This window comes from Tundrisphaera macrotermitis, from assembly GCF_051175315.1.
GTDB lineage: Bacteria > Planctomycetota > Planctomycetia > Isosphaerales > Isosphaeraceae > Tundrisphaera.
In genome coordinates, this window is the sequence record NZ_CP195100.1 from 1,838,714 (window position 1) to 1,896,384 (window position 57,671).

The following is a 57,671-nucleotide window of genomic DNA, read 5'->3' on the forward strand; positions in this document are numbered from 1 at the left end:
GACATCGGCAAGCCGAATATCGTGATCAGCGTGCGGATCGCCCGCGAGCATCCCAATGCCGACGGGACCCCGAAGGCCGTCGGCCAGACGATGCGGATCGGCACGCGGGACTTCACGATCATCGGCCTCTACGACACCGGTTCGCTGTTCCTCGACTCGACCATCGTCATGGACATCGGCGTGGCCCGCGAACTCCTGGGCGTCAGCGAAGCCGCCGTCTCGACCTTCAACGTCGAGCCGGCCGACATGGACGACGCCGACGCCCTGATGGAGCGGATCATGGCGGCGCACCCCGGGGTCACGGCGCAGCCGATCAGCAAGTTCAACATCACCGTCGGCGAGGTGATGGGCAAGCTCGACCAGTTCCTCCTGGCGGCCGTGGCCCTGGCGCTGCTGGTCGGCGGCGTGGGGATCGGCAACACGATGGTCATGAGCACCTCGGAACGCTACGTCGAGTTCGGCGTGATGCGCACCAACGGCTGGACCCGGCGGAACATCATGGCGCTGGTCACGGCCGAGAGCGCCCTGCTGGGCATCATCTCCGGCGCGATCGCCGTGGCCCTGGCATTCGCCGCCGTCCTCATCGCCAACCGACTGATCAGCGGATTCTCGCTCGAACTCAGCCCGAAGCTCCTGGCGGTCAGCCTGGCGGCCGCGCTCGGGATCGCCACCGGCGCCGGGCTGTACCCGGCCTGGCGGGCCTCGCTGATGACCCCGATGGCGGCGATCCGCCGGAGCGCGACGACATGACGCGGGCCCAAGCCACCCTCGAAGTCGGGGCCGACCAGCCCACGCCGATGGTCGACGCCGAAGACGTGCACATGAACTTCCGCGTTGCCGACGAGGAGGTCCACGCCCTGCGCGGCGTCTCGTTCCGGCTGCCGGCCAACTCCACCACGTTCATCGTCGGCCCCTCGGGCTCGGGCAAGAGCACGCTCCTGTACCTGCTCGGGGCCCTGGATCGCCCGACCTCGGGGTCGATCAAGATCCTGGGGCGGGACATCACCGCCATGACCGAGGGGGAGCAGGACGACTACCGCCGCAATCAGGTCGGCTTCGTGTACCAGTCGTTCAACCTGATCGGCAACCTGTCGGCCCTGGACAACGTGCTGCTCCCCTACATCCCGCTGGGGATCACCCGAGAGCTCCGGGACCGGGCGACCGACCTGCTCGGGCAGGTCGGGCTGGGCCATCGCGTCCACCATCGGCCCGATCAACTCTCCGGGGGCCAGCAGCAGCGGGTGGCGATCGCGCGGGCCCTGGTCAGGGACCCCGCCCTCCTTCTCGCCGACGAGCCGACCGGCAACCTCGACCGCTCCGGGGGGGACGAGATCATCGGCCTGCTGCGGGGCCGGGGCCGCACGCTCGTGATCGTCACGCACGACCGGCGGTTCATCCGCCCCGGCGACATCGTCCTGGGCATCGAGGACGGACGCCTCACGGGGGTCGACGTCAGCCCCGACACCGACTGAACGGCGGCCGGCCGCCCGATCCCGCCGGCATCGGTGGCGGGATCAGGCGGCGCCCGCGTCCCGAGCCCGGCGCGGACCCGCCGACGGCGGGCCGAAGACCTCGGCGAGGAGTTCGTCGAAGTCGACCTCAGTCGCATAGACCGGCTTGCACGCCCGATGCTTCAGGTGATCCAGGACGAGCTCGACCTCCGCGTCGGTCAGGCGGAGGCCGCCCCGTTCCAGGCAATGGCGGACGGCGTGGCGGCCGCTCTGCTTGCCCAGCACCAGGTGGACCGGGCCGGCGCCGACCACCTCGGGCAGGTACGGCACATAGGTCGACACGTCCTTGAGCAGGCCATCCTGGTGGATGCCGGCCTCGGTGCGGAACACGTTCGCGCCCACGACCGGCTTGTTGGGGGGGATGGGAACCCCGGTGAAGTTCGAGACCAGCTCGCCGAGCCCGTGCAGGGACGCGGGATCGAACCGGCAGCGGGCCTTGTACTGGTCGCGGTGCAGGTGGAGCGCCAGGGCGACCTCCTCCAGCGAGGTATTGCCGGCCCTTTCCCCCAGCCCATTGATGGTGCCCTGGACGATGTTGACCCCCTGCGCCACGCAGGCCAGGGCGTTGGCGGTCGCCAGGCCGAGGTCGTTGTGGAAGTGGACCCCCAGCAACGCCTCGCCGATGTTGGGCACGCTGTCCTGGATCGCCTTGATGCAGTCGGCCGCCTTCTCGGGCGTGAGGATCCCCACCGTGTCGGGGAAGCCGACCGTGGTGGCCCCGGCCGCGATCACCTCGCGATAGACCTCGTGCAGGAAGGCGGGGTCGGCCCGCGACGCGTCCTCCGGGCCGAACGAGACGATCCGGAAATGCCGCTTGGCGTAGGCGACCGACGAGACGATCAGTTCGAGCATCTGGGCCCGGGATTTGCCGTGCTTGTGCTTCAGGTGCTGGGGGCTGATGCCGGCGAACAGCGTCACCCCCTTCCGATAAGGGCCGGCCCCGGCCAGGCACTCGGCGGCGAGATCGACGTCGGACCGCAAGGTCCGGCACAATGCCGTGATCACCGGGCCGCGGACCTCGGCGACGATGCGGCGGATCGCCTCGGCGTCGTCCTTCGACGCAGCCGGGAACCCGGCGTCGAGCGAGTCGATGCCCGCCTCGGCCAGCGCCCGCGCGATGATCACCTTCCCGTCGGGATCGAGCCGCACGCCCGGCATCTGCTCGCCGTCGCGCAGCGTCGTGTCGGAGAAGTAGACCTCGCCGGACCTCTTGCGTCGGCGGACCATCAGCCCCTCGACCCGCCGGAGCATTCTCGTCCACATCGCCTCATCCCTCATGGAGCCACTCCGCGAATCGACGGCCGGTGCTGCGGAGTCCGCTCCCTACGGCTTACTCTACTCCATCCGCCCCGGATGAGGGCCGAGTGCTGAGCAATCCGGTGCGAGGCGGTCGAATCGGCCATCTGCCGACGGATGGGCGGGGCCCGGAGGGCGGATCGCCGGACCCGCCCGGGCGAGGCCATGTTTTATTTTGGATTCGAAGCGGACGGCATACCACCCCAATAGGACGTATTTTGTAGGACTGACCCATCCGAGGGGCGGATGGCCACTCGCCTGGGCTCGCACAGGTCGATCTGGTATATCCTGCTCCTTGCCGCCCGACGGACCGGGCCAGGCGTCGATGATCTCCCCCGTCAAGGGCGATAGCGCCCGGCACGAGACGCGGACGATCCCGACCCTCGGGGCGCCCCGATCGCCTCGACCACCGGGATCATGGGTTCCAGCAAGGAGGCGACGATGAGCGGCGTCAGGGTCCTGGTCGGCACCCGCAAGGGGGCCTTCGTGCTCACCTCGGACGGCGTGCGCGAGCGTTGGGAGGTGAGCGGCCCCCACTTCGCGGGCTGGGAGATCTACCACGTCAAGGGCTCGCCCGCCGACCCGATGAGGCTCTACGCCTCGCAGTCCAGCGGGTGGTTCGGGCAGATGATCCAGCGCTCCGACGACGGCGGCCTCACCTGGCGGCCGGTCGGCAACGAGTTCCGGTACGACGGCGTCCCCGGCACCCACCAGTGGTACGACGGGACGCAGCATCCCTGGGAATTCAAGCGGATCTGGCACCTGGAACCCTCCCTGGACGACCCGGACGTCGTCTACGCCGGGGCCGAGGACGCCGCGATGTTCCGCACCGCCGACGGCGGCCAGTCCTGGCACGAGTTGCCCGGCCTGAGGAACCACGGCACCGGGCCGCTCTGGCAGCCGGGCGCCGGCGGGATGGGCGTGCACACGATCGTCCTGGACCCGGCCCATCGCGGTCGGATCTACGTCGCCATCTCGGCCGCGGGCGTCTTCCGCACCGACGACGATGGCCAGACCTGGCGGCCGATGAACCGGGGCCTGCGGTCGGAATTCATCCCCGACCCGGACGCCGAGGTCGGCCACTGCGTCCACCGGATCGCCATGCACCCGTCGCGCCCGGACGTCCTGTTCATGCAGAAGCACTGGGACGTGATGCGCACCGACGACGCCGGCGAGTCCTGGCGCGAGATCAGCGGCAACCTGCCGTCCGACTTCGGGTTCCCGATCGACGTCCACGCCCACGAGCCGGACACCGTCTACGTCGTCCCGCTCAAGAGCGACTCCGAGCGGTTCCCGCCCGAGGGGAAGCTGCGCGTCTACCGGAGCCGGACGGGCGGCGACGAGTGGGAGCCGCTCACCGACGGGCTCCCCCAGCAGGACTGCTACGTCAACATCCTGCGGGATGCGATGGCCGTCGATTCGCTCGACCCCTGCGGCGTCTACTTCGGCACGACGGGCGGGCAGGTGTACGCCTCGCGCGACTCCGGCGACCGCTGGACGCCCATCGTCCGGGACCTCCCGGCCGTCCTTTCCGTGGAGGTCCAGGCCCTGCCATGATCCGAGTCGTGCTCCCGTACCACCTCCGGAGCCTGGCCCGGGTCTCCGGCGAGGTGAAGCTCCGCGTCGACGGGCCGGCGACGCAACGCTCGGTCCTCGACGCGCTGGAAGGGCATTACCCGATGCTCCGGGGGGCGATCCGCGACCACGCCACCCACCGGCGTCGGCCGTTCCTGCGGTTCTTCGCCTGCGAGCAGGACCTGTCCCACGACCCGCCCGACGACCCCCTCCCCGAGGAGGTCGCCCGGGGGCGGGAGCCATTCCTGGTCGTGGGGGCCATCGCGGGCGGCTGATCGCGGCCCGCCGGCCCCGCCGCTCATCGGGAGAACTTCGCCAGCCCCGAGCGGAACAGGAGGCGGAGGCCGCGGGCCAGCAACCGGTGCTTGCGGCCGTAGGGGAACCACTGGAACTCGCGCCGGGGGCCGAACCGGTGGGAGGTGAGGGTCCGGATCGAGCAGAACTCGTGCAGCCCCTCGCCCCCCTGGGTCCGGCCGAACCCGCTCTGCTTGGCCCCGCCGAAGGGCAGGCCCGGGATCATGAAGTGGATGATGCAGTCGTTGACCACGACCCCGCCGACCTCCAGCCGCGCGGCGACCCGGCGGGCCAGCCGGCGGTCGGCGGTCCAGACGCTGGCCGACAGGCCGAACGGGCTGTCATTGGCCCGCGCCACCGCCTCGTCGATCGAGTCGACCGGCGCGACGGCGAGGACCGGCCCGAAGACCTCCTCGCCCATCACCCGCATCTCACGCGTGACCCCGGCCAGGACCGTCGGCGGGAACAGCCGGCCGGCCTCCTCGGGCGAGCCGTCCGGCGGGACGCCCCCGACCAGGACCGAGGCCCCGCGCCGGACCGCGTCCTCGACCAGCTCGCAAGTCCGGCGATACTGGCGGTCCGTGGCGAGCGGGCCGAGGTCGAAATCGTCGGCCACCTCGGGGCCCGGGCAGGGGCCCTGCCGCAAGCCCCGGGCCCTTTCCACGACCAGCCCGACGAAGCGGTCGTAGGCCCCCCGGGCGACGAAGGCCCGCTCCACGGCGATGCAGCTCTGCCCGGCGTTCAGGAACGCCCCCCACGCGGCGGCGTCGGCGGCGCGGCCCAGGTCGGCATCCTCGGCCACGATCATCGCGTCGTTGCCGCCCAGTTCGAGGAGCACCGGCGTGAGCCGGGGGGCCGCCGCGGCCAGGATCGCCTTGCCCCCCTCGGCCCCCCCGGTGAACGAGATCTTGTCCACGCCCGATCCGGCCAGCGCCAGCGCCGCATCGGGGCCGCCGGGCAGGAGTTGCACGAGCGGGGCGTCGGATTTCGGACTCGCCAGGTCGGCGAACAGCCCGACCAGCCGCCGCGCCGTCTCCGTGGTCACTTCCGAGGGCTTGACGATCGCCGCGTTGCCCGCCACCAGCGCCTGGATCACGGGCGAGAGCACCAGCATGACCGGATAATTCCAGGGCGTGATGATCCCCACCACGCCGAGCGGGTGGTAGTGGATCTCCGCCCGTTTGTGGGCCATCAGCCCGGCGCCGACCCGGCGCGGCCGGAGGAACCCCGGCGCCTTCTTGGCGTAGAAGCCGATCAGGGTGCAGGCCTGCATGACCTCGGCCAGCACGTCGAGCCGCGGCTTGCCGGTCTCGCGGGCGACCACGGCGGCCAGCCCCTCCGCGTCGTCCAGCAGGTGGTCGCGGGCGGCCAGCAGCCTCCGGCACCGCTCGCGGACCGGCAGGCCGCCCCAGGCGGCCGACGCCGCGCGGGCCGACGCGAGCATCGCGGGCAGGGCCTCGGCCGGGTTGAGTTCGACGGTGTCGGTCGGCTGGAGTTGGAGCATCATCCTAGCCTCCTGCCGCCAGCAACCACCGGCTCGGCCCAACCCGGGGCCAGATCGGGGGCATCGTCGACGTCGGCCGCCTCGCCGCGCCCGCTCCGGTCGCGGTCGATCGCGTCGGCGGCGATCCAGCCCGACATCAGGACCATCGGCATCCCCGGTCCCGGGTGGGCCGAGCCGCCGGCCAGGTAGAGCCCAGGCACGTCCGGGCTGCGGTTGGTCGGCTTGAAGGCCCCGTTGAACCGGCCGTGGCTGGCCAGCCCGTAGATCGCCCCGTCCAGCACGCGGTAGCGGTCGTGGATGTCCTGCGGCGTCAGGGTCGCCTCGAACCGGATCCGGCCTTCGAGGTCGTCGAGCCCCGCCGCCTCGGCGAGCTTGCGGAGGATGACCTGGCGATACCCGGGCAGCATCTTCGCCCAGTCGTGGTGCGGGCGGAGGAAGGGGGTATGCACCAGGACGTACAACGCCTCGCCGCCGGGCGGGGCCACGCCGGGCTCGGTCCGCGCCGGGGCGGCGACGTAGCAGGTCGGGTCGTCGGCCGGCTCCCCCTTGCGGTAGATCGCGTCGAACTCCCGATGCGGGTCGCGCGAGAAGACGAAGTTGTGGTGCAGCAGGTGGTCGTAGCCGCGATCGAGCCCGAGGTACAGGACTACCCCCGAGCAGGCCGGCTCGTACCGCCTCCGCCGCAGGAACCGCCCCGAGGCGCGGCCCCGGCCCAGCAATTCGCGGTGGGTGCGGACCGAATCCATGTTGCTCACGACCGCGTCGAGCGGGACCCGCTCGCCCCCGTCGAGCGTCACCCCGGCGACGGCGCCCCGGGCGTCGGTCTCGATCCCGGAGACGCCCACGCCGGTGCGGATCTCGACGCCGAGGTCGCGGGCCAGCCGCTCCAGGGCGATCGGCACGGCGCGGGTGCCCCCCATCGGGTACCAGACCCCGCCCGAGGTCTGCATGTGGGCGATGGCGCAGAGCACGGCGGGTGCGGCCTCGGGAGAGCTGCCGACGTACTGGATGAAGTGGTCGACCATCTGGGCGACGCGCCGGTCGGGCACGAAGCCCCGGATCGTCCCCGCCGCCGACCGGCCCAGACGCAGGCAGAGGACCTTGGCCAGCGTCTCGCGGCTCATCCCGCCCTGCCGCGCGGCGATGTCGCCGATCGAGCCCACGGGACGCCAGAAGAAGAAGTCGCGGCTGATCTCGTGGAGCCGCCGCGACAGTTCGAGGAATCGGCCGTAGCCGGCCGAGGTGCCCGGGGCGAACGCGTCGAGCGCGGCGGTCATGGCGTCGGGGTCGGCGTGGAGGTCCAGCGAGGTCCGGTCGGCGAAGAAGCACCGCCACTGGGGGTCGAGCGGGACGAGGTCGAGGTAGTCCGCCATCGAGCGGCCCGCCTCGGCGAAGATCCGTCCCAGCACCGCCGGGGCGGTGAGGATGGTCGGCCCCATGTCGAAGCGGTACCCGTCAGCTTCCAGGACGGCCGCCTTGCCGCCCAGCCAGGGGTTCCGCTCGAACAGGCTGACCGCGTGCCCCCGGGCCGCCAGGGTGCAGGCCGCCGCCAGCCCGCCCAGCCCGCCGCCGATCACCCCGACGCGTTCCGTCCGTCCCGCCACCATCGCTACCTCGCTTTTGATTCTCGTGTCGGGGCCGATCGGGCCGGGCCTTCGCCCGCCGCGTCGATCCAATCGTGGTCGATCCCCAGGCTTTCGAGCAAGAGCCGGCCGCCGATCCGGGCCGACTCGAAGATGACCGGCAGCCCGCTGCCCGGGTGCGTCCCGCCGCCGACGAGGTAGACGCCGTCCAGGTCTTCGAACCGATTCCGCGGCCGGCGGTGGAGCAACTGCCCCAGGACGTGGGCCAGGTTGAAGGTCGCCCCGCGCTGGATCTCGTGCCCGACGTCCCAGTCCTGCGGGGTCAGGACCCGCTCGAACCGGATGCGACGTTCCAGGTCCGCCACCCCGAGCCGGTCGCGGAGCTGGCGGAGGACCAGCGCCCGGAACGGCCCCTTCTCGCGGGCCCAATCGACATTCGGGTGCATGTGCGTGACCGGGGCGAGCACCTGCAGCGTGCTCATGCCCGGCGGGGCCAGCGACGGATCGACGGGGCAGGCGTTCTGGACATAGAGCGAGGGGTCGTCCGACAGGCGGTGGTCGACCTCGATGTCGCGGAGGTTGCGGCGGTAATCCTCGGCCAGGTAGAAGGTGTGGTGCGCCAGCCGATCCTCGATCCCTTCCAGCCCCAGGTACATCATGAACGTCGAGCTGGAATACCGCTTCGAGTCGATCCGGCGATCGGTCCAGCGCCTCCGCAGGTGCTCGGGGACCAGGCGCCGCATGGCTCGCGCGAAGTCGGCGTTGATCACGACCCGGTCGGCCGGATACACGCCCCGATCGGTCCGGACGCCGACCGCCCGGCGGCCCTCGAACAGGATGGCCCGGGCGGGCTCATCGGTGCGGATCGCGACGCCCATCTCGGCGGCGATCTCCGCCAGCCTTCGGGTGATGGCCGAGCAGCCGCCGATCGGGTGGCTGAGGCCGTGCTCGTACTCCAGGAAGGCCAGGATCGAGAACAGGCTGGGGCAGCTCGCCGCGGACATCCCCAGGTACTTGGCCTGGAACGAGAAGGCGAGTCGCAGCCGGGGGTCGTGGAAGTACCGCGCGACCTCGTCCTCCAGCGAGAACCAGGGACGCAGGTGCATCATGGTCCGGGGCATGGCCGGGCTGATCAGGTGCTTGCCCAGGTCGCGCCAGTCGCGGAACGCCCCCTCCATCATCGGCCTGAGTTGGGCGAGCTTGGCCCGGTTGGCGTCGAGGAATCGGGGGAAGTTCGCCGCGTCGCCGGGGCTGAGCCGGGCGATCTCCCGCCCCATCCTCGCGAGATCCGGCGTGGCCAGCAGCTCGCCCCCGGCCCCGAAGACCAGCCGATAGAGCGGGTCGAGCCGCACCATCGGCACCTCGGCCTCCAGGTCCCGGCCGATCGCGGCGAGGATCCGGGACAGGGCCCGAGGATAGCTGAAGAAGGTGGACCCCAGGTCGAACCGGAACCCGTCGGCCTCCAGCGCCGAGGTCCGCCCGCCGACCTCGGGCAGCCGCTCCAGGATCGTCACGCTCAGCCCGGCCTGCGCCAGGAGCACCGAGATCGCCAGGCCGCCCGGGCCCGCCCCGATCACGACGACTCGCGGCTGCGGGGAGGGAGTAGGCATCGAGGCCCCAGGCCATCGGGGGACGAAGGAGACGGGCCATCCGGCCCGGGGCGGTCGGCGCGAGCGAACGGAGCAGGCGTCCCCCCGGCGGGACGCGGGCCGGGGCCGGTCCGAGGCGCCCTAGAGTTTTAGGCCCCCCCCCTCGCTCGTCAACCGAGATCGGGGCGAATTCGCCGCCGGGACGCCCTCGACGCCGGCGTCGGCCGATCGGGCCCGGGGTCGTTGGGTTTGTTTGGCGCGATGGGGATCGGCCCGGACCTCGCCTCGACAGGGCCCGCCGATGGGCGTATGAATAGCCGACCCCGGCCCGGGCGCGGGGGATGCCAGCGTGTCGCGGGCCCGCGTGGAGGAGGTCGGATGCTCGAAGTACGCGGGCTGCGGAAGCGGTTCGGCGGGGCGGTCGCCCTGTCCGACATCTCCTTCCGCGTGGCGGCGGGCGAGGCCGTGGCGCTGCTCGGCCCCAACGGGGCGGGCAAGACGACGACGGCCTCGATCGTCTGCGGCCTGCTCCGGCCCGACGCGGGCGAAGTCCTGTTCGAGGGGCGGCCGACGCGGCCCCGGGCCGAGCCGCTGAAGCGGAACCTCGGCCTCGTGCCCCAGGAACTCGCCCTGGTCGAGGAGCTGACGGCCCGGGCCAACCTGCGGTTCTTCGGGGCGTTGCAGGGCCTCGGCGGCGAGCCGCTCCGGTCGGCGATCGCGCGATGCCTCGACCTCGTGGGCCTGGCGACGCGGGCCGACGACCCGGTCCGGGCCTTCAGCGGCGGGATGAAGCGGCGGCTGAACCTGGCGGCGGCGCTGATCCACGACCCGAGGCTGATCGTCCTGGACGAGCCCACCGTCGGCGTCGACCCGCAGAGCCGCAACGCGATCTTCGACGGCCTGGAGGCGCTCAAGGCCGAGGGAAAGGCCCTCCTGTACGCGACCCACTACATGGAGGAGGCCGAGCGGCTCTGCGACCGCGCCGTGATCATCGACCACGGCCGGGTGGTGGCCGACGGCGACCTGGGCACCCTCCGCGGCGCCTTGCCCGCCGCCACGAGGCTCTCCCTCACCCTGGGCGACGGTGGCCACGCGGCCGAGCCCGACCTCGGCCCGATCCGGCTGATCCCGGGGGTCCTGGCGGCCGGGCGGGACGGCGACCGCGTGGTCGTGGACCTCGTCGACCTCCGGCCCGCCCCGCGCGTCCTGGACGCGCTCCTGGCCGGCGGGGCCGAGATCACGCACCTGGCCAGCGAACGCCCGGACCTCCAGACCATCTTCCTCGACCTGACCGGCAGGGGGCTCCGAGACGGATGATCGCCCGACCGCTGCTCGCCCTCGTCGCCAAGGACCTGCGGGTCTTTGCCGCGGACCGCAACGCCCTGGTCCTCTCGTTCCTGGCCCCGATCGCCCTGGCCAGCTTCATGGCGGCGATCTTCGGCGGGGCGGGGAAATCCCAGTCGTCGCCGATCCCGATCCTGGTCGCCGACGAGGATCGGGGCGTGATCTCCCGCGCCATCGTGGCCGGGGTGCTGGCCGACGGGCAGGTTGCGGCCGTCGCGGCGGGGCGAGACGCGGCGCTCGCGTCGGTGCGGCGGGGCGAGTCCTCGCTCGCGGTCGTGATCCCGGCCGGGTTCGGCGCGGCCGCCGCCCGGACCCTCGCGGGCGGGGAGTCGCCCCCGGAACTGCTCCTGGTCCACGACCCGGCCCGGCGTGGGGATGCCGCCCTGGTCCGCGGCGTGCTCGCCCGGGTGGTGCTGGATGCCGTCGCGTCCGGCGACCTGGGCGGGCGCGGCCCCTTCGGCCTGGCGCCCCGCGCGGCCGGGCCGCCCTTCGAGGTCCGGGACGCGTCCATCGTGCCGGGCGGGGCCGATGGCGAGCGGGCCGCCCTGGCGACCCACGCCTTCGCGGGGATGGTGGTCCAGTTCGTCCTGTTCTCGGCCATCGAGTGGGGCGTCGGGCTGCTCCTGGAGCGCGAGCGGGGCCTGTGGAAGCGGCTGAGGACGGCCCCCGTGGGCCGGGCCACGCTGCTGGCGGGCAAGGTGCTGGGCTGCCTGGTCGCGTCGCTGGCGATCGTCGGGGCCGTCTTCGGGTTCGGGGCCCTGGCCTTCGGGCTCCGGCCACGCGGCGGCCTCGCCGGGTTCCTGCTGGTGGCGGTCGGCTTCGCGTGGATGGCGGCCAACTTCGGCCTGATGGTCGCCGCCTTCGGCCGGTCGCCCCGGGGGGCCCGCTCGATCTCGATCCTGGCCGTCCTGGTGATGGTGATGCTGGGCGGCGGTTGGATCCCCGGCTTCCTGTTCCCGGCGTGGCTGCTCCGGCTCACGCCGGCCATCCCCACCCGCTGGGCCATCGACGGGTTCTACGGGTCGCTGGCCCGGGGCCTCACCGCCGCGGAGGTGGCCCCCGCGGCGGCGGCGCTGGTCGGGTTCGGCGCGGCCTTCGGCGCCCTGGCCCTGGCCGCCTTCCGGCGGTCCGAGCCGGCCTGATCGGCGGGGCGTGCTACGCCTTCGGGGGCGATGCGAGGATCTCGCCGACGACGCGGGCCTTCTGGCCGTCGGTGATCCGCTGCTCCCGGCCGTTGGCGTGGTAGACCAGCCGCTCGTGGTCGAGGCCGAGGAGGTGGAGGACGGTGGCCTGGAAGTCGGACGGGGTGACGACCCCCTCGACGGCCCGGTGCCCGACCTCGTCGGTGGACCCGTGGGTCATGCCCCCCTTGATCCCGCCGCCGGCCATCCAGATCGAGAACCCCTGGCCGTTGTGGTCGCGCCCGGCGGAGTCGTCCAGGTTCCCCTCGCTGACCGGGAGCCGGCCGATCTCGCCCCCCCAGTGGACCAGCGTCGTGTCCAGCAGCCCGCGCTGCTTGAGGTCGCGGACCAAAGCGGCGGCGGGCCGGTCGGTCTTCCGGCAGATCTCGGGGAGCGTTTTCCGGATCGCGGAGTGGTTGTCCCAGGGCTGGCCGCCGAGGAACAGCTGGACGAAACGGACCCCGCGCTCGACGAGACGGCGGGCGATCAGGCAGCGCGTGCCGTACTCCCGGGTGTGGTCCTCGTCGATCCCGTACAGCTCCCGGATATGCTTGGGTTCGCCCGAGATGTCGAATGCCTCCTTGGCGGCGGTCTGCATCCCGGCGGCCAGCTCGTAGGTCCGGATGCGGGCCTCCAGGTCGGCCTCCCCCGGGTGCTGCGCCAGGTGGCGGCGATTGAGCCCGTCGAGGAAGGCGAGGTTCCGGGCCTGGGCCTCGCCCCGGAGGTGCGGCGGGGGGTCGAGGTTGAGGATCCGGGGCTCCTGCGGCCGGAGGACGGTCCCCTGGTAGAGCGACGGGAGGAAGCCGCTCTCCCAGTTGTGCGTGCCGTCGACGGGCGGCCCTCCGGGGTCGGACAGGACCATGTAGGCGGGGAGTTCCTGCGACTCGCTCCCCAGCGCGTAGGTGATCCAGCTCCCCAGGGTCGGCCGGCCGGTGATGCCGGCCACCCCGCCGTGGAAGTAGCGGATCGACACCTCGTGGCCGTTGTGCCCGGTGTGCATCGACCGGATCACGCACAGGTCGTCGACGATGCCGGCGGTCTCGGGCAAAAGCTCGGAGACGTCGGTCCCGGACTGCCCGTGCCTGGCGAACTTCCAGGGGGAGCCGAGCAGCTTCTTGCTGGCACGGTTGACGAAGCTGAACATGATGTCGCCGCCGTACTCGGTCCCGTGGAGCCGGGACAGTTCCGGCTTCGGGTCGAACAGGTCGACGTGCGACGGCCCGCCGTGCATGAACAGCGAGATCATCGCCTTCGCCTTCGGGGCGAGCGGCGGCCGCTTCGGCTTGAGGTCGAGCGGGAGGTTCTCGCCCGGCTTGCTGGGGACGTCGGCGAGCAGGCCGTCCGCCTGGAGCAGGTGCGCCAGCGCGAACGAGCCGACCCCGAAGGCGGAATTCGCCAGGAACGCACGCCGCCCCGTCACGTCTCGGTCAGTCGACATAGAGGAACTCGTTCGAGCTGAGGAGTTGCTGGCAGAGCCGGGCCAGTGCCGCCGCCCGGTCGCCCTCGCCCGGGGCGTCCAGCGCGTCGGCGACGAATGAGCCGGCGAGGTCGAGCTCGTCCGGCGAGATCGGCCTCTGGTAGGCCAGGGTCCAGGCGTGGGCGATCATCTGCGGGAGCGACGCCCCGACGGTCGGCCCGCGGAACTCGGCCGGGGCATCCCAGGCCGTGCGCCGACCGGACGGGGGCCCGGCGTAGGTGATCTTGATCGGCCACTCGTAGGAGTCGGCGTTGCAATCCCCGACGCAATCGACGACGAAGTCGAGGGTGTCCCCCTCGCGGACCTCGATGCCGGAGGCGGCCGTCGCGGCCTCGCCGGCGCGGGCCTGCCAGGCCCCGTGCTCGCCGCCCCGGGCCGAGACGATCCGGCCCCGGACGCCGTCCCCGGACGCCCCGGCGTGCTTGATCCGGCCGGCGACCTCGACCGTCCCGTCGCGAGGCGCGACCCATCGGCGGATCGCCGCGTGGTCGGCGTCGTTGCCCGGGTGGCCGCCCGCCGCGTACAGGACAACCCAACCGATCCCCGGGTCGGGCAGCGCCGGGCCGCCCTGCCAGGCCGAGCCCGTCCAGTGGGGCAGGGGGGCGAACGCCACCACCCGGCGGGACCCCTCGTCGTACCGGCCGAACCCGTACTGCCAGGCCGAGGCGGGTTCCGGGATCGTCGGGGGCGTCGTGTCGAGGGGCAGGTCGGCCGGCGTCTCGGCGATCAGCCGCGCGGCCATCGCCTTGGCCTGGCCTAGGGCGAAGTCGCCGTTCATCAGCATGAGCGACTGGGGGGCCGAGGTCGAGGGCATGCGCCGGTCGCAGTTGACCGCCATCGCCGGCAGGTCGAAGGCCGCCAGGAGCGAGTCGGGCCGGGTCCGGCGGACCTCCACGTACAGGCCGCGCCGGGCCGAGTCGCCGGCCGCGGCGACCTGGCCGACGGCGTCCTCGGCCACCTTCACCGGCGGCCCGCCCGCGGTGCGATCGAGCCGGCCGCCGGCGGCGAGCATCCGGTCGCGGACCGACTCGGCATCGAGGCGGCGGACCGGGTAGCGCCCGACCAGCGTATTGCCCGCGTCCACCGCATCCAGCTTCGGGTCGCGTCGGCTCGACTGGCGATAGGCCGTCGAGGTCATGATGAGGCGGTGCATCCGCTTCGGGCTCCAGCCCAGGCGGACCAGCTCGTCGGCGAGCCAGTCGAGCAGGGCGGGGTGGGTCGGCCGCCCGCCCAGCGCCCCGAGGTCGCCCGCGCTCTCGACCAGGCCCCGGCCGAAGTGGTGCATCCAGATCCGGTTGGCGAGCACCCGGCCCACCAGGGGGTGGCGGCCGTCCACGAGGTGCCGGGCGTAGGCCAGCCTCCGCCCGCTCGTGGGGAGCGTGGGGTCCTTCGGGGCGATCTCGAAGCGTTGTCCCTCGGGCGCGACGATGGTCAGGTCGCCCGGCCCGACCGGATCCTTCGGCTGGCGATGGTCGCCCCGGTGGAACAGGCGGGTCTCCGGGACCACGCCGGGGACCTCGTCGAGCACGCTCACGAAGTCCTCGGCGGGCTTCTCGGCCCGCTTGGCGGCGACCTTCTCCCGGTCCTTCTCCAGCTCCTTGGCGGCCTCCGGGTCGTACTGGTAGAGGACGCCGGGGGACAGGTTCGCGCTGGGGTTCGCGGCGAGCAGGGCCTTCTGCTCGGCGGTCCGCTTGTCGGCCGGCGTCTCGCGGGCCTCGCGGAGCGCGGGCCTCTTGTCCTCGGGGAACTTGGCCAGTTCCTTCTCGAACGCCGCGTCCACCAGGCGTCTCGTCTTCGCCCGGACCTCCTTCATCATCTCGGCGGCCTCGGCCTCGATCGCCGCGGCCCGGGCCCGCTCCTCGTCGGAGTAGAGCGAGACCAGCCGTTGCACGGGGCGGCGCCAGTGCATGGGGTCGAGCGCCGGCTCGAACACGGCGCGGAGGCGGAAGTAGTCCTCCTGCGGGATCGGGTCGTACTTGTGGTCATGGCACTGGGCGCAACCCACCGTCAGGCCCAGCAGGGACGAGCCGACGACCTTGAGCGCATCGGCGACGACCTGGTTGGCCGCCAGCGGCTCGTCGCCCCCGCCCGTCGCGGTGCCGTCCACGACCATCCGGAGGAACCCGGTCGCGGCGAGGGTCTCGGCCTGCTCGGGCGTGAGGTTCGCCCAGGGGCGCGGGACCAGCTCGTCGCCCGCCAACTGCTCGATGATGAACCGATCCAGGGGCTTGTCGGCGTTGAACGACCGGACCACGTAGTCGCGATACTTGTAGGCGTAGGGGCGCGGGGTGTCGTCGCTCCCGTTGCCCTCGGAGTCGGCATAGCCGGCGACGTCGAGCCAGTGGCGGCCCCAGCGCTCGCCGTAGGCGGGGGAGTCCAGGAGCCGGTCGATCATCCGCTCGTAGGCGTCGGGCGACCCGTCGGCGACGAAGGCCTGGACCTCGGCCCAGGTCGGGGCGAGCCCGGTGAGGTCGGCGGCGGCCCGGCGGATCAGGGTGGCGCGGTCGGCCTCGGGGGCGAACGAGAAGCCCCGCTCGCGGAGCCCGGCGAGCAGGAACGCATCGATCGGCGTGCGGACCCGGTCCTCGGGCCCGAACCGGGGCGGCTCGGGGCGGCGGATCGGCTGGAAGGCCCAGAACGCCCGATCCTCGGGCGTGATCCCGATGCCGGGCGGAAGCGACTCGGGCTCGTCGCGGAGCGTCGCCGCGCCGGAGGCGATCCACGCCGCGATCGCGGCGACCTGGTCCGGCGGGACCTTCTTCTCCCCCGGCGGCATCTCGCCGTCGCGGATCCGCTCCAGGAGGAGGCTCTCCTCGGGCTTGCCCGCGACGATGGCCGGCCCGCTCTCGCCCCCGCTCGCGGCCGTGCGCCTGAGCCGGAGGTCGAGCTTCCCGTCCAGCTTGTCGCCCCCGCCGTGGCAGTCGAGGCAATACGCCTTCAGGATCGGCCGGACCTGATGCTCGAACGTCGGCGGCTCCCCGCCCGGGGCCGACAGCCCCGGCAGCAGGATCGCGGCGAGGCCAAGCCTCCTCGTCATGTTCATGGTCGGGCTCCAGGCCGATGAGATCGCCTGATCGAATTGTTGTTAAACATGCCCCGGAGCACAACCCCCAATCCCGGACGCGACGGCCGGCGTTCGCTCAGGTCACCCCGCCCGCCAGCCGCTTCGCCTCGGCGTCGATCACGTCGGGCTCGGCGATCTTCGCGACCAGCTGGTCGGTGCTGGTCGGGTCGACGACCCGGCAGCACTCGGTCAGCTTCGCGGCCAGCTCGTGAAGCTCGGTTCGCCAGGCGAGCGTGGAGGGGTCGGGGTCGACCTCCAGGGCCCGTTCGAACTCGCCGCAGAGCATGATCATCCGCTGGACGTGGCGGAAGATGATCCCCTCCTGCTTGGTCAGGTCGAGGCTCGTGACGAACTTGTTGAAGTTGCCGCCGAACTCGATCAGCTCGCCGACGCACCAGAGCGGGCTGGAGCGGACGTCGGTGACCTCCGGGTAGAGGTGGTCGAAGTAGGACCGGAGCTTCTCCGCCAGCGCGGGCGGCCGCTTCGTCCAATCGTCGTCGTCGTCGTCCTCCTCTTCCTCGACCGGCGCGGCCATGAGCCCGCGCGTGATCAGCTCGGTGTCGAGCTTCGCGGTGGCCAGGGCGCCCGATTCCAGCAGCTTGAACGGGACCCGGAGCCGCTTCCGGACCGGGCCGGGGACGTCCAGGGCGCTCTCCATCGCCTGGATGCGCTCGTCGGCGTCGGCCCCGACCAGGACCTCGGACAGGAAGGCGCCGTAGAGGGGATGGATGCTGCGGAAGGCCAGCAGTTTCCCCAGCGCGGGCGTGGGATGGGCCAGCATCGGCTTGTACGGCGTCGGCGGCTGGCCGGGCTCCGGGGTGGGCGGGGGCGTGTTCGGATCGGGCGGCGCCGGGGGCTCGGGGCTCAGGGTCACGAATCCTCCGGCCTGCAGCGCCAGGAGCATCCGGTCGAGCGCCTTCTCGCCCGCGGCGATCCGGGGGTCGTCCATCATCCGCTTGCGGACCGCGGCGCGGATGACCTCCACCTCCGGCGAGACTTCGAGCAGGTAGGCCAGCAGCCGCCAGGGGAGCGGCCCCTTGCTGTAGAGCTTGCCCGATGGCGCCGCCTGGAGCTGGTTGAAATGCCCCTCGACCCAGTACTGCTCGGTCTCGCGGCGCTTCGGCTTCTTCTTCTTGAGGGCCTTCTTCGCCTTCATCAGGCCCGGGTCGCGGGTGTCCTCGGGGATGGCGTCGTACTTCGCCTTCCACCGGAGGATGTCGACGTCGTCGGGGTGGGCCAGGGCGTAGACGAAGCCCCGGTCGTCGAACTGCGGCCGGCCGGCCCGGCCGAAGATCTGGTGGGCGATGCTGGGGTCGATCAGCTTCTTCGCGCCGAAGGGGCCCTTGACCAGCGAGGAGAGCACCACCGAGCGGGCCGGCAGGTTGATGCCGGCCGCCAGGGTCTCGGTGCAGACGACCACGGGGAGGAGCTTGCGCTGGAAGAGGTCCTCGACGACCACGCGATACTTGGGCAGGATCCCCGCGTGGTGGACGCCGACCCCCCGATGCAGCAATCGCTTGAGCTTGGGGCCGGCCCCCTGGCTGAAGTCGACCGCGTTGACCCGGTCGTGGAGTTCCTTCTTCTTCTCGTCGGACAGGTTGAGGTCCTTGCCCATGACGTTCTCGGCGACGCTCCAGCACTCCTCGCGGTCGAAGCAGAAGACCAGGGCGGGCGTCCGGGGCCCATCCTCGTCGCCGGCCGCCATCACCACGAGCTGTTCGTTGAGGAACTTGTCGGGCACCCACTCGTAGGTCAGCGGCACCCGGCGTTCCTTGCCCTCCACCAGCGCGATCTGGCGGTCGTGCTGCCGGGCCAGCCAGTGGATGAACTCGGCCGAGTTCCCGACCGTCGCGGAGAGCAGGAGCAGGCGGACGTGCTTGGGCAGCATGCCCAGCGACAGCTCCCAGACGATCCCGCGCTCCATCTCGGCGAAGTTGTGGAACTCGTCCATGACGCAGGCCGTCACGTCCGAGAAGTCCGACCGGTTGAGCAGCCGGTTCAGGAGGATTTCGGCCACCACGACCAGTACCGGGGCATCCGGGTTGACCTTGCGGCTGCCGGTGACGAGCCCCACGTCCTCGCGGCGGAAGCCCCACGCCTCCGCGCGGTCCTGCATCTCCTGGAATTTCTGCTCGGTCAGCGCGATCAGGGGGGTCGTGTAGTAGGCGACCTTGCCCGTGTGGAGCGCCTCGAACAGGGCCGCTTCGGCGATCAGGGTCTTGCCCGTCCCCGTCGGTGCGCAGACGAGGACCCCCTGCTCGGACTCGAACCAGGCCGCCAGCGCGGAGTCCTGGACGGGGTAGGGCTCGTAGGGCAGCTGGTCCAGATATCGAAAATACAACTCTTCGCGTGTCGGGATTTCCAACGACATCGGCCGCATTCTCCCGGGCAAGTGGGCAGGGACGCTAACAGGATTCTCTCGCTCCGGGCGGGCCGATGCCCGCCCGACGAGCCGACCAGGAGATCCGGACCAGGCGCTCGCCCCGGCATTGGCCCGCCGGGCGAGGCCCCTCCAGTGTGACCGCCGGCGCGGTTTCCCGAAACCCAGTCGCCCCCCGACGGGTCGCGCGGGCACGCGGGCACGCCGTTTCGCGCCGCCCCGTTCGCGGGGGATGACGGGGACCCGTCGGCCTCGATCGTGACGAGGTTCGCGACTGGCCCTGATCGCCGATCGACGGGTGGGGGGGGCGGGCGGGGAGGATCACCCCCGATCTATCGCGTCCGGGGGGCGGGCAGGGCACCCAGGGTCGTCGCCTTTTCGCCTCGGGCGCGGGTCGCATCGGGGTCTTGGCGATCGAAGGGCACGACGACCAGGAGCATGAGCCGGAAATGCGCGAGGCTTCCCGCCATCACGAAGAGATGGAAGAGGTCATGCGTGCCGAAGGTCCCCGGCCACAGGGCGGGCCAGTGGAGCACGTTCAACACCGCACCCACGCTGTAGAACAGGCCGCCCACGACGAGCGGCCGCAGGTCGCGGAGGGGCAGCACCCGCGCGATCTCGGCGCAGCAGAGGAGCGATCCCCAGCCCATCGCGAGGTAAAGTCCCGTCGCTATCCAGGGCGAGAGGCCGCCCCCCAACGCCAGTTGCAGCGAGGCCGCGGCGGCGATCAGCCAGGCGACCGCCAGCGTGCCCCATCGCCATCGCCCCGACAACAGATTCCAGGCCAGAGGCGTGTAGGTGCCCGCGATGAGCACGAAGATCCCGATCCGGTCCAGGCGTTCGAGGTCTTCGATGCCGGCGGTCGAGACGCGGAGCCCGTGATAGAGGGAACTCGCCGCATAGCAGACGATCAGGGACACGCCGTAGACGAGCAGGCTGACCCGCTTGCCCAGGTCATCGCCGACGCGACGCCAGAGCAGCACCGTGCCCGGCCATGCGATGAGCATCCCGAGGAAATGGGTCCAGGTACTGGCCGGCTCGCGAGCGACGAGGAATTCCATGCAACCCGATCACAGGGGGTGTCGAACCCGACGCCGAGATTCATGACGCACATGCCCGATGACGCGTCAGGCTTGCCCCTCAGCAAAAACAACGCCAGGGCGGCGGGCCTCGAACCGTTTCCGACGAGGGATGGGCCCGATCCCCTGCGGCCGACGAGGCGATGCCCGGGCGAGGACGAACCTCGGCGGCCCCTAGGTTTCCGCCCCCGGATCGAGTATCTAGGAGTCGGAAGATCCCCCACCTTCGCGTCCGCCCTCCCCGGGCCGGACCATCGCAACGACCTTCAGGATCGTCCCCCATCGGGGGTCATGCCGGCGGCCCCCGGGAATATTCTGCTATGAACATGCGTAACGCCCTGGCGACGATCGTGGTCCTTGCCGGGCCGGCCCGGGCCGACGACGGCGCCGACTACCTGGCACTGATCAAGCCGGTCCTGGAAGCCCGGTGCTACGCGTGCCACGGCGTGCTCAAGCAGCAGGGCGGCCTCCGGCTGGATACGGCAGCCCTGGCGATCAAGGGAGGCAAGGAGCCGGCGATCGTCCCGGGGGACGCCGACGCCAGCCCCCTGATCGATCGCGTCACGGCCGAGGAGGGGGACCCCGGCCGGATGCCGCCGGAAGGCGAGCCGCTGAAGCCGGCGGAGATCGAGGCGATCCGGGCCTGGATCGCCGGGGGGGCGAAGGCCCCGGCCGACGAGCGGCCCGAGCGCGACCCGCGCGACCACTGGGCCTTCCGCGCCCCGGTCCGCCCCGAGGTCCCGGCAGTCGATCGCCCCGAATGGGCGAGGAACCCGATCGACGCCTTCATCGCGGCCAAGCATCGGGATCGCGGGCTGACCCCGCAGAGGCCGGCCGACCCGCGCGCCTGGCTCCGCCGGGTCTCGCTCGACCTGATCGGCCTGCCGCCGACCCCCGAGGAGCAGGACGCCTTCGTCGCCGACGCCTCGGACGAGGCCCGGCACCGCGTCGTCGATCGCCTGCTGGCCAGCCCCCAATACGGCGAGCGCTGGGGCCGGCACTGGATGGACATCTGGCGGTACAGCGACTGGTGGGGCCTGGGGGCCGAGGTCCGCAACTCGCAGAAGCACATCTGGCACTGGCGCGACTGGATCATCGAGTCGCTGAACGCCGACAAGGGCTACGACCAGATGCTCCGCGAGATGCTCGCCGCCGACGAGCTCTACCCGGACGACCTGGACAGGCTCCGCGCCTCCGGCTTCCTGGCCCGGCAGTACTTCAAGTTCAACCGGACGACCTGGCTCGACGGGGCGGTCGAGCACACCGCCAAGGCGATGCTCGGCCTGACCTTCAACTGCGCCAAATGCCACGACCACAAGTACGACCCATTCTCCCAGGTCGAATACTACCGGATGCGGGCGATCTTCGAGCCCTACCAGCTCCGGACCGACATGGTCCCCGGCGAGGTCGACACGGAGAAGGACGGCATCCCCCGCGCCTTCGACGCCAACCCGGACGCGCGGACCTTCCTCCACATCCGGGGCGACGACCGGCGGCCGGACGAGGGCCGGACGATCGAGGCCGCGTTCCCCGCCTTCCTGACGCCGGTCGCGGCCAAAATCGAGCCGGTGGCCCTCCCCGCCGTGGCCTACCGGCCGGGCCTCCGGCCGTTCGTCGAGGAAGCCCACCTGGCGGCCGCCGATCGCCGGATCGCCGAGGCCCGCCGCGCCCTCGAAGCGGCGAAGAAGGAGCGGGATCGGGCCGAATCGGCCGAGAAGGACGGGGCCGGATCGCCCGGCCAGACGAACCCAACGCCGCCGGTCCTGGATCGGTTCGCCTCGGCCCGGCCCGACCTCTGGGAGATCCGCGGCGGGGATTGGAGCTACGAAGGCGGAAAGCTGATCCAGTCGCGAACCGGGGCCGAGCGGGCGGCGATCCGCCTGAAGCCGGCCCCCCCGGCGGATTTCGAAGCGAAGCTGTCCTACCGGCCGACCGGGGGCGAGGTGTGGAAGTCGGTCGGCATCCGCTTCGACGCGGGCGAGAGTGACGACATCCTCGCCTACCTCAGCGCCCATGCCGGCGGCCCCAAGGCCCAGGTCTCGTACCGGCAGGACGGCCAGAACGTCTTCCCGCCCGAGGCGGCGCAGGGAAGGCCGATCGAGGTCGGCATGCCCCACGAGTTGATCGTGCGGGTCCGGGGGACGCTGGTCAATCTCGTCGTCGACGGGCAGCCGTCGGTCGCCTATCGCCTGCCGATCGCGCGGCGGCCCGGGCCGATCGAGTTGATCACCTTCGACGCGAAGGCCGAATTCCTCGCGTTCGAGCTGGCCGAGTTGCCGGCGGCGACCCCGCTGGCCGAGCCCGCCTCGCCGTCGGAGAAGGCGGCCGGGGGGATCCCCTCCATCGAACGGGCGAGGCTGGCGGTCGTCGTGGCGGAGAAGGCCCTCGCCGCCGCGGAGTCCCGCCCGGCCTCGATCCGGGCGCGGGCGGCCGCCGAACGCGCCCGCCACCAGCAGCCCGCCCCGGACGACGCCGCCCCCCTGGCCGCCGAGGCGGCCCGCCTGGAACGGGCGGTCGCCGTCGCGGAGGCCGACGAGGCCGCGAGCCGGGCCGGGCTGGACCTGCTCCGGGCGGCCCCCGCCAAGAAGGACGCGGCCGCGAAGAAGGTCGAGTCCGCGAACGCCGCCCTGGAGGCGGCCCGCCAGGCGCTCGCATCGCCCGGGGATTCGTACACGTCGCTGCCCGGCTCGGTGAAGTCCCCCGAGTCGAACGTGGAGACCGACGAGTCGAAGGCCCGGCCCTTCCCGAAGGTCAGCACCGGGCGCCGGTCGGCGCTGGCCCGCTGGATCACCGACCCGAAGCATCCCCTCCCGGCGCGGGTCGCGGTCAACCACATCTGGTCGCGGCACTTCGGCCGGGCGCTGGTCCCGACCGTCTTCGACTTCGGCCGCAAGGGGACGCCGCCGACCCATCCCGAGCTGCTCGACTGGCTCGCCGTCGAATTGGTCGAGCACGGCTGGAGCATGAAGCACATCCATCGCCTGATCGTCACGTCGAACACCTACCGGCTGGCGTCGTCGAGCCGGGGCGCCGCCGAGGCGATGCTGGCCGCCGACCCCGAGAACGCCTATTACTGGCGGGCGAACCCGATCCGGATGGAGGCGCAGGCGGTCCGGGACAGCCTCCTCCACCTGGCGGGCGAACTGGACCTGACGCGGGGCGGCCCGCCGATCCCGATCGCCGATGAGTCGTCGCGGCGGCGGAGCCTCTACTTCGTGCACTCGCACAACGAGCACCAGCGGTTCCTCGCGACCTTCGACGACGCGAGCGTCCTGGAATGCTACCGGCGGGCGGATAGCATCGTGCCCCAGCAGGCCCTCGCCCTGGAGAACAGCCCGCTGGCCCTCTCCGCGGCCGAGAAGCTGGCCCGACGCCTCGACGCCGCCCACCCCGGCGCATCGGACGCCGAGTTCGCCCGCGCGGCGTTCCTGGCCGTGCTCGCCACCGAGCCCACCGAGGCGGAGCAGGCCGCCGCCCGCGACGCCCTCGCCCTCCTCGCCGAATCCGCCCGGGCCGCCGGCCGGCCGGACCCCGGCCTCCGGGCCAGGATCGGGCTGGTCCATGCCCTGATCAACCACAACGACTTCGTGACCGTCCGATGATCGGGCGCGAGGATTTCGAGATGATCCACGATCACGGCCGCAGATCCGACCGACCCGGGCGGGGCGTCCCCCGCCGGACCTTCCTCGCCGACATGGGCATGGGGTTCACCGGCCTGGCGCTGGGGGCGATGCTGGCCCGGGACGGCGTCGCGAGGGCCGGCGAGGTCCCCGGATGGAGCCCCCCGGACGGCAAGCCGCACTTCCCCCCGAAGGCCAAGAGCGTCGTCTGGCTGTTCATGAACGGGGGCGTCTCCCAGGCGGAGTCGTTCGACCCCAAGCCCGAGCTGACGAAGTACGCCGGCAAGTCCATCAACGAGACGCCGTATCGCGACGTGCAGAACCCCGACAAGCTGAAGCTGGCCCGGGTCACCGTCATCAACGACGCCAACGGCCAGCAGCGCAACAAGCTCTATCCGCTCCAGATCGGCTCGCGCAAGTATGGCCAGAGCGGGATCGAGCTGAGCGACTGGGTCCCGCACATCGGCGGGTGCATCGACGACATCGCCGTGATCCGGTCGATGTACACGACCGACGACAACCACGGGGCCCAGACCCAGTTCCATTCCGGCCGGCACATGCTCGACGGCGAGTTCCCCACGCTCGGGGCCTGGGCCCACTACGGGCTCGGCTCGCTCAACGACAACCTCCCCCAGTTCCTCTCGATGGGCAACCGCGAATACTGGAACGCGCGGGATGGCCATTATCTCGGCCCGGCCCACGACGCCACCCCGATCCGGGTCGACCCGCGCAACCCGCTCGACTTCGGCAAGCCGGCCGGCGGACTCGGCGGCGACGAGCAGAGGATCGGATTCGACCTCGTCGGCCGGCTCAACCGGCTCAAGGCGATCGAGTATCCGGACGACCCGGCGCTCGCCGCCCGGATCAAGGCCTACGAGCTGGCCTTCCGGATGCAGACCTCGGTGCCCGAGGCCCTCGACCTCGATTCCGAGCCCAAGGAGACCCGGGAACTCTACGGGATCGACGACCCCGCGACTCGCGACTTCGGCATGCAGATGCTGGCCACGCGCCGGTTCATCGAGCGGGGCGTGCGGTTCATCCAGGTCCAGCACGGGGCCGGCGGCGCCGGGGCCTGGGACGCCCACTCGGGGCTGAAAGCCAACCACGAGAAGAACTTCAAGGCCGTCGACAAGCCGATCGCCGGCCTGCTCAAGGACCTCAAGCGGCGCGGGCTGCTCGATTCGACGATCGTCCTCTTCGCCAGCGAGTTCGGCCGGACGCCCGGGTCGCAGGGCGCGGACGGGCGCGACCACCACATCTACGGCTTCAGCGTCTGGATGGCGGGCGGGGGGATCAAGGGCGGGATCGTCCACGGGGCGACCGACGAGATCGGCTTCCACGCCGTCGAGGATCGCCACTACGTGACCGACATCCACGCGACGATCCTGAAGCAGCTCGGGCTCGACTCCCGGAGGCTCGAAATCCCCGGCCGGAAGCGGCTCGACATCGACCACGGCAAGCCGATCGACGCGATCCTCGCCTGAGCCCGCCACGCGTCGTCCGAGCGGTCCGGGGGCTTCGAAACGGAACGAGCCCCTGGATCGGGGCCCGGTCCGGCGATCGATCGTCCCGGGGCACAGGCCGACTCGACTTGCGGCCGGCGCTCCCGCTCGGAATCACTTCGGGCCGGCCAGCACCTTCTCGATCGCGGCCTTGATGGCGGCACCCCGCAGGTCCTTGGCGATCACCTTCCCGTCCGGCCCGACCAGCCAGATCGAGGGGATGCCCTGGATGCCATATTCGGTCGGCAGCTTCGCCTGGGAGAAATCGCCGAGGAAGGCCTGGCTCCAGGCGAGCCCGTTCTTCTCGACATACTTGCGGGGCGCCTCCTTCTCCTGATCCAGGCTGAGCCCGATCAAGGCCACCCGGTCATCCTTGCCGAAGGCCTCGAAGGCGGCCTTCAGGTGGGGGGTCTCCGCCACGCAGGGCCCGCACCACGTCGCCCAGAAGTCGAGCAGGACGAACTTCCCGCGATAGTCGTCGAGCTTGAGCGTGCCGCCATCCAGGGTCGCCACTTCGAAGCCCGGGGCGGCGTCCCCGACCTTGACCCGTTTGGACATCGTCAGTTCGAGCGTGCCGACGTCGAGCGGCTCGTCGCTCCGGCCGCCCGGCATCTCGGGGATGCTGAACGAATGGGTCGCCGACCCGAGCAACTCGCCCCCGATGCCGCAGAGGTTGCCCTGCGGGGGCTCGTTGATGGCGATGCTCAGCGTGTAATCCCCGGCGGGCACGTCGTCCACCCGGAAAGAGCCATCCGGCTCGATCTTCACGGAATAGTTCCGCTGGGCCCGGTCCTGGTAGGCCTTCCCTTCCGGGGACTCCGTCCATTCCCGGTACCGCTTCGCCCGTTCCTCGGGGGACAGGTCCTTGGGCAGGTCCAGCTTCGGCTGGGCGGCCCTCAGGCCGTTCATCCCATATGCCCAGTCGACCTTCGCCCCGCCCGGCGCGATGAGATGCCCGACGACCGGCCGCCCGGTCCCGCCGATATCGGCCCTGGCGGCCTGGCCGGAGGCGACCTGGACGGGGACGGTGTGGCTGTAGCCCGTCGTCCGCTCGGAGAGCTTGATCTCCCGGGAGACGAAGGCCTTGCCCGGCGGGACCCGTTCGATGGCGTAATGGCCGTCGGCATCGGCGATCGTCCGATAGTCGAAATACGGATGCATCTCGCTGGGGCCACCATCCTGCTGGATGGACAGCCGCACCGCCTCGCCGGAGCCGGGGTTCTTGCCCACGCGGAGCACGCCCTCGACGCGCCCCCAACCCACGAGCTGGATTTCGGGCGAATTCGCGAGGTCGTCGCCGGTCACCCGGGCGAACCCGCCGTCGTGCAGGGCCACCAGGGCGAATTTCCCGTCCTGCGACGGGAAGCGGAACTTGCCATCGGCCCCGGCCTCGACCACGGCGGTGTTGCGGGCGTCGGGCGGCCGCGCGTTGGTGAGATAGGCCCCGGAACCGGGCGTGAGCAGGCAGACCGACGCCCCGGCCGCCGGCCGGCCGTCGGGCCCGAGGACGACGCCGGACACGCCCGCGCCCGGCTTCATGCGGGCGTCGAAGGTCACTTCCCCCTCGGCATCCCGGAAATGGCGGGAGACGACCGGCAGGTAGCCGTCGGCCTCGATCCGGATCAGGTGGCCGTCGCGCGGCTCGCTGAAGCTGTATTCGTAGGCGCCCTCGGATTGCTTCCGGGCCGACCCTCGCTCCCAGAAGGGCGGCTGGCCGTTGCCCCAGTCGATCCCCGGCAGGACCGTGAACGCTTCGATCGGCTTGCCGGTTTCGGCGTCCACGACCGTTCCCTTGACCTTGAGGGGCTTGATCATGGTGAGCCGGATCTCGCCGCCGTCGGCCTTGATGACCTTCCGGCGGATCGACATGTAGCCCTGCTTGCCCATGTCGAACTGGATCTCGTCCGCCGGCGCGGAGTCCCAGGCGAATCGCCCGTCCTTGTCCGTGTCCACGCGAAACTCGAGCGACCGATGGCCCCGCCAGGTGTCGGCGGCGACGAAGGCCCCGGCGACCGGCTGGCCTTGCGGGTCGACGATCTGGCCGGAGATCTTCCGCCCGGGTTCGAGGCGAAACTCGACCGGCTCCAGCCCCGGGGCGACCTGGATCCGCTTCAGGTCCGGGGCGAGCCCTGCGGCCTGGACGGTGAGGATCATCTCGCCGGCGCGGGCGTTGCTGAACCGGAACTGGCCGGCCTCATCGGTCTTCGCTTCCGGGTAGTGCGACCCGAATCGGTCGGAGCCCTGGGCCACCTTGGCCCCCACGACCGGCTTGCCGTCGGCGGTCAGCACCCGGCCGGAGACGGTGATCCCCTTCTTCAGGATCATCACCCCGGAGCGATCGCGCAGGCTTTCCAGGCTCGGCTTCGGCGTGGTCCCGTACATCGTGTCGCTCGCGAAGTCGGGGTGGCTCAGGCGGAGCCAGACGTCATCGAGCTTCGCCGGGACGACATCGCAACGCCAGCGCCCCTCGGCGTCGGTCTTGGCCTCGTGGTCCCAGATGCTGGGACGCGGCCTGCCCGGCTCACGCGGATCGTTCGACGGCACGAGGACGAAGACGGTGGCCCCGGCGACCGGGTTCCCCTTCTCGTCCCGGATCAGGCCGCCGATCGTCGTGCCCTTCTCCAGCGCCAGGGTGTGTTCGCCCGGGATCGAGACCTTTCGATCGCCCTGATCCCGCCACTCGACGCTGACGGGGACGAAGCCATCCTTCTTCGCGCCGATCGAGACGTAGCTGGGCGCGGCCTCGGGGAGGTCGATGGAGCAGGAACCCTGGGCATCGGTCTGCGTCTTCGCCGATGCCTTGCCCACGCGGGCGTTGATCGCCACGCCCTCGATGGGCCGGCCCGTGCCCTCCTCGACGACCTTGAGGACGAGGGCCTTCTTCTCCGGCGGTGCTGCGGAGGCCCGATGGGCCGAGTGCAGGGCGACCAGGCAAGCGAGGCCCGCCAGCGAGAAGCGTCCGAGCCTCATGCCGCGACCGTAGGTGCTCATGGGGGTTGATCCGTGGGGGGAGTGGATGGGTTCACCTCGAACCCACGACGAACGTCCCACATCCACGGCGACGCCACAAGCGAATCCCGGGCGGATTCCGAGGATCGCCCGGGCGGCGCGTCCCGGCAAGCCGACGCCCGCGCGAGGCGGGCGTCGGCCGTCCACGTCGATCGATCTCCCGGGGCTGGCCGGGGATCGGCCGATCAGATCCCCTCGACTTCCCAGCCGCTGCGATAAGGCTTGCGGACGAAGGCGTTGGCCTCGGCGACGTTGGTTACCTTGAGGTTGGCGGCGTCCCATTCCAGCGTCGTGTGCGGGAACCGGGTGGAGAGGCAGCCGAGGAGGACCATCTCGGTGAGCGGGCCCGAATAGTCGAACGGGGCCGAGGTCGTCCCGTTGCCGCGGCAGGCCTCGACGAACTGGTGGTAATGATTGTTGCCGCCGGGGGAGGGGAGCTTGGCCTCCTTGAACTTCTCCTCGGGCAGCAGGACCGGCGCCTCGATGTAGGGCGAGTACAGGACGCCGTCGGTGCCGATGTAGATCGAGCCCTGGCTCGACAGGCGGCGATTGCCGATCAGGGCCGTCACCTCCTCCGGGGGGCGGGCCGAGCCGTTGTACCAGTGGACCGCCAGATCCCCGTCCGAATGCGCGGTCGCCGGGAACAGGTACTGCACGCGGTTGTCCAGGCCCCAGCTATCGGCGCCCGTCGCGTCGCCGTCGGAGCGGACCGACCGGGGCGCGGTCAGCGCCAGCGCCCCGAAGACCGGGTCGAGGATGTGGCAGCCCATGTCCCCGAACGTGCCGGTGCCGAAGTCGAGCCGCTTCCGCCACTCGCCCGGATGGTAGTAGCCGGCGATGAACGGGCGGGCCGAGGCCACGCCGAGCCAGCCGTCCCAGTTCAGCTTGTCGGGCACGGGGTCCTGGCGGTCCGGCCGGGGGTTCCGGTCGCCCCAGTCCTTGCCGCTCCAGCTGTGGACCGCCTTCACCTTGCCGATGGCGCCGGACTGGATCGTCGCGACGACCGTCCGATGGACCTCGTGCGAGTGGATCTGGATGCCCATCTGGGTGACGAGCTTCTTCTCGCGGGCGACCTCGGTGAGCCGCCTCGCCTCGTAGATCGTCTGGGTGAGCGGCTTCTGGGTGTAGACGTGGAGCCCGCGCTGCATGGCGCTCATCGTGATCGGCGCGTGCATGTGGTCGGGCGTCGAGACGTTGACCGAGTCGAGTTCCTTCTCCTTGTCGAGGAGCTCCCGCCAGTCCTGATAGATCCGCGCGTCGGGGAACCGCTTCCGGACCTGCTCGGCCCGGGACAGGTCGACGTCCGCCACGGCGACGAGCTTGAAATTCTTGCTCGACGACAGGCTCTGGATGTCGCTCCAGGCCATGCCCGACGCGCCGAAGCTGGCATGGCGCACGGCCTCGCCCGGCGCCGCGGAGGCATTGACCCGGAAGGCCATCGGCGCGGCGAACGCCGCCGCGGCCATCTTCAATGCCGATCGTCTGGTGAAGCGCGAGGTTGCCATGAGGCGTGCTCCATCTTGGAGGGATGTTCAACAACGGGAAGAGTCTACGGGGGCCGGGTCATCTTCGCAATTCGCCTCCGGGGGACTTCGCCCGGCGATCCCACGTTGCGACCGGCCGCCCGGCCTGCCCCGCGAGCCCCGGCCGCCCGGCCTCGCCCCGTCGGGGCCAGGTCGGGATTCCGGAGGTTGGCGATAAAGGGCGGATCGCGCCCTGGGGCGGGCCCTGGGGAGGATGGGAGGAGGAGCATCCCCCGGGTCGGGCTCGGGGGCGTCCTGCGACGCCCGGATTCGTGCCACGCCGTGCGTCGCCAACCCCCGGGCCCGCAACGCCCTCCGGCGGCGCCCGGCTCGAATCCGATCGACCGGGCGGGTCGAATCTTGACTTGAGTGAAATTAGAAGATCATAATCTGGCGAAACGGACCGGGATGGCCTTTTTATGGCCCGGTGATCGTAGGGCATCATCACCCCGCCTGACGCAGGAGCATCGGGAGGCCCCGACCTGTCGGTCGATGCGATGACGACGCCGCCGAGGCCGTCGGAAGGCCGGGGGAGGCCCGGCCGAGAATCCGCATCGGGAAGCAAACCCCTCCGGGCACCGCCCGGACCCACCGGGCCATGCGCGCCGCGGGGCGTCGGGCCACCGCCATATCAGCACGGACCGCGCCCCGAGGTGGGGCGCGATCGGGACGGGCCTGCGCCGTTCGGCGCGGTCGATGATCCTCCACTCCAGGGCCATCCTCCCATGGTGCCGCTGCTCGCCCTCTGCCTGGTCGGCTTCGCCCCCCCGGCCGACGACGCCCCGATGGTGCCGCTCCCCGACGGCGACTGGCCCGCCATCCGCCAGTCCCGCGAGGCGGCCTTGAACCGTCACCTGGAGACCGCTTCCGGCGGCTATGCCTGGTTCGCCCACGCCCTGCACGGCGAGGGGGCGGGGACCCCGCTCCTCCTGCTCCGGGCCTTCCCGGACCTCGCCCCGGACCTCTGGGGGCCGCCGGAGGAGCGGTTCGCCCGGTTCGGCTTCCTGGACGATCCGTCCGACCCGGGCCGGCCCCTGCCGCTGGGCTTCGGGTGGGTGCTCGACCCGGTGCAGGGGGACTCGATCGCCCGGGACTACCACTCGGCCAGCCTGACGTGCGCGGCGTGCCACGTGGGGCGGGTCCAGGACGCGCCGGGGCATTTCAAGCTCCTGATCGGCGCGCCGAACACTCAGATCGACGTGCGGAAATTCCGGAGGGCCGTCGAGCTGTCCGTCGACCGGCTCCTCGGCACCGATGCCGGGACCCAGCAGACGGCGAGGCGGCTCGTCGAGATCATCGACGCGAAGCCGCCCGGCTATTTCTTCGGGAACCGGTACGGGATCGACGCGGAGGCCGAGGCCCGCGAGCGGAAGAAGTTCCACGACGACCCGGCCTTCGTGGCCCAACTCCTCGGCGGGTTCGCCCGGCGCGTCCGAGGGGGCCGGGCGGCGGTGGTCAAGCAACTCCAGACGAGCTACTCCCTGGACGATGCCCCGCCGCTCGACGGCGGGAGCCCCGGCCAGTCCGACGGCAGCGGCGACCTCATCCCCAAGTTCCTCCTGTTCCAGGAGCTGACCTCCGGCGCCCCGGGCGATCCGGTGGCCAGGCTGCTCGCGACCGACTATCCGGCGCTGCCCAGCCGCAACGCCTCGGTCACCGACAACCTGAGCGTCTGGATGCAGCAGGATCGACCCTACGGCCAGATCGACGGGAGCCTCAAGGAGCCGATCTTCCGCAACGTCGCCGCCCAGACGGCCGTCGTCGGCAGCCCGCTGGGCGTCAACCTGCGGAATGCCGACATCGCCGCCCGGTTCACGGCCCGCCTGCCCGCGCCCCCGTATCCGTTCGCGGTCGACATGTTGCGGGCCCGCCGGGGCGAGGCCCTATTCCGGGACCACTGCCTGGCCTGCCACCGGGCGGGCAACACCAACGTCTACCCGGTCGGCCTGATCGGGACCGACCCGAACCGCGCCCGGGTCCTGAGCAAGGAAGGGCAGGCCCTGCTCGTCGACAACTTCGTCAAGGCGTTCGTCCTGACCGACAAGGACTATGTGGCCACTCGGGCCGACGGCACCCAGTTCAAGCCTGCCGAGTTGAAGCTCGACGAGATCATCAATGACCGGGTCCGGCCGGAGAATCAGGGGTATGTCGCCGGCCCCCTCTCGGGCATCTGGGCCCGTGCCCCTTACCTCCACAACGGCTCGGTGCCGACCCTCCGCCACCTGCTCGCCCCGGGCAATCCCGAGAGCCATCGGCCCGCCTCGTTCCTCCGTGGGCAGGTCGGCTACGACACGCGGAACGTCGGCTTCGAATGGGATGGCGACGCCGCCCCGATGGCGGACGGATCGCCGACCGCCGTGATCTTCGACACCCGCTGGGATGCCGCCTCGAACCGGGGGCACGACGGCGTCGTCGGCGTCGACGATCTCGGGGGGCTGGCCGGCCCGGGCCGGGGTCGACGCCTCGACTGGAGCGGCCCCGGACGCCGCTCCGACCTGGAAGACCTGCTGGAATACCTCAAGACGCTCTGATGCGTCGCGGCCGGGTCGGACCGGCCGCGACTCCCCCCACCCGGATCCGAGAACAGGGGCGACCATGGCGAGGAAAGAGGACGAGTTTACCGCCGCGATGGACGACGACTTCAAGGCCGTGGTCCAGGAGATGATCGCGTTCTTCTCGGGCGCCGCCACCCGGATCCAGGGCCGGGCGACGCACACCACCGGGACCGCAGCCCGCGGGTCCGCCCGGATCATCGTCCCTCGCGACTTCCCGCCCTGCGACTTCCTCCGATTCGGGGCGACCTATCCGGTCGTCGTCAGGCATGCCACCCCGCGCCCCGCCGTCGGCGGGAACACCGACGACCGGACGCTGGACGGCGCGGCGATCTCGATCAAGTTCCTGAAGGATGGGGACGCCTCGGGCCTCGGCTTCCACGACATCATGATGAACACGGGCCGGGTCCTGTTCGTCCCCTCGGCGCGGGCCTTCAACCGGATGGTCCACACCCCGTTCGGCCAGCGTGGGGAGATGATCCGCGAGGGCATGCTCGACGACGACCACCTGACCGAGGCCTATCGGAGCGGGTCGTTCACCGAGTTCTACTACCACAGCCAGATCGCCTTCGAGTTCACCGACAAGCTGGGGACGCTCCGCTACATCAAGTTCCGGTCGATCCCGGGCGATCGCGGCCCGGAGCGGGGGCTGTTCCCGCCCAGCATCCGCGCCGGGGGGGATACCTTCGCCCCGCGCTGGCCCGACGACAACCGCGCGGAGGACTACCGCCGCCGCCACTTCGAGGTCACCGTCGATCACCTCGGGGTCGACTATCTGCTCCAGGCGCAGCTCCACCCCTCCGAGCCGGCCGACGGCCCGCGCGACGCGCTCCGCCCGATGGAGTACTGGGACGAGCGATACCACCCGTGGGTCGACGTCGCCGAGATCCACCTGGAACGGACCCTGACCGTCGCGGAGATGGACGCGCTGGAATTCGACGCGAACCGGACCGACGACGCGATCAACCTGCCGCTGGCCCGGACCGCCGACGACCCCGCGTCGATGGGCCACGCCCGGGCGCTCGTCTACTGGCACGCCCGCCAGGCGAGGGCCAACTCGCCCGCGCCGCATCGGGTCTGAACGCAGGTCCGGCCGCGGCCGGGACCCGGATCCGTCCGCGCCGGATCTCGCGGGGTGATCGAGGCGATTTCCCGGTCCGGCCCGCCCCGCGCGGCCCGGTGCGTCGGCCGGCAAGATCGGAGGAGGGCCCCGGATGAGCCTTGATCAGGAACAGATCCCCCCCGGCGAAGACGAGGCGATCCGCCTCGTCGTGCGGGCGAGCGAGATGCTGCTCGACCCGACGACCACGCCGGTCAGGCGCGACCAGCACCCGAAGCAGCACGGCTGCGTCCGGGCCGAATTCGCCGTGCTGGAAGGACTCCCCGACGAACTCCGCATCGGCCTGTTCCGCGAGCCGATCACCCGCCCGGCGTGGGTCCGCTTCTCCAACGGCGCCCAGATGGACGACCGCAAGGCGGACGTGCACGGGATGGCCATCAAGGTGATGGACGTCGAGGGCGAGAAGCTTCTGGAGGAGGAGAAGGACGCGACCACCCACGATTTCATCATGGTGGACAATCCGACCTTCTTCCTGCCCGACGTCAGCTCCTACGTCGCGTTCTCGACGGCCGTGCTCAAGGCAAGGGGGAAGGAGAAATCGTCCCTCCGCTCCGCCCTGTTCTTCCTCCCGGGCCGGCTCCGCGAGCTGGGCACCATCGTCCTCCTCTACTTCGTCCCGGCCCGGGTCGGCCAGTTCCGCAAGCTGATGCGCTTCGTCGGCAAGCGCATCGGCAGCCCGCTGGCGACCCGGTACTGGAGCATGACCCCCTACCTGTTCGGCCCCGGGCGGTCGATGAAGTTCTCCGCGAGGCCGGGGCTCGCCCCGATCGCCCCCCCGAAGGGGGCCTCGGCGGACTACCTCCGGAAGGCGATGGCCGATCGCCTCGCCCGCGACGAGGCGGTCTTCGAGTTCCAGGTCCAGCTCCGGCGCGACGAGGCGGCCCAGCCGATCGAGGACCCGTCGGTCGAGTGGGATGAGGACTCCGCCCCGTTCGTCACGGTCGCGCACCTCCGCATCCCGGCCCAGGGGTTCGACACCCCGGAGCAGGACGCCTTCGGCGAGCACCTCTCGTTCACCCCCTGGCATGCGATCGCCGACCACAGGCCGCTGGGCGGCATCAATCGGGCCCGCAAGTCCGTCTATGCCAGCCTCTCGAAGATGCGCCACCGACTGAACTCGGCCCCCAGGGTCGAGCCGACCGCCCAGACCAGACCCGGTTCCGGAACCATCGCGGGGCAAGGCATGCTCAACACGCCCGAAACGAATTCGGTGCTCGGCTCGAAGGTCATCGATGAGGAGCTTGAGAACATCCTCAAGCGGAGGAAACACGAGTTCAACCTGCCGGACGCGGACCAGAGGCACCAGGGGGCCGACCCGGCGGCCCAGGCCGGGGGGGGGACCGACGAGGACCACCGGCTGGCGGAGGTCCGGCTCAAGGCGCTGGGTGACCACCTGGTCGGCCTGTCGTTCTCCGGCGGCGGGATCCGGAGCGGGACGTTCGCGGTCGGGTTCCTCCAGGGGCTGGCGCAGGTCGGCTTCCTGCGGCGGATCGATTACCTGTCCACCGTCTCCGGGGGGGGTTACGCGGGGAGCTGGCTGGCCGCCTGGCTGAAGCGCGACGGCGACCCCCGGAACGTCGAGCGGCAGCTCAACCCGAACCGGGTCGAGCAGGCGCAGGCCGACCGGGCGCTCTTGCCGCCCCTGGCCTCGGGCGGGGCCAGCCGACGCCGCGTCGTGGACGAGGAACCCTACCCGCTCCTCCACCTCCGGAGGTACAGCAGCTACCTGACGCCGAGGCCCGGCCTCCTGACCGCCGACACCTGGACGGTGATCGCGATCTGGCTGCGCAACGTCTCGGTCAACCTCATGATGATGCTCCTGCCCCTGGCCATGATGGCGGTGCTGATCGCGCGGATCATCGTCTTCGCCTACGGCTACGTCAGCCAGCGGGCGATCGACGGCGACGCGGCGGCCATCCGGATCGGCGTGGGCCTGTTCGTGGCCGGCGCGATCTGCGCCGGGATCGCCCTGTTCCGCAACGCCATGGCGCTCGGGGAGTTCCGCCAGCCCAGGCAGGTGGGAGTCTATCGGACCGGGAACACCAGGACGCGGTCTCGCTTCCTCGTCTCGCTCCGCGCCGGGATCCTCTTCCCCCTGATCGCCGCGGCCATCCTGGTGACCATCCCGCTGCGGGCGATCATCTGGAAACTCGGCACCCTGCTCGGCGGGGCGACCGACGGCGAGCGGATGACCGACTCCGCCATCGTGGCCTTCGTCTCGGACTACATCTCGGCGAACCTCGGCCTGCTCGACCCGCCGAACCTGGTGATCCACGCGTCGATCCTCGGGGCTTTGATGGCGACCCTGGCCTTCGTCGCCTCGATATGGTACGGCATCGGCCTCTCGTTCGGGCGCAACGGGAATGCCCGGGATCTCTGGAAATACACCTCCACCGCCTTCATCGCGGGGGCATCGGCCGGCGTGCTGTTCCCCCTGCTCGAAGTCCTGACCCGGCACCTCAACGACGCCGGGCAGCCCGACCTCGCCGCGACGATCGTCCCGCCCCTGGCCCTGCTGATCATCGTGGCGGGCCTGTTCGTCGAGGTCGCGCTGCTGGGCCGGTCGATCACCGAGGCCGAGCGGGAATGGTGGTCCCGGCTCGGCGCCGTGCTGCTGCTCGCGAGCCTGATCTGGGCGGTCGCGATGGCCTCGATCTTCTACCTCCCCGCCGCGTTCCTGGCGGTCGGCCCCATCGCCCGGGCGGCCGTGGCCTCGGGCTGGCTGGCGACCCTCGCGTTCGGCAACCTGTCGGGCCGGCGACCCCCGCCCCGCAAGGGAGGGGGGGACGTCGTGGCGACGATCGCCGCGATCGTGCCGCCGATCTTCCTGATCGGGTTCCTCGGCGCGGTCTCCCTGCTCGCCGCATCGCTGGTCAACATGCCCGACCTCGCCTTGCCGGGGCCCAACGATGATTGGACCGCGGCGGAGCGCTATTTCCAGGGGGTGAAGGGGGCCTCGTTCTGGACCCTGATCGGCTGGCTGATCTTCGCGCTGATCCTGTTCCGGCTGGGCACCAAGCACATCGACGTCAACCTGTTCTCGCTGCACGGCATGTACGCCAATCGCCTGGTCCGGTGCTACATCGGGGCGTCGCGGCCGATGGCGAACTGGGCCCAGCGGTGGTCGAACCTCCACGATCCGGCGGCGGGCGGCGGCGCCCCGTCGCTGAGCGGCGACGGCCCCCTCACGGCCAAGAAGCTGAATCGACTGAAAGACCTCCACGAGGAGGCGGCCAGGATCGACCCCGAGACCCCCGCCGGCCGGAGGGCGCTGGCCGCGAACCTCCGCGAGCAGTCCCGGCTCTCGCTCGAACTGGTCAAGGAGTCCGTCCAGCTCGACGGGCGCGACGCCAACCCCGAGACGGGCTTCGACCCGGCCGACGACATCCCGCTGTATGACCTCGGGATCGGCCGGGGCGCGAACGGGCGGACCTACTGGGGGCCGCAACTCCTGATCAACACCACGCTCAACCTCGTCGCGGGCGAGGAACTGGCCTGGCGCGACCGCAAGGGGGAGTCGTTCGTCCTCACCCCGGGCTACTGCGGCTCGAAGGGCGTCGGATACGCCAAGATGGACGAGGACACCCGCGAGAACCTCACGCTCGGCCGCGCGATCACGATCTCGGGGGCCGCGGTCGACCCCAACATGAGCTTCTACCAGTCCCGGTCGCTCACGGCCTTCCTGACCATCTTCAACGCCCGGCTCGGCCAGTGGATCCAGAACCCGCGCTTCCCCCACTGGAAGGCCGGCGGGCCCAAGTTCGGCGACCGGCTCGTCTCGGAGCTGATGGGATCCACCGACGACAAGGACGCTTTCATTCACCTGAGCGACGGCGGCCATTTCGAGAACATGGGCGTCTACGAGCTGATCCGCCGGCGGTGCCGCTACATCATCGCGGTCGATGCCGGCGAGGACGCCGACGCCTCCAACGACAACCTCGCCCAGCTGACCCGGCTCTGCCGGATCGACTTCGGCGTCCGGATCGAACTGGACACCGCCCCCCTCTTCGCCGACGGCCCCAACGCCCTCAGCCGGACCCACGCCGTCGTCGGCCGGGTCCACTACGAGGACGTGGATACCGGGCAGGTGCCCGGGATCATCGTGTACGTCAAGATCTCGCTGACGGGGGACGAGCCCTCCGACGTCCTGAAGTATGCCCGGAAGGATCGCCGCTTCCCCCACCAGCCGACCGACCTCCGCCAGTCGTTCACCGACGAGCAGTTCGAGAGCTACCGGGCCCTCGGCGACCACATCGCCCGCGTCGTGTTCAACGACTCGATCCGCGAGATCCGGGATGAACGGTACTGGTCCGGGCCGGAGGATCTCGCGGAGTACCTCCGGGGCAATCAGGTCCTCTTCTCGGCCCTGCGGAGCCGATGGGCCTCGGTCCCGGCCGACCACGACGCCCGATTCATGCAATCGGTCGCCGAGTGGACCCGCTTCCAGCGCGACCTCCGCAGGGAGCCCGCCCTCGCCCGGCTCAGCCAGGATCTCTACCCGGAACTGGCCCCGCCGCCCGCCTGGGACGTCGCGAAGGTCCGCGAGTCGAAGCATCAGCACGCCGAGTTGCTCGCGGTCTCCCAGATGCTTCAGCTCATGGAGAACGCCTGGATCAACCTCCGGCTCAAGGGGCACGGCGACCTGCCCATGGATCACGGGTGGACCAACGTCTTCCGCCGCTGGTCCGGCTCGAAGTCGTTCCGGCGCCTCTGGCCGATCCTCCGGTCGGATTACAGCCCGGATTTCATCAAATTCTGCGAGGTCCAGCTCCACCTCGGGATCGCCAAGGCCCCGTGCCACGCCCCGATCACCAAGGACCTCGACGACGACCTCAAGATCCTCTTCGATGAGTTCCGCCGCGAATGGCCGACCCTGCCCGATTCCTCGCAACGACAGCTCGGCGCGATGATCGGACGTGCGAACCAACTCACCCTCAAGTCCGGCAATCCGGCCAAAGAGTTCCACCCGGCCTGGGCCCTGTTCCAGGGGCCGTCGGGGCCGACGTCGGCCGCTGACTCCCGCGAGAGGATCCTCTGCGGCGTGATCCTCGCGGCGGTGCCGACCGCCGAAGAGATGGACGCGAGGGGCAAGGTGGCCCGCCCGCCGAAGCCCGACGATATCCTGGAGCTGTTCGCCTGGATCCGCCGGCCGTACCGCTCCACCGGGCTCTGCACCCGGGCCTTCCTCCCGATCCTCGACGAACTCAAAGCCGGCCTGAAGGCCAAATCTCCCGGGAAGTCGATCGCCCTGACGACGCGCTATCCCAGGTGGGGCGAGGGGGACCTGGGACTCGCCATGTGGAAGAGCTTTTTCACCCTCTACGACTTCAAGCCGTTGAACAAGCCCGAACCGGACCCGGACGGGATCCGGTGGACGATCCTCGAACACCCGTTCCACACCTGAGCCGGGCCGGCTCCCGGTCGCGTCCCCGTGATCCAATCTCGCTCGTGGAGGTGTGAAGATGGCCGGATGGCTCAAGGTTCTGCTGGTGATCCTGGTGATCGCGGCCCTGTTCTACATGATCTTCGTGGCCAACGAACTGGGGAGCGTTCCCCTGCCCAGGGTGGAAATGGTCAAGCCCGAGAATCTCGCCCATATAAAGGGCCAGGAGTGGCCCAAGGGCTGGGGGGTCGGCCAGGCGGATTGGTTCCACCACGCCAGCCAGGGGACGCGGATCCTGCCGTACGCCTGGTTCGTCAACCTCGAAAAGCCCACGCTCATCCCCTCGGGCCGGATCGTCGATCCCGGCTACCTCGAACGGTTCGGCTTCCTGCCCAGCCCGGTGGACCCGAAGCTCAACCCGGACGGCCTGCCGATCGGCTTCGCGATCGAGGAGGATTTCGACGCCCCCTACGCGGACCCGCCGTCGACCGGCAAGGTCGTCGGCCTGACCTGCGCCGCATGCCACACCGGGCAGATCACCTACCGGGACGCCGCCGATTCCAACGCCCTCAAGGGGATCCTGATCGAGGGCGGCCCGGCGATGATCAACCTCTCGGCGTTCCAGGAGACGATCGGGCGGGCGATCGGCATCACCCTGCGATTCGACACCCGCTTCGAGCAATTCGCCAGGGGTGTCCTGGACGGTCAGGATCTCGGCGTGGCGGAGAAAGCGGCCCGGAAGAAAGAGTTGAAGGCCCAGCTCCAGCGATTCTTCGACGCCGGCATGGCGAGCCGGGAATACGCCCGGATCCACAAGCTCAACGGGACCGATGGGGGCTTCGGCCGGACCGACGCGCTGGGGCTGATCGGCAACCGGGTGTTCGTGGCCCTGGGCAACGAGAACCTGACGGTCCCGTCCGGCCCCGTGAATTTCCCCCCGCTGTGGGACACGCCCTGGTTCGACTGGGTCCAGTACAACGCCTCGATCCGGATGCCGATGGTCCGCAACATCGGCGAGGCCCTCGGCGTCGGCGCCCCGGTGAACCTCGACGAGGAGCCGGCCGACATCGCGAAGAATCGCGACACGCCCCTGTTCGCATCGACCGTGAACGTCCGGAATCTCCATCTCATGGAGCGGCAGATCGGCGGCGAGAAGGAGCTCGACGGCCTGAAATCCCCCAAGTTGCAGGAGACCGCGCTGTGGGATGCCAGCCCGCAGGCCGAGAACCTGCGCGTCGCCGGGCATCTCCTCTACCGGGAACGCTGCCAGGACTGCCACCTCCCGCCGATCAAGGACCTGAAGGACGACCTGGAAAACAAGGAATTCTGGTCGGTGGAGGAGGTTTCGGGGAAGCACATCCTCCGGCTCAAGACCTTCGACCTCCAGGAGATCGGCACGGACCCGAATCAGGCGATGAACTTCTATCGGCGCGTCGCCGTGTTCGAGGGGACGACCACCTCGGCCGCGAGGGGGCTCTACGCGGTGACCGAGTTCATCCGGTCCGATGCCTACCGGAAGATGGGGCTGACCGGCGATCAGATCCTCGACTTCAACCGCTACCGCCAGTTCGACGGCATGCCGCCCGATCAGGGGGGCTCGCCCAAGACCCAGGCGGATTACGCCGCGGACGTGATGTCCGGGAAATTCATCGACCAGGTGCTGGTCGCGAACCTGAGCTACAAGGCCCGGCCGCTGGACGGCGTCTGGGCGACGCCGCCCTACCTGCACAACGGATCGGTCCCGAACCTCCGCCAGATGCTCATGCCGGCCGCCTCCCGCGACCGGACGTTCTACCTCGGATCGACGCTCTACGACCGGGATCGCGTCGGCTTCGCCACCGAGCGGTTCGCGGGCGCGTTCCTGCTGGACACCACCCTGCCGGGCAACAGCAACGCGGGCCACGAATATCGGAACCTGTCGCTCCAGGAGCTGGAACGCGCCAGGGGGATCGCCTACCCCTCCCCGGCCGAGACCCCATCGAGCCGGACGCGCTGGAGCACCGTGCTCAACCTGACCGAATCCGCCTTCGACAAGCTCACGCCTTCGGAGCGTTGGCGGCGGATCCGGGATGCCACCGACGCCGCGTTGAAGCTCGATTGGGTGAAGCGGGATCATCCCTTCAAAGGGGTGCTCGGGCCCGAATTCGACGATGATGAACGCGATAAGTTGCTGGAATATCTCAAGTCGCTCTGATGCGAGGCCGATCCCCGCCCGCCCATGACCCGGGCCGGGCGAGGATCGGCCGGTGAAGGGGGCCGTCGAGGCCGGCCCCGCCCGGGAAGGACTCCCATCGGGCATCGCGCCGGCCGGATGCCGGCGAGGCGGCGACGCTCAGCTTCGCGACTTCCGGATATTGATCCGGATCTCCCCAAGTTCCTTGGGGTCGCGAGGGTTGGCGAACCTCGCCGTCGCCGCGGGGGCCTGCTGGATGACGGAGGACGCGGCCGGGACGACGGTCAGCATCCCGGGGGCCGCGGGCCCCGCGGTGCCGTCGGGATTGGTCAGCAGGAGCGAACGATCGCCCGGCGCGGCGTTCGAATCCACGGAGAGGGTCAGGACCAGGAGCGACGCTCCCTGCCCCTGATCCTGGAACTGGTCCACCCGGGCCGTCACGCCCCCCTCGGGGAAAGTCACCGTCGCCCCCTGCTTGGCGTTCGATGCGAACAGGGCGACCTGGGGCGTCGTGGAGCCGACGGCCACCTTGGGCGGGACCGTCGAGGTGCTGCCCGCCTGGGCCAGGTTGAGGTCCTGGAGCTGCTGCGGCGCGGGCAGGGGGTTGGGGTTGACTGCCACGCACGGCTGCGGGGCCTCGGCCGTTTTGGTGGTCGCCAGCGCGAACCCCCTCAGCGCGATCTGGAATGTCTGCGTAATCTGCGCGCCTAACTGGATCGGGTTGCCCCCGATCGTGATGTCGCCCACCGTGAATTGCACGCCGGCTGCGATCCAGGCCTGGGGCAGGGCGAAGCGGGCATGGAGGATGAAATTCCCGCCGAGGCCGGGCAGGCTCTCCACGCCCCGGATGATCTGCCAGCAATCGGAGGGCTGGGCCCCGGCGGGGAGCTTGGGGTCGGGCGGGAGTTGGTAGGTGCTGAAGTCGGGCATCTGGATGTAGAGCCCGATCGGGTTCTCGAGCGAGATGACCTGGCCCCCACCGCGGATCACCCCGTTGACCGTCGCCCCGATGTGAGGATCGCTGTTGCGGCCGGCCTGGCCATACTGGCTGCACGCGATGAGGTCGCCCTCGCTGGTGACGGCGGTGCCGGGCGGGTTGTCCCGGAGGAGCGTCGCGGCCGCCGCGAGGTAGATCTCCGCGCCCAACGTGTTGGGGGGGCTGATCAGGTGGACGGCCCCGGTGACCTGGCCCGCCGTAGGCTGGTTGTTCCAGCGGTTCGTGATGTTGTAGGCGGGCAACCCGGTCGACCGGTCGATTATCGGGGCCCCGGTGCCGTCGGTGAGGTAGAGATCCTCCAACTGCACCTGGGGCCCGACGAGCTCCTGATACAGGTCGAGGACGACCTTGGGATCGAACCGCCAGAGGGTGTACCAGTATTCGGGGTTCTCGCAGGTGAAATCCACCTGCGTGATTTTGCCTTGCGAATTGCGCCGGGCAATCCATTCGCAATATTCGTCCTGCCAGCCCCGGGGCCCGGCGGGGCCATAGGGGCGGCCATTGACGGGCGGGGGCGGCCCGAACGTCCCGTCGTTGTGGACCCCCTCCGCGAAGCCCATCTGATCCAGGAACGAGGCGTTGGCGAAATTGACCAGGATGCGGTTCGGGAACGCGAACCAGGAGATCAGCTTCGCCGAGCCGCCGGCCAGGTCGGTCTGGAGCGGGTTGTCATAGAACGACCGATTCTGGTCGTTCAGGGAACTCCAGGGGTCTCCCAGGATGGCGGTCTCGGTCCAGCGGTTCACGTTGCTACTCCATTCGGCGCGGAGCAGCTCATCCTGGGCGGGGTCGGTCAGATCCGAGATGTTGGCGGGCGGATCGTAACGCTTCAGGACACTCATGAAGTCACCTTAAGATTGGGGGGGGAGTGCTTCCGGAAACAGGAGAGGATCAGCGGCTCGGCGGCGTCGCCGCGCAGGGCGAAAATCCGCCCGGGATGGCCGGCTCGGTGGTGATCGTCCCGTCGGCGTTCATGCGGGCCGAACCCGAGCCGAGCCCGGTGCAGGGCAGGAGCAGGTCGAACTCGTGGAGGTTGGAGACCAGGGGTGCCGTCGAGAACTGATTCGCCCGGGCGACGCTCAGCGTCATGTAATCGTTGACGCCCTCCGGAGTCGCGATCCGGTTGCCGACGGCCGCCAGGTAGGCGCCGAGCTGCTGCTGGCAGGCCGCCTGCCAGTCGGCCCGGTTCCAGTAGAAGAGGAACTGCTGCTCCGGCGTGCATGAAGCGATGGACGCCGGGTTGCACGCCGGCTGTCCGGCCGCGGCCTGGGTGACGAGGGCGGCGAACTGCGTCTCGGCGTCCTGCGGATCGGGCGTCAGGTTGGCCTGGCCGATCCGGGCGGCATACCGGCCGAGCGAGGAGCGGGCGGGCGAGAAGATGGGGTTGGGGAAGTCGACCATCAGGACGGCCGCGGCGAACTTCGGGCTGATGACCCTCTGGAGGACCAGCTGCTGGATCGCCTTGGCGTCCTCATAGGCGGGCACCGGCACGAAGAACGCGAAGAAGGTCGGGCCGGGCTGCGTGTAGTCGGGCGGCCCATTGGCCGCCGCGCGGTTGACCAGCTTGAATTGATTGGCCGCCACGAACTGCTGGTAAGGGCCGCGGGCCAGCGTGAGCGTCGGCAGGGAATAGTTCAGGTTCAGGACGTTCCTCAGCACGCCGTCGTTCAGGAAGAAGTCGTTGGGCAGGGCGTTCACGTCCGAGGTGGCATTGCCCTGCACCTGGCTGGAGGCGAAGTTCACCGTCGTCGTTTCGATCAGGCGTCGGAGCAACTCGGGCGGGTTGTTCACCCGGTTGCCCTGGATCGCGTCGCGGACGAACCGGACGCCCAGGTTGAACTGCGCCCCCTGGAACGCCTGCTGGAACTTGTCGGCGCCCGAGAGGTTGAGGAACAGCGGGTCGGCGGCGACTTCGGGGGGCACGACGGCCGGATTGACGCTGGCCTGGGGCGACTGCCAGTTGTTCCAGGGGGGCGTCAGCTCCTTCATGTTGAGCCCGCCATTGAGGTGGCACGCGAAGCAACCCCGGCCGACCGTCCGGGGATCCCTCGCGAACGAGGTGTCGCCCGCCCAACTCCAGGTCCGCGTCGCCCCCGGGTCGTTCGACACATCGGAATTGCTGACGTACTGGTAATAGTTATATTTCTGCTTGGTGGCGTCGAACGCGATGACCTGGAGGAACGGCGGCGGCTGGCCGGGCGACACCCCGGCGGGGGCGGCGCTCAGGAAGACGCCCGGGGAGGCGATCGACGGCCCCCAGGTGACCACATAGCGGAGGTCCCGATTGCCGGTCCGCGGGGCGATCGTGGTCGGGATCTGGGTCCCCTCGCCGAGCAGGTAGCTGAACTGCTGGAACTGGCTGGTCGTGCTCACGGCGGACATCGCGGCGACGATGTCGGCCACCGACCCCGGCCAGGGGCCGGCCCCCCCGGCGTTCTTCCGCAGGACCAGGGCCCCCCAGGGGTCGTTGAGTTCCTTCGCGAGGTCGCCGGCCGCCATCGGGACCAGGCAATCGTCAATGCCGTCGATGAACCGATAGATCTGCCCCGCCGAGACGGGGGGGCAGGGGGCGGCCGCCGTGAGCAGATGCGCCCTCGGCTCGCGGAGTCGAAGGGTCCGGGCATGGGAACCGCTTCGACGGTCGTACTCGTTGCGCGAGGGATTGTCGTCCGCCCGCGAGGAGGCCGGCGGGCCGGCTGCGATCCCGGCGCATATCAGCAGGGCGAATCGGACCGGGCGTGTCGCCGATCGCCGGCCCGACGCCACCGAAAACATGAACATACCCTGGCACTCCTGCGGGTTTGGGATCGGGCGAGAGGGAAACGACCGACCACGCCTTGAAATGCGGCCTAGCAAGGGATCGCGAACATGGACGGCCGGCGAGGGGAGGACGCCCCGGGACGGGCCATCCAGCGGGATGAGGCGATCTGCCCGGGGCAGGACGCAGGTGCGGGCGACGGCCATCCCTGGTCTCGGGCTTCGTCATTTTCACGATGCGCCACCGCCTTGACGCGACCGATTAAGCCTGATTGAATCTTCCGAGAACATCTTTATCACCAGGGCGCGTAAATTTACAAAGTATTTTAACCGCAAATTAATTTTGATCGGAGATGAGCTCATCATGCCCGACCCGAGAGATCACGGCGGAGCCGCTCCTCCATGCTTCGACTGCGAGGGCAGTGCGACGGAGCGACTCGTCGAGATGTTCGTCCGCATGACCCAGGAGAAGCGGATCGCGCTCGGCCAGAGCCCGGCCGAACGCTCCGTCTTCCGCAAGCTGCACGGCGTGGCGTCCGGTCGATTCGAGGTCTCCCCGAGCCTCGACCCTCGGCTGAGGTTGGGCATCTTCGCTCACGACTCCCTGGAGGCCTGGATGCGGTTCTCCAGCGACACCGCGCCCGCCTCGGCCGACCTCGGCAGCACGCTGGGCATCGGCATCAAGCTGTTCGGCGTCGCGGATTCCGACGGCCTGGGCGAGCCCCGGGGCACCGCCGACCTCATCATGCAGAACTTCCCCCGCTTCTTCGTCCAGGACGCGAGGGCGATGTGCGAGTTCACCTACGCGGGCGTCGTGCTGCGGGATTATGAGGGCTACCTGGCGAAGCACCCGGACACGCGGGAGGTGCTCGACGCGATGGCGAAGGTCGAGGGGAGCGTCCTCACGGCGACCTACTGGGCGATCCTCCCCTTCAGGCTCGGCGACGAGATCGTCAAATATCGGCTGGAGCCCGAGGCCGCGCCGCAGGACGTGCCGGACGACTCCGATGACTACCTGGCCGTGGATATGGCCAACCGGCTCGCCCGGGGCGAGTATCGATTCCGCTTCATGATCCAGCGGCGGACCGACCCCGGGTCCATGCCCCTGGACCGGGCGATGGACGAATGGTCGGAGGACGAAAGCCCCTTCGTGCATGCGGCAACCCTCATCCTCCCGGCTCAGGACATCCGGGCGCGCGGGCAGTCCGAATACGGCCAGCGGCTGGCGTTCAACATCTGGAGGACGCCCCGGGCCAACGCCCCTTCGGAGCAATCGTCGATCGCGGCGGTGAGGAAGGCCGTTTATGCGGCGGGCGCGGCGGCGCGACACCTGGCCAACGGCGAGTCGCCCCAGGACTCGTCGGAGCCAAGGCCGGTGGCGGCCCGGGAGGAGTCGCCCGACGCTTGCATCGTCAAGGCGGTGATCTACCCCCCGATCGGCATCGCCCGGGTGGGCAATAGCCCGGAGGAGTACTTCATCGGCCCGGAGGTGCCCGATCCTCCGGCGAAGGAACCGGGATCCTATCGCGACCAGGAAGGCAGGCTGAAGCGCCAGGGCGCCCGCTTCCGCGTCTACGGGGTCGACGCCGGGGGGCGGATCGTCCGCGAACTCTCGGCGCGGGGCTCGGGGGCCTCGGTCCGGTGGTCGGTCCGCCTCGCGAACACCAAGGCCGCCTGGTACACCTTCCAGCTCGCGCTCGACATCCCCGAGGCCTCCATGGCCGTGCCGACGACGCTGAGGAACGCCGGCGTGGCCGACCGCTCGCAGCTCGCCATCACCCCATCGGGGCGATCGGTCGAGGGGCCCGACGCCGGCCCCGAGCGGTTCGACGACGGGTCGTTCATGGGGAGCCCCGTCGATCTCGGCGAGATCAGGACCGACGACGAGGGTCGGCTCATCGTGCTCGGGGGCCACGGGGTCTCCCGGTCGCACGACGGCAGCCTCGCCATCACCTTCGCGAACAACGAGGGATGGCACGACGACGTGTCGGACGGGCCGGTGACCGCCGAGGTGACGGTGGACGGCCGCAAGCTCGCGGCCGTCCCCGCGTGGGTGGTCGTGGCGCCGCCCGACTACGGGCCGCGACGCAAGTCGGTCCGGACGATGTGGGACCTGATGCGCGACGTGGCGATCAAGGCGGGCACCCTGGCCGCGCCGGCCCGGCCGTCCTACTCGGCCGACATCCTGCCGCTATTCCGGCGGCTCGCCGGCCTCCAGTGGGTCAATGCCGGCTTCGCCGCCGGGTTCGGCTGGAAGGGGCTGATCGACTTCACCGACGAGGGGTTCCTGGCGCGTCTCGGCGACAACGGCCCGGCGGGTCGGGAGTTGCGGCGCGTCGTGTCCAACGCATTCCGCCGATTCGACGTCGACTCCTGGTCGCCTGCCCCCTGGCCGTGGATCTACGGCGACGCCATGAACATCCCGCCCGCGCACACCCCTCGCCAGTATGCGGCCCTGACCGACACGCAGCTCACGATGCTCGATCAGTGGGCCGCCGGCGACTTCGTGGCCGACTACGACCCCGATCGCCAGCCTCCCGGGTCGATCGACGAGGTGCCGCTCGCCGTACAGGGCGAAGTGCTGACCCGGGCCGCCCTCGAATTCTGCCTGGCCGACGCGTTCCACCCCGGCTGCGAGATGACCTGGCCCGTCCGGTCGTCCACCATGTACATGGAGCCGTTCCGGTGGGCCCACCAGGCCGAAGGCTGGATCGAGCCGGGGCTGGGGGAGATCCTCACGCCGGACGCCGTCACGATCCCGAACGGCCCGCTCTACGGGCAGGCCCCGGGCGGGATCACGCGATGGATGGCCGTGCCCTGGCAGACCGACACGGCGAGCTGCCGCTCGGGCTACGATAAGGCTTACGACCCGTACGTCCCCTCGTTCTGGCCCGCTCGGGTGCCGAACCAGGTACTGACGAAGGAGAACTATGCCATCGTCATGGACACGGACAGGCCCCTCGACGAGCGGCTGGCCGCCTTCGCCAATCGTGCCACATGGCTCGCGCCGTTGGGTTCGGGAACCTATACCCAGCAGATCAACAACATGATCCGCGGCTTCGGCCAGCTTGGCGTGGTGGAGGCGATGCCGGGCCCGGGGGGGCCCGAATTCCCGGCGGAGTTCGAGGTCGAGGACCAGCACCCGGCGATCAAGCCCGGCCCCGCCGACGCCGCACGTGCGAGGAAAGCCCCGGCGGCCTCGGGCAGCGCGGCAGGGGTCGTGGTCGGCGAGGATCGGGGCGAGTCGGCGGCCGACGTCGACCTCAGCCGGATCGACAAGCTCCACCGCTTCCCCGGCATCGGTCGTTGAGAGCGGCATGATCGAAGCCGACGTCATCATCATCGGAGCGGGCCCCGCCGGGGCGACCGCGGCGCTCAACCTGGCCCCGCTCAGGCGGGTCCTGGTCGTGGAGCGACTCGAACGGCCGGCCGACCGGATCGGCGAGTCGCTCGCCCCGGCGGCCCGGCGTCTGCTCGCGGACATGGGCCTCTGGGATGACTTCCTCCAGGACGGCCATTCGCCCTGCTACGTCGCCCGCAGCGTCTGGGGGAATTCCGCCGCGATCGAGCGCGACTCGCTCGCCGACCTGGACGGCCACGGGTGGCATCTCGACCGCGTGCGGTTCGAGTCGAGGCTCCGGGAGACGGCCGAGGCCCGCGGGGCCGCGCTGCTCGCCCCCGCCCGCCTGGCCGGCCTGGATCGTTCGGGGGATGGATGGGTCGCCCGGGTCCGGCATCGGGCCTCGACGTTCACGGTCCAGGCGAAGATCGTCATCGATTGCGGGGGGAGGATGTCCGGCCTGCTCAAGCCCTTCGGCGGGCGCAGGCGCACGCGCGATCGCCTGATCTGCGGGTGGCTCGTCGGACTGGCGGCGGGGCCGGGCGGGCGGGGAGGTGCGACCTTCACCGAGTCGGACGCCGACGGCTGGTGGTACACCGCCCGTCTCCCGACCGGTCGGAGGGTGCTGGCCTGGCACACGGACGCGGACCTGCCCGCGGCGGCCATCCTCGGGGATCGGTCCGCCCTCGTCGAGAAGGCGGGCCGATCGCCCACCCTGGCGGCGGAGATCGCCGACGCGTGCTTTCTCGGGGCGGAGCCCCCGCGGGTGATCGCCGCCTCCAGCTCCACGCTGACGCCCCCGGCGGGCGACGGTTGGCTCGCCGCGGGCGACTCCGCGATGAGCTTCGACCCCCTGTCGGCGCAGGGGCTGTTCCACGCCCTCCACACGGGACTCGCGGCGGCCGAGGCGGCCGATCGCGCCCTGTCCGGGGACGGCTCGGCCTTCGCGAGCTACTCCAGCTCCCTCGCGAGGATCGACCTCGCCTATCGCCGGAATCTCGCGGCCTGGTATCGACTCGAACGCCGCTGGCCGAGGGCGGAATTCTGGCGGCGACGCTCGGATTAGGCACGCTTCGCGCCATTTCTGCGTGATCGAATCCCCGGTCCCCATCGATCGAAGTTCAAGCATGAACGCGGGAGGCGAGCCCCAGGAAGACGCATTACATATCGGGCCCCCCTTCGCCGCCGCCCCCGGCCTTGCCCCAGGCGGAGATCATCCTCCATCCCTTCCCTTGATCCCCTCGCGCGAGGACCGGGCGGGCCCATGAGCGATGGGAAGGATCGCCAGGGCCGACGCCCCCCGTCGGCCCGCGTCCCCGCCGAGCCCACCGATGCGGACGCGACCCGCCCGGCACGCACCACGATCTTTCAGCCATCTGGATCCGAAGAAGATTGATTTGGCCGGCGGAGATTGACGATTGATAGGGTTGTAGCGATTCGGACGGCCCGACTCGCGATGGCCCTTGGTCGAGATCGCCGCCTTGGAGGCGAGCCGCGGTCTCCGGGGTTCCCGCCGGGCGGGATCATGGCCTTTTGGTTCCGAGCGAGACCCCATCCGATGGACAGGTCAAGCCGACGACTGGGCGTCTTGTTCGCGACGTTCCTGGTGGGATGCAGCAGCTCGGCCCCGGCCCGGGCCCAGGAGCCGATCATCTCCGAACGGTTCGACCCGGGCCGGGGGATCGGGAGCCCGCAATCCCCGTACCCGGCCCCCGGGATGGCCGCCGGTGGCGATTTCCCGGGATCTTCGGGGGTGCCGGGCGGTATTCCGGGGGCGGACCCAAGCCCATTCGGCGGCGACGGATCGGGGTCGGCCTCGCCATCCCCGATGGCGGGTGCGGCCGGGGCCGACGGCGGCGGGGCCGGGGCGGGGGGAGGCGGTGCGGGGTCGCCGGCCACCGCATCCGGCCTGGGCGGCGGGCTGTCGTCGCAGGGCGGTGCCCTGAACATGCTCGGCGACCTCGGGGCCCAGTTCAGGGCCCTCCAGGTCTCCGTTCCGACCGCCCCCGCGCTACCGCAACCCTTCCCGCCGCCGGGCTTCCCGAGGCCGCCGAGCCCGCGACGCGTCACCTCCCTGGCCCCGACCGTGCGCGGGTTCAAGATCGGCGAGAACCAATCGCCGCAGCCGCAGGATCGCGTCTTCTACTCGTTCAACTATTTCTCCAACGTGAACGGCGAGGTCAACAGTCGGTTCGATTCCCCGGTCGGCAACCTCAGGGTCTATCGCCAGATCTTCGGATTCGAGAAGACGTTCGACTCGGCGCGGGGCTCATTCGGGGTGAGGCTGCCGCTGAACACCCTGACGGCCGACTCCACGATCCGAGGTGCGTTCCGCAAGCCGGGGGGGACGAGCACCGCGCTGGGCGACGTGAGCTTCTTCGCCAAGTACATCCTCAAGCTCGACCCGGCGACCGGCAGCCTGATCTCCGCCGGCATCGTCGTCACCCCGCCGACGGGCCCCGACCAGTTCGCCGGCGCCACCTACGTCCAGAGCGTCCGCTCGACCACGATCCAGCCTTTCCTGGGATACATCTGGAGGCGCGGGGACTTCTACCTCCACGGCTTCTCGGCGCTCGACGTCCCCTCCTCGGTCCGCGACGTGACGATGGTCTACAACGACATCGGGATCGGCTACTATGTTTATCGCAACGCCGACGCGTCACGATGGCTGACGGCCGTCGTCCCGACCTTCGAGGTCCACGTCAATAACCCATTGACCCACCGCGACCCGTTCAATCAGAACGACCCCGCGGGGACCCCCGACATCGTGAATCTCACCTATGGGTTGAACCTGGAATTCTCGCAGCGGTCGATCCTCACATTCGGCTTCGTCAACCCGGTGACCAACCCGAAGCCCTTCGACCACGAGTGGCTCCTCCTGTTCAACGTCCGGTTCGGCGGGTCGCGCCGCACGCTGCCGCCGGTCCTGGGCGGATGAGCGGGGCGGGGGAGGGCAGGGCCCGGCTCAGCGTGGCTTCTTGCGCGATGGGGCCATGCCCACCACCCGGGCGACCGCCGTGGCCAGGTCGCCGGTCGAGGCGGCCGCGCCGCCGTCGCGACGGCGGCCGGTGAATTCGCGGAAGTCGGCGATCCCGTTCGCCGCGAAGCGATTGGCACCCCGGCCGGATCTCGCGACGCTGTTGTCGGGGGCGTTGAAGAGGAGCACGCCGTAGAGGCGGTTCCCCAGCGCCTTCTTCCCCCGTGATCGGATCCCGATCACGTTCCCGACGACGACGTTCCCCCGCGAGGAATTCGACTGCCCCAGGATGTAGATGCCCGCCTGATCGTTGCCGGCGATCGTGTTGCCCTCGCCGGCCGCCCGGCCTCCCACCCGGTTCCCCGACGCATCCTGGATCCCGATGCCGATCGGCTGGACGAACCGGCCGCCCCGGCCCGGGGTCACGAACGCGGCCCGCCCGTCGGCCCCGGGGCCGATGAGATTGGACTGGACCAGGTTCCCGGCGGACAGGGCCCCGAAGATCTCGACACCGACCGCCGTGTTCCCCGAGATGACGTTGCCGGCCCCGGGGCCGCCGATGACGTTATCCGAGAGCCCGTTGATGAAGACCCCGTAGAGGTTGCCCACGGGCGACAGGCCGGTGGCGTCGGTGCCGATCAGGTTGCCGAGCACGCGATTCGGACGCGCCGAGGCCGCCAGGTTGGCGTTGAGGGAGGAGAGTTCGACCCCAACGACGTTCCCCGAGATGATGTTGGGTGCCACCCCGCCGATCACGTTGCCGACGGACCCGTTGATCAGGACGCCGACGTCCTGGCGGGCCCGGATCGCCGCGTCGGGATCGGCCGAGTCGGACGTGGCGATCATGAACCGGCCGGTGGCGTCGAGGCCGATGATGTTCCCGGCCGCGACGTTGGCGGTCGCCTCCTGGCCGATGATGTAGATCCCGGTCGTGTCGTTGCCCGAGATCACATTCCCCGCGCCGGGTTCTGGCCCGCCGACCTGATTCTCGCCCACCCCGTCGATGAGCACGCCGATCCCGTTGGAGAGGGGGATCCTGCTCTCGGCATCGATGCCGATCCAGTTCCCCCGGATCCGGTTGGCCGAGGCCCCGAAGCCGACGACCTGGATGCCCGCCTGCCGATTCCCCGAGATCAGGTTCCGGGCCGCCGCGGACTCCCCGCCCACCAGGTTCCCGGGCGAGCCGCTGAGCAGTACCCCGACCGAATTGCCGATCGGCGATCCCCCGACGCGATCCGTCCCGATCCGGTTGCCGGAGATCCGATTGCCGGTCGAGGCCGCCCCGGAGAGCGCCACGCCGGGCCCGCCGTTGCCGGAGACCAGGTTGCCGGCCCCGGGGACATCCCCCCCGACTTGGGCGGAGCCGGTCGCTTCGATCAGGATCCCGCTCGCCCGGTTCGGCACCGCGAAGGTCCCCGAGGCGTCCGTCCCGATGGTGTTGCCCTGGATCACGACCGGCGGATCGATCGCGCCGGATGACGAGGACGCCACCCCCGTCACGAAGATCCCATCCTGCCCGTTGCCCGAGATCAGGTTGCCGGCCAGGGCCCCCGGCCCGCCGATCAGGTTCCCGGCCGCGCCGTTGATCGCGATCCCGTGGATCTGATTGGCGACGGCGAGGCCCCCGGCCACGTCGGTGCCGATGACGTTGTTCTGGACGAGGTTGGATGGCCCGTTGATCTGGATCCCGGAACCGGCATTGCCCGAGATCACGTTCCCCGCGCCGGCCGCCGCGATGCCGATCGCATTTCCCGCGGCGCCGTCGATCAGGACGCCGCTGAGCCCATTCTGCAGGGCGGAGCGCCCCGACGCATCGAGCCCGATCCGGTTGGCCGCGAGGACGTTCCCGGAGGCGCCGGCCCCCTGGATCCGGACGCCCACCCCCTGATTGCCCGAGACGAGGTTGCCGGATGCGGGATCCGTCCCCCCGATGAGGTTGCCGGGGGCGAAGTTGATGAGGATGCCTTCGGTGAGATTGGGGAGGGCCGCGGTCCCCTCGCGATTGGTCCCCAGGAAGTTCCCCTGGACCTGATTCCCGGAGGCCCCCACGTTGAAGATCTGGATCCCCGCCGCGAGGTTGGCCGAGATGATGTTCCTCTGGCCGGGGAGGGATCCGCCGATCCGGTTGGCGGGGGCGTCGCTCAGGAGGATGCCGTTGCCGACATTGCCCAGAGGCCCGCCCGCGAGGTCGGCCCCCCGCATGCCGGTGGCATCGACGCCGATCAGATTGCCCTGGATTTCATTCCCCGTCGCCGCGGCGCCGGACACGAAGATGCCGTTGAACTGGTTGCCGGAGATCAGGTTGCCGGCCCCGGGGGCGGCCCCGCCGATCAGGTTGCCCGCCGACCCGTCGACCAGGATCCCATTGCCCGAGTTCCCCAGCCGCGTCGAGCCGGCCACATCGACCCCGATATCGTTCCCCTGGATCAGGTTCGCCCCGGCCCCGCCGCCGATGATGGCGATGCCGTTGCCGAGATTGCCCGAGATCAGGTTGGATTCCCCCGCGCCCGGCCCGCCGACCGCGTTGGCCGTCGCGGATGCGGCGAGGTTGACGCCGTCCTGCCGGTTGCCCAGGGCCAGGCGGCCGGTGAGATCCGTGCCCACGAAGTTGCCGACGACGCGATTCCCCCGGGCGGCGGCACCGGCGATCGCGACCCCGGCCCCCTGGTTGCCGGAGATCAGGTTTCGGGCCGCCGCGGTCGTCCCCCCCACCAGGTTCGATCCGGCATCCGCGATCCGGAGGCCCGCCCCGCCGTTGCCGATGGCCGCGGTGCCGGAGGCGTCGGTCCCGATGCGATTCCCGGCGACGACGTTGCCCGTCGCCTGGGCCTGGAGGATGAGGATGCCTTCCGCACCGTTGCCCGAGATCAGGTTGCCCGGTCCGATCTGATTCGAGTCGCTCGCGTTGATGACGATCCCGGCCTGGGCGTTCGCGAACCGGTCCGCGCCGCCGGATTCGGTGCCGATCCGATTCCCCTGGATGACGTTGCCGACGCCGATCCGGCCCCCGGTGGCCAGGTTCCGCCCCGCGACCGAGATGCCGTTGGCCCCGTTCCGCGAGATCACGTTGCCGGCCCCCGGCGCCAGCCCGCCGATCAGGTTCCGCGACCCGCCCAGGGCGATCCCGTCGGTGAGGTTGTCGAGCCGGCTCGCGACGCCTTCGGGCCCGGGGAACAGGCCGACGTGGTTCCCCTGGACCAGGTTGCCGGTCGCGTCGGCGGTCGGGACGCCCCGGTTGTTCAGGGAAGGCTGGATGTCGACGCCGATCCGGTTCCGGCCGATCACGTTCCCGGCGCCCGGGGCCGTCCCCCCGATGATGTTGTTCTGGCCCCCCTCGATGTAGACGCCGTCGAGCAGGTTCCCCAGGGCGACGCTGCCAGCACGGTCGGTCCCGATGAAATTCCCCTGGACGACGTTGCCCGTGGCCGTCGTCTCGCGGATCGAGACGCCGTTGCCGTTGTTCCGGGCGATCACGTTTCCGGCGCCCGGGGCGGTACCGCCGATGGTGTTCCCCGACGCACTGTTGATCTCGACGCCATCGATCAGGTTGGCGATGTCCGCCGCCGGGTTGGACTCGAAGTTGGTCCCGATGGCATTGCCCTGGACGACGTTGCCCGAGGCCCCGGCGCCGGTGATGAAGAGGCCACCGGCCCGGTTCGAGGAGATGATGTTCCCCTGGCCCGGGCCCGTCCCGCCGACGAGATTATTCGGGGAGTTGTCGATCAGGAGCCCGGTCCGCCCGTTGCCCACGCGATTGGTGGCGCCGAGGTCGGGGCCGAGGTAATTGCCCTGGATGAGGTTGCCGCCATTGCGGGAGATCTCGATCCCATTCCCGCCGAAACGGAGGCCGCTGGCACCGACCGCAAACTGGAACTGGTTGATCGCCAGACCGCGGACCGTGCTATCCCCCGCCGTGATCGTCAGGCCGGAGACCCCGACCCCGGCGAAGGTCCCGTCGATCTGGAGGATCGGCCGTCCGGCGTATCCCGGCTGGCTGGTGCCGTCGATTTCCAGGGGATTCGGGACGGCCGGGGTGCTCGGGTCGCGCTCGATGGTGGGCAGGGCGGAGAACGGGCGGAACGTCCAGGAGGCCGGCACGCCCCCGGAGGCGGGGCGGAAGCCGGGATCGGTCGCGGGGATGGCGAAGACGACCCGGTCCGCCCCCGGGGCGAGGTTGGCGTCGAGGATCGCCTGGCGGAGCGAGCCGGGACCGGAATCCTGCGTGCTCGCGACCGTGAAGGTGGCGAGCAATTCGCGCGACTCCATCGCCTCGAAGCCGGCCCGCCGCCGGTTCCGGTCGCGACCCGACCGACCGCAACGATTCTGAGCACGCATGAGAACCCATCCTCCCCTGGCGACGGCATCAATACGCATGGATTATCCCCCGTACCTCGCCGCACGCCCTTCCAACTTCCGTCGAAGCCGACCGGCCCGCCGTCCGAACCGGGGCGACCGCGACGACCCGAGTCTTCGGACGAGATGGGGCGGCCCCGCGGGCGGCGGGGCCGGATTCTTGCCCCCGCCGATTCCTTGGTTCGGAATATCAACATCAGACCTGATTCGTGCAAATTCTCCTTGAAGAAACATCTTCGTGCTGCATAAAATCCTCGAATCCACACATCGCACAGCCGGCAGGGCGACCCGCCGGATGGGCCCAGGCCGACCGGATCGACGACACGTTTCCCGCCGTCCGACCAAGGCCGGAACGGCCGCACGGGTGCGGCGTCATCGCCGATCCCGGATCAGCCCGATCGACGCCTCGAAGTCGAGGCCCCTTTTACGTCGCTTGCCCACCGGGATCTCGTCGACGACGATGGCACGACCCCGTCACCCCCTCGTCGCCCGCCGAGATCACCGCCTGATCCCCCCCTCGGACGGAACGGGACATCCAAGATGCCGACCCGGAAGCCCATCGACCCCCGCCGCCCCGCCTCCGCTCGCCGCCCGCTCCGGGCGCGCCACCTGGCCGCGGAAGGGCTGGAGCCGCGCGCGTTGCTGGCGATCACGCCCGTCGCCGTCGCGAACGTGGTCAACCAGGCGACCAATACCTCCCCCGGCTTCTTCTCCAGCACCACCGACGCCGCCGGCAATCATTACCTGGCCGGCTCCTACGACCAGACGCTGGGCCTGGCGCCACTTTCCAAGAGCCTCACCAAAGGCAGCAAGTATGTCGCCAAGCTCGACGGCGACGGCCAGGCCATCTGGGCGGTCAACATCGGCGGGGGGACGGCCGAGGCCCCCGAGGCCAACGTGGCGTTGTCGATTTCCGACGTTCAGGCGGATGCCCAGGGGAACGTTTATGTCGTGGGCGGGACCTCCTCGACGTTCCCGACGCGGATCGATGCCCCGATCTACGCCACGCCGAACAATGATAGCTCCGTCGTCCTGAATAACACGGGGAGCGAGGGTCTGGGCTTCGCGATCAAATTCGATAGCCAGGGCCGGTTCGTGTATCGCCTCCTGTTCGACTCCGACCCTGGATTCAACGCCAACATCAATTCGGTCGAGGTCGACGCGTCGGGCAACGCCTACTTCATCGGCACCTACTCATGCCAGGGCGACGGTAGCTTTTCGGGGGTCGCCGTCTACAGTTCGACCCCGAGGACGTCGAACAACTACCTGGGCAGATTCAACCTTTCCCCGCTGCAAGAGGGGGGGCTGGTGGCCCGGGTCGGCCCGAACGGGGGGATCGGCTCCGAGGGGGGCTGGGTCAAATCCTATAACACCCCGGCGTTCGGCACGACGCGGACCGCGATCGACGAGGCCGGCGACCTGTATCTGATGTCCACGACATTCGATGCCGTGACATTCGGGTCCGTGAACACGGGCTTCACGACGCTGAGGCCCGATACCAATACGAGCCTGGCCTACGTCTTGAAGCTGAAGAACTCTTCCGGCGAGGTCGAGTATGCCAAGCGGCTCGTCCAGGGGAGCCCTTCGGTTTCCGGCCTCACGGTCGACGCCGCCGGCCGGGTGTACGCCACCGGCAATTATTCCAACAAGTTGACTTACACCCTAGGCTCATCTAGCCCAAAGAGCTTCACCAGCCAGGGCAACAGCCAGGACATTTTCGTCGCGCGGCTGGACGCCTCGGGCAATACCGATTGGGTCAAGAGCCTCGGCGGGAGCGGGACCGATTCGGCCGATGCGATCGCGACCGACGGCCAGGGCCTGGTCCTCCTCGCCGGCAGCTACAAGGGGGCGTCCCCGTTCGGCTCGCTCGCGCAGGGCTCGACGATCGACAGCCAGGACATCTACCTGGCCCAGATCGCCGCCTCCGACGGCCGGGCGGTCTCGGTCGTGACCGGCGGCGGGACCGGCAGCGATGGAGTGAACGGGCTGCGAGTCTCCCCCTCGGGGGGCGTCACGCTGATCGGCTCCTTCGCGGCGAGCACGCCCTCCTCCAGCCTGGCCGGGTTGACGCTGCCCGGGACCGGCGGCGCGGTGATCGGCCAACTCCAGCTCACCCGCCCGACCGCCCAACTGACCCCCCTGGCGGCGGAGGTCCACGACCTGTCATTCCCCGTCCTCTGGGGAAATCTCTCCTCCGCGGACGCCCGGACGTTCGACATCTTCGTCTCCGACAACGGCGGGGCTTCGAAGCCCTGGCTCACCGGCACGCCGCTCAAGACGGCCAACTACACCGGGGTGGAGGGGCACCGCTACGCCTTCACCGCGGTCGCGATCGACGAGTCGGGGCTGAGGTCCAACCTGAGCGCCCCGGCGTTCACCACCGTCAGGACGATGGCCGCGACCGCCGTGGCGGTCCGGCCCTCGCTTCCCCAGTTCCTGGCCGGGCAGCCGGCCACCTTCGTGGCGACGGTCACCACGCCCGACGGGG

29 protein-coding genes (2 of these 29 running past the window's edge) are annotated in these 57,671 nt (G+C 70.5%); 16 read left to right on the forward strand and 13 right to left on the reverse strand.

The annotated features are described in order from the left end of the window. Both TA3x_RS07725 and TA3x_RS07730 read left to right on the forward strand, forming a co-directional pair. Positions 1 to 750, forward strand: partial view of an ABC transporter permease gene (locus tag TA3x_RS07725; RefSeq protein ID WP_435019915.1) — the 3' portion only. Its footprint begins 486 nt before the window's first position; 750 of the gene's 1,236 nt are visible here — the last part of the coding sequence; its start codon lies off the left edge, out of view; the stop codon is at positions 748 to 750. Further along, positions 747 to 1,472: an ABC transporter ATP-binding protein gene (locus TA3x_RS07730; RefSeq protein WP_435019917.1), complete on the forward strand. Its 726-nt coding sequence runs from the start codon at positions 747 to 749 to the stop codon at positions 1,470 to 1,472. Before TA3x_RS07725 ends, TA3x_RS07730 begins: the two co-directional genes overlap by 4 nt. 42 nt (positions 1,473 to 1,514) lie before the next feature. Here TA3x_RS07730 and TA3x_RS07735 read toward each other — a convergent pair whose 3' ends face one another. Then, on the reverse strand, positions 1,515 to 2,774 hold the full coding sequence (locus TA3x_RS07735; protein ID WP_435019919.1) for a homocitrate synthase/isopropylmalate synthase family protein: 1,260 nt from the start codon (positions 2,772 to 2,774) through the stop codon (positions 1,515 to 1,517). Positions 2,775 to 3,248: 474 nt separating this feature from the next. Here TA3x_RS07735 and TA3x_RS07740 point away from each other — a divergent pair, with 474 nt between their 5' ends. Next, positions 3,249 to 4,364, forward strand: a complete 1,116-nt coding sequence (locus TA3x_RS07740; protein ID WP_435019921.1) for a WD40/YVTN/BNR-like repeat-containing protein — start codon at positions 3,249 to 3,251, stop codon at positions 4,362 to 4,364. Continuing rightward, positions 4,361 to 4,657: a MoaD/ThiS family protein gene (locus TA3x_RS07745; RefSeq protein WP_435019923.1), complete on the forward strand. Its 297-nt coding sequence runs from the start codon at positions 4,361 to 4,363 to the stop codon at positions 4,655 to 4,657. The genes TA3x_RS07740 and TA3x_RS07745 overlap by 4 nt, the downstream gene beginning before the upstream one ends. Positions 4,658 to 4,680: 23 nt before the next feature. Here TA3x_RS07745 and TA3x_RS07750 read toward each other — a convergent pair whose 3' ends face one another. From TA3x_RS07750 to crtI, 3 genes are read right to left on the reverse strand one after another with little or no spacing between them, the layout of a single operon-like run. After that, a complete protein-coding gene (locus tag TA3x_RS07750) occupies positions 4,681 to 6,183 on the reverse strand; it encodes an aldehyde dehydrogenase family protein (RefSeq protein WP_435019925.1) in 1,503 nt (500 codons plus the stop codon). Beyond that, positions 6,180 to 7,787 (reverse strand): phytoene desaturase family protein, encoded by a 1,608-nt coding sequence (locus TA3x_RS07755; protein WP_435019927.1) that lies wholly within the window; start codon positions 7,785 to 7,787, stop codon positions 6,180 to 6,182. The genes TA3x_RS07750 and TA3x_RS07755 overlap by 4 nt, the downstream gene beginning before the upstream one ends. 2 nt (positions 7,788 to 7,789) lie before the next feature. Then, positions 7,790 to 9,373 carry a phytoene desaturase family protein gene (gene crtI / locus TA3x_RS07760; protein WP_435019929.1) on the reverse strand — a complete coding sequence of 528 codons (1,584 nt, stop codon included), beginning with the start codon at positions 9,371 to 9,373 and terminating at the stop codon, positions 7,790 to 7,792. A gap of 357 nt (positions 9,374 to 9,730) precedes the next feature. On the opposite strand from crtI, the gene TA3x_RS07765 reads away from it, so the two are divergent. Next, entirely contained in the window at positions 9,731 to 10,669 is a 939-nt protein-coding gene (locus TA3x_RS07765; protein WP_435019931.1) for an ATP-binding cassette domain-containing protein, read from the forward strand. Beyond that, positions 10,666 to 11,838, forward strand: a complete 1,173-nt coding sequence (locus TA3x_RS07770) for an ABC transporter permease (protein WP_435019933.1) — start codon at positions 10,666 to 10,668, stop codon at positions 11,836 to 11,838. Before TA3x_RS07765 ends, TA3x_RS07770 begins: the two co-directional genes overlap by 4 nt. A 13-nt stretch (positions 11,839 to 11,851) precedes the next feature. Here TA3x_RS07770 and TA3x_RS07775 read toward each other — a convergent pair whose 3' ends face one another. The 4 genes from TA3x_RS07775 to trhA form a co-directional block, all read right to left on the reverse strand. Next, positions 11,852 to 13,315, reverse strand: coding sequence for a DUF1501 domain-containing protein (locus tag TA3x_RS07775; protein WP_435019935.1), 1,464 nt, complete (start codon positions 13,313 to 13,315; stop codon positions 11,852 to 11,854). Beyond that, a complete protein-coding gene (locus TA3x_RS07780; RefSeq protein WP_435019937.1) occupies positions 13,305 to 16,397 on the reverse strand; it encodes a PSD1 and planctomycete cytochrome C domain-containing protein in 3,093 nt (1,030 codons plus the stop codon). Before TA3x_RS07780 ends, TA3x_RS07775 begins: the two co-directional genes overlap by 11 nt. A gap of 97 nt (positions 16,398 to 16,494) precedes the next feature. Next, the gene (locus TA3x_RS07785) at positions 16,495 to 18,789 is read right to left on the reverse strand and encodes a DEAD/DEAH box helicase (protein ID WP_435019939.1); all 2,295 of its coding nucleotides are present in this window, start codon (positions 18,787 to 18,789) and stop codon (positions 16,495 to 16,497) included. A gap of 341 nt (positions 18,790 to 19,130) precedes the next feature. Further along, the gene (gene trhA / locus TA3x_RS07790; protein ID WP_435019941.1) at positions 19,131 to 19,859 is read right to left on the reverse strand and encodes a PAQR family membrane homeostasis protein TrhA; all 729 of its coding nucleotides are present in this window, start codon (positions 19,857 to 19,859) and stop codon (positions 19,131 to 19,133) included. A 338-nt stretch (positions 19,860 to 20,197) separates the two neighbouring features. Here trhA and TA3x_RS07795 point away from each other — a divergent pair, with 338 nt between their 5' ends. Further along, the gene (locus TA3x_RS07795) at positions 20,198 to 23,479 is read left to right on the forward strand and encodes a PSD1 and planctomycete cytochrome C domain-containing protein (RefSeq protein ID WP_435019943.1); all 3,282 of its coding nucleotides are present in this window, start codon (positions 20,198 to 20,200) and stop codon (positions 23,477 to 23,479) included. A gap of 20 nt (positions 23,480 to 23,499) precedes the next feature. Then, entirely contained in the window at positions 23,500 to 24,981 is a 1,482-nt protein-coding gene (locus tag TA3x_RS07800) for a DUF1501 domain-containing protein (RefSeq protein ID WP_435019945.1), read from the forward strand. 132 nt (positions 24,982 to 25,113) lie between these two features. Here TA3x_RS07800 and TA3x_RS07805 read toward each other — a convergent pair whose 3' ends face one another. Further along, positions 25,114 to 27,990, reverse strand: coding sequence for a carboxypeptidase regulatory-like domain-containing protein (locus tag TA3x_RS07805; protein ID WP_435019947.1), 2,877 nt, complete (start codon positions 27,988 to 27,990; stop codon positions 25,114 to 25,116). Between the two features lie 203 nt (positions 27,991 to 28,193). Continuing rightward, positions 28,194 to 29,513: a Gfo/Idh/MocA family protein gene (locus TA3x_RS07810; RefSeq protein ID WP_435019949.1), complete on the reverse strand. Its 1,320-nt coding sequence runs from the start codon at positions 29,511 to 29,513 to the stop codon at positions 28,194 to 28,196. A 743-nt stretch (positions 29,514 to 30,256) separates the two neighbouring features. Here TA3x_RS07810 and TA3x_RS07815 point away from each other — a divergent pair. The 4 genes from TA3x_RS07815 (at position 30,257) to TA3x_RS07830 (ending at position 40,780) form a co-directional block, all read left to right on the forward strand. Beyond that, a complete protein-coding gene (locus TA3x_RS07815) occupies positions 30,257 to 32,062 on the forward strand; it encodes a hypothetical protein (protein WP_435019951.1) in 1,806 nt (601 codons plus the stop codon). 64 nt (positions 32,063 to 32,126) lie between these two features. After that, positions 32,127 to 33,164, forward strand: coding sequence for a hypothetical protein (locus TA3x_RS07820; protein ID WP_435019953.1), 1,038 nt, complete (start codon positions 32,127 to 32,129; stop codon positions 33,162 to 33,164). A gap of 133 nt (positions 33,165 to 33,297) precedes the next feature. Beyond that, a complete protein-coding gene (locus TA3x_RS07825) occupies positions 33,298 to 38,607 on the forward strand; it encodes a patatin-like phospholipase family protein (RefSeq protein ID WP_435019955.1) in 5,310 nt (1,769 codons plus the stop codon). A 58-nt stretch (positions 38,608 to 38,665) separates the two neighbouring features. Continuing rightward, entirely contained in the window at positions 38,666 to 40,780 is a 2,115-nt protein-coding gene (locus tag TA3x_RS07830; protein WP_435019957.1) for a di-heme-cytochrome C peroxidase, read from the forward strand. 138 nt (positions 40,781 to 40,918) lie between these two features. Here the strand turns inward: TA3x_RS07830 and TA3x_RS07835 are convergent, their stop codons facing one another. Then, on the reverse strand, positions 40,919 to 42,598 hold the full coding sequence (locus tag TA3x_RS07835; protein ID WP_435022490.1) for a hypothetical protein: 1,680 nt from the start codon (positions 42,596 to 42,598) through the stop codon (positions 40,919 to 40,921). 49 nt (positions 42,599 to 42,647) lie between these two features. Next, complete coding sequence (locus tag TA3x_RS07840; protein WP_435019959.1) at positions 42,648 to 44,537, reverse strand: hypothetical protein; 1,890 nt, start codon at positions 44,535 to 44,537, stop codon at positions 42,648 to 42,650. Between the two features lie 421 nt (positions 44,538 to 44,958). On the opposite strand from TA3x_RS07840, the gene TA3x_RS07845 reads away from it, so the two are divergent. The 3 genes from TA3x_RS07845 (at position 44,959) to TA3x_RS07855 (ending at position 50,791) form a co-directional block, all read left to right on the forward strand. Then, positions 44,959 to 47,823 carry a LodA/GoxA family CTQ-dependent oxidase gene (locus tag TA3x_RS07845; RefSeq protein WP_435019961.1) on the forward strand — a complete coding sequence of 955 codons (2,865 nt, stop codon included), beginning with the start codon at positions 44,959 to 44,961 and terminating at the stop codon, positions 47,821 to 47,823. A gap of 7 nt (positions 47,824 to 47,830) precedes the next feature. Continuing rightward, on the forward strand, positions 47,831 to 48,919 hold the full coding sequence (locus TA3x_RS07850) for an NAD(P)/FAD-dependent oxidoreductase (protein WP_435019963.1): 1,089 nt from the start codon (positions 47,831 to 47,833) through the stop codon (positions 48,917 to 48,919). Positions 48,920 to 49,441: 522 nt separating this feature from the next. Then, positions 49,442 to 50,791 (forward strand): hypothetical protein, encoded by a 1,350-nt coding sequence (locus tag TA3x_RS07855; RefSeq protein WP_435019965.1) that lies wholly within the window; start codon positions 49,442 to 49,444, stop codon positions 50,789 to 50,791. 27 nt (positions 50,792 to 50,818) lie between these two features. Here TA3x_RS07855 and TA3x_RS07860 read toward each other — a convergent pair whose 3' ends face one another. Continuing rightward, on the reverse strand, positions 50,819 to 55,165 hold the full coding sequence (locus TA3x_RS07860; RefSeq protein WP_435019967.1) for a beta strand repeat-containing protein: 4,347 nt from the start codon (positions 55,163 to 55,165) through the stop codon (positions 50,819 to 50,821). A 558-nt stretch (positions 55,166 to 55,723) separates the two neighbouring features. Here TA3x_RS07860 and TA3x_RS07865 point away from each other — a divergent pair. Then, on the forward strand, positions 55,724 to 57,671 hold the 5' portion of the coding sequence (locus TA3x_RS07865) for an Ig-like domain repeat protein (protein ID WP_435019969.1). The gene runs 1,739 nt beyond the window's last position; the window shows 1,948 of its 3,687 coding nt (coding positions 1-1,948); it begins with the start codon at positions 55,724 to 55,726; its stop codon lies beyond the right edge, outside the window.

Coding starts and splice junctions, on each gene's coding strand:
- TA3x_RS07730 (WP_435019917.1), top strand. CDS start 747: ATGACGCGGGCCCAAGCCACCCTCGAAGTCGGGGCCGACCAGCCCACG.
- TA3x_RS07735 (WP_435019919.1), bottom strand. CDS start 2,774: ATGTGGACGAGAATGCTCCGGCGGGTCGAGGGGCTGATGGTCCGCCGA.
- TA3x_RS07740 (WP_435019921.1), top strand. CDS start 3,249: ATGAGCGGCGTCAGGGTCCTGGTCGGCACCCGCAAGGGGGCCTTCGTG.
- TA3x_RS07745 (WP_435019923.1), top strand. CDS start 4,361: ATGATCCGAGTCGTGCTCCCGTACCACCTCCGGAGCCTGGCCCGGGTC.
- TA3x_RS07750 (WP_435019925.1), bottom strand. CDS start 6,183: ATGATGCTCCAACTCCAGCCGACCGACACCGTCGAACTCAACCCGGCC.
- TA3x_RS07755 (WP_435019927.1), bottom strand. CDS start 7,787: ATGGTGGCGGGACGGACGGAACGCGTCGGGGTGATCGGCGGCGGGCTG.
- crtI (WP_435019929.1), bottom strand. CDS start 9,373: ATGCCTACTCCCTCCCCGCAGCCGCGAGTCGTCGTGATCGGGGCGGGC.
- TA3x_RS07765 (WP_435019931.1), top strand. CDS start 9,731: ATGCTCGAAGTACGCGGGCTGCGGAAGCGGTTCGGCGGGGCGGTCGCC.
- TA3x_RS07770 (WP_435019933.1), top strand. CDS start 10,666: ATGATCGCCCGACCGCTGCTCGCCCTCGTCGCCAAGGACCTGCGGGTC.
- TA3x_RS07775 (WP_435019935.1), bottom strand. CDS start 13,315: ATGTCGACTGACCGAGACGTGACGGGGCGGCGTGCGTTCCTGGCGAAT.
- TA3x_RS07780 (WP_435019937.1), bottom strand. CDS start 16,397: ATGAACATGACGAGGAGGCTTGGCCTCGCCGCGATCCTGCTGCCGGGG.
- TA3x_RS07785 (WP_435019939.1), bottom strand. CDS start 18,789: ATGTCGTTGGAAATCCCGACACGCGAAGAGTTGTATTTTCGATATCTG.
- trhA (WP_435019941.1), bottom strand. CDS start 19,859: ATGGAATTCCTCGTCGCTCGCGAGCCGGCCAGTACCTGGACCCATTTC.
- TA3x_RS07795 (WP_435019943.1), top strand. CDS start 20,198: ATGAACATGCGTAACGCCCTGGCGACGATCGTGGTCCTTGCCGGGCCG.
- TA3x_RS07800 (WP_435019945.1), top strand. CDS start 23,500: ATGATCCACGATCACGGCCGCAGATCCGACCGACCCGGGCGGGGCGTC.
- TA3x_RS07805 (WP_435019947.1), bottom strand. CDS start 27,990: ATGAGCACCTACGGTCGCGGCATGAGGCTCGGACGCTTCTCGCTGGCG.
- TA3x_RS07810 (WP_435019949.1), bottom strand. CDS start 29,513: ATGGCAACCTCGCGCTTCACCAGACGATCGGCATTGAAGATGGCCGCG.
- TA3x_RS07815 (WP_435019951.1), top strand. CDS start 30,257: ATGGTGCCGCTGCTCGCCCTCTGCCTGGTCGGCTTCGCCCCCCCGGCC.
- TA3x_RS07820 (WP_435019953.1), top strand. CDS start 32,127: ATGGCGAGGAAAGAGGACGAGTTTACCGCCGCGATGGACGACGACTTC.
- TA3x_RS07825 (WP_435019955.1), top strand. CDS start 33,298: ATGAGCCTTGATCAGGAACAGATCCCCCCCGGCGAAGACGAGGCGATC.
- TA3x_RS07830 (WP_435019957.1), top strand. CDS start 38,666: ATGGCCGGATGGCTCAAGGTTCTGCTGGTGATCCTGGTGATCGCGGCC.
- TA3x_RS07835 (WP_435022490.1), bottom strand. CDS start 42,598: ATGAGTGTCCTGAAGCGTTACGATCCGCCCGCCAACATCTCGGATCTG.
- TA3x_RS07840 (WP_435019959.1), bottom strand. CDS start 44,537: ATGTTCATGTTTTCGGTGGCGTCGGGCCGGCGATCGGCGACACGCCCG.
- TA3x_RS07845 (WP_435019961.1), top strand. CDS start 44,959: ATGTTCGTCCGCATGACCCAGGAGAAGCGGATCGCGCTCGGCCAGAGC.
- TA3x_RS07850 (WP_435019963.1), top strand. CDS start 47,831: ATGATCGAAGCCGACGTCATCATCATCGGAGCGGGCCCCGCCGGGGCG.
- TA3x_RS07860 (WP_435019967.1), bottom strand. CDS start 55,165: ATGCGTGCTCAGAATCGTTGCGGTCGGTCGGGTCGCGACCGGAACCGG.